The sequence below is a fragment of the Hominimerdicola alba genome (assembly GCF_900112155.1).
Lineage (GTDB): Bacteria > Bacillota > Clostridia > Oscillospirales > Ruminococcaceae > Hominimerdicola > Hominimerdicola alba_D.
The window spans coordinates 1-57,671 of record NZ_FOKQ01000024.1 but is presented as its reverse complement, the minus strand read 5'-3'; the positions used below and the strand labels follow the sequence as shown (position 1 = coordinate 57,671).

Sequence of the window (57,671 nt, the reverse complement as noted above, 5' to 3'; positions counted from 1 at the left end):
CGGCAATAACAAAAAAATCGAGCGTGGACAAAACAACAGTCCACGCTCTTTTTGTCTGCGTAAATTATTGCCGCGCCCGTCATCGGACAGCGACAGCGAATCCGATGACTCGACCCGAGGTACGAGGGGCGATAGGTCGCAAGCTAACGACTAACAGCAAACCATCTACTATCCCAACAACTCACATACACAAAAAAACCATAGTTCTTCCGACCGTAAATCAGGAAAACTATGGCTTAAATTTTCGATATAACAATGCGAAGGATCTCAGCTAAAACTCACCATTCTTAAACCTGAATAACTGCTCCTCACCCCAAATGACATTGCTGAAAAGAGAATAAACCTTCCCATTGTTGGCGCAGATAATATCCTGCGCTTCGGAAGAAAACTTACTCGCAAAACAATGCGTTACCAAAGTTTTGTCGGATATCCGTGCCAAAGCTTTTTCAGCATATCTGCCGGTGACCAGAGACTTGCGGTCGGTTTGAAAAACTATCAGATTCACAGGTGCGGTGCTGTGCGAGATACTGCCATAAAGTCCAACAAACTGCGGTGGCAGATACTTTTTTATCTCGCAGGCGGGAATGTTTTCCCTGACTAAAAATTTCATCTTGCGGAATCCTTAATTATACCACCACCGATGACGTATTCACCATCATAGAATACCACAGACTGTCCCTTGGATACTGCCTTATGAGGAGTGTCGAACTCGACTTCGGCTGTGTTTTCACCTGTGGGGAAAATGGTGCAGGGAACGTCTTTCTGGTGATAACGGGTCTGAGCGGTGCAGCGCAGGGGCGAAGTCAGCTTATCGATGGTGATGTAATTCACATCACAGGCGGTGAGCCTTTTGGAGCAGACTTCATTTGCATTACCCATGATAAGGCGGTTTGAAACCATATCCTTTGCGGTTACAAAAAGGGGCTCGCTGTAGGAAACTCCCACACCGCGGCGCTGACCAATGGTGTAATGGATAAGCCCCTTGTGTCTGCCAAGCACAGTGCCGTCGGAAAGCACTATATCGCCCTCGGGCTGTTCACCTGCCCTCTCGGTTATGAAGCTTGCGTAGTCTCCGTCGGGGATAAAGCAGATATCCTGAGAATCACGCTTGTGAGCGTTGATAAGACCGTTTTCTTCGGCGATGGCGCGTATCTCGGGCTTGTTCATGGCACCCACGGGGAAAATGGTGTGGGCAAGCTGTTCCTGTGTCATGCCGTAGAGCACGTAGCTCTGGTCTTTTGACCTGTCGGCTGAACGTTTCAGCATCCATCTTCCGCTGGCTTCATCGAAATGAGAAGTAACGTAGTGCCCCGTGGCGATGAAGTCAAATCCCAGAAGCTTTGCCCTGTCGAGAAAACTGCCGAATTTCAGGTGCTTGTTGCACTCAATACAGGGATTTGGCGTGCCGCCAGCAAGATAGGTATCAACAAAATTGTCCATCACACAGCGCTTGAATTCGTCAGAAAAATTGAAGACATGGAAATCGATGCCCAGCTTCAGCGCCACAAGACGCGCATCTTCAACATCATTCAGCGAACAGCAGGTCTTTTCGCGGATGCCGATATCCTTATTATTATAAAGGTGCATGGTCGCTCCCGCGACTTCGTAGCCCTCATCGAGCAGCAGCTTTACTGCCGCAGAACTGTCAACACCGCCGCTCATGGCAGCGAGAACTCTTTTTTTAGCCATAATAACTGTCCTTTTTATTGTACTGTATAATCGGGTATGCCCTCTTCGCGGCAGATGCGCTGCCACATGGGTGACATACTGCGCAGGCGTTTTATCGTCTCGGGGAGAACTTCGAGTATATAGTCGATATCTTCATCTGTGTTGCCGTCACCGAAGGTCAGCCTGAGTGAACCCTTTGCAAGCTCCTCGTTAAGACCTATCGCCGTCAGAACGTGTGAGGGATCTATGGAGCCGCTGGTGCAGGCAGACCCCGAAGAAGCCGCTATACCGCGGATGTCCAAAGCAAGTATAAGGCTCTCGCCCTCGATGCCGCGGAAAGAGATGTTCACGTTGCCCGAACTTCTGAGCTTTCTGCCGCCATTTAATCTTGAATACGGGATATCGGCGAGGATATTGTCTATCAGCCTGTCCCGCAACTTTGCAAGGCGAATATTGCGTTCATCGATACTGCTGACAGCATCGGTGATAGCGACACCCATGGCGACTATTCCCGCAACATTTTCCGTTCCCGCACGCTTGCCGCGTTCCTGTGCGCCACCGTGTATAAGGCTTTCAAGCGGTGTGCCAGTGCGGACATAAAGCGCACCCACGCCCTTTGGCGAATGGAATTTATGTCCCGAAATGGAGAGCATATCTATGTTCATATTCTTTAAATCAAAATACTGCTGACCTATCGCCTGAACCGCATCGGTGTGGAAGAGAACACCTTTCTTTCGGCAGACTGCGCCTATCTCCTCAATGGGCAGAATACTGCCTATCTCGTTATTTATCGCCATTACAGATACTATTGAGGTGTCCTCGCGAATGGCATTTTCCACCTGTTGGGCTGAAACAATACCGTCTTCATCGGCGGGGAGATAAGTGACCTCAAAGCCGTGTTTTTCAAGATATTCGCAGGTGTGAAGAACTGCGTGATGCTCGATATTGGTTGTGATGATATGCCGCTTGCCGTTTTTTGCACCGAATTCGGCGGCACTTTTTATGGCAAGATTATCAGCCTCGGAACCGCCCGAGGTGAAAAATATCTCCGATGGTCTGGCTGCACCAAGGGCTTCCGCCACCTGACGGCGGGCGTTGAGGACGGCTTTTGCCGCGTCCATGCCCAGGGTATAAATGCTTGAAGGATTGCCGTACTGCTCTTTGAGATATGGCAGCATGGCATTCAGGGCATTATCGGAAACGTTGGTGGTCGCCGCGTTATCGGCGTAAACAAATGGTTTTTCCATGGAATGCCTTTCTGCGATCATTCGCCCACTACTTTATCAAATGCCGCGCCCAGTGATCTTGCTTCCTGTGAGCCTTTGACTGCCAGCTCGTCACAGCGCTCGTTCTCTGTATGGCCTGCGTGACCTTTCACCCATACGAACTCCACCTTATGGACTGCAAGGAGCTGTAAAATTATCTCCCAGAGATCGCTGTTGAGGGCAGGCTTTTTATCGGCTTTTACCCAGCCGCGCTTTTTCCAACCCTCAGCCCAGCCCTTTGTTATGGCGTTTATAACATACTGGGAATCGCTGTAAAGCGTGATCTCGCAGGGCTCTTTCAGCGCCTGCAAACCCTTTATAACCGCGGTCATCTCCATGCGGTTGTTGGTGGTCTTGGGGTCTCCGCCGTAAAGCTCTTTGCTTATATTATTGAACCTGAGTATCGTGCCGTAGCCCCCGGGTCCGGGGTTGCCCGAGCACGCACCGTCGGTAAAGATCTCGATTTTTTTCATGATAAGATTTCCTTTTTGATTTGGTAGAACGTTAGTCAGGCCGTTGAAAAAACTGGGCTGACTATGTTTGTGTATAAATTATATTATACCATATCGATCGGAAATTGTAAAGACACTTACGACACATTTCCAAACATACCAAGTATATACCAAAATTACCACTGGTATAAGGTGTTTCGCCGATGTTGACACAATACACAAAATGTGCTATAATATTATAGTATATTTTCCCGCACTGTCCCACTTTCGGGATAACGGGTATTTCATAAAAAGGATCTGATAACATGGATAATTTCGCATTAGCTAAACTGCTGTTTCCCGACGTAACTGCCACACCTGAGGATATGGAGGCTAAGTTCCCCAAGAGAGAACTCCCCGAGGAAGCCTGCGTTACAAGAATAGGACCCTCACCCACAGGTTTCGTACACCTTGGAAATCTCTATAACGCTATTATCGCTGAGAGGATAGCTCACCAGTCAGGCGGCGTTTTCTACCTCAGAATAGAAGATACCGACAACAAGCGCGAGGTCGAGGGCGCGGTGGAAACTCTTATCAACGCTATGGAATACTTCGGCGTACACTTTGACGAGGGCGCTACAGCCGAGGGCGACAAGGGCGCTTACGGTCCTTATCGACAGCGTCAGCGTGCGGGCATTTACCATGTTTTTGCTAAAAAGCTGGTTGAACAGGGCAAGGCTTACCCCTGCTTCCTGACCGAGGAAGAGATTCAGGCTATCCGCGATGAGCAGATGGCTAACAAGGCAGACCCCGGCATCTACGGCAAGTACGCCGAGAAGAGCAGAAGCCTTTCTCTTGAAGATATCAAGGCTAATATCGAGGCAGGCAAGCCCTGGGTACTGAGATACAAGGGCGAGATGAACGATGAAAGGATAATCGTTGAGGACGCTGTCCGCGGCAAGATAGAGATGCCCCGCAACTTTGCAGACTTTGTACTGCTGAAGAGCGATGGCATACCTACGTATCATTTCGCACACGTAGTTGATGACCACCTGATGCGCTCCACCCACGTTATCCGCGGCGAGGAGTGGATAAGCTCACTGCCCATGCACGTTGAGCTGTTCGGTCAGCTGGGCTGGACTCAGCCTATCTACTGCCACACTGCTACACTTATGAAGATAGATGTTTCCGAGGACGACCCCGAGAAGCAGATAAAGAGAAAGCTCTCCAAGAGAAAAGACCCAGAGCTGGCACTTGCTTACTATCAGCAGGAGGGTATCAGCAACGATGTTGTATGGGAGTTCCTGCTGACACTGCTGAATTCAAACTATGAGGAATGGCGTGCGGCTAATCCCGATGTTTCCTACATGGAATTTCCTTACAGCATTAAGAAGATGTCAATATCGGGTGCTCTTGTGGATATGGATAAGCTCCGCGATATCGCCAAGGAGACTATCTCCCGCATGGACGCTGAGACGGTTTACAAGAACTGGCTGGCTTGGTGCGAGGAGTACAATGAAGAGTTCGCGGCACTGCTGAAAAAGTATAAGGACAGAACTATCGCCGCGCTGAATGTTGGCAAGAACGGCAAGAAGCCCCGTAAGGATATCGAGACATGGAAACAGGCTTGTGATTTCATGAGCTTCTACTATGATGAGACTTTCAAGAACGAGGACGATATGGCTGAGCAGGCTGACGAGGAATCCCGCAAGACATTCTTTGCGAAGTATCTTGCAAGCTATGACCACGCTGATGACAGCTCCGCATGGTTCGATAAAGTCAAGGCTATCACCGAGGAGCTGGGCTTTGCGGTAAAGCCAAAGGATTACAAGAAAGAGCCCGAGAAGTTCAAGGGCAGCATAGTGCATATCACAAATATGCTCCGTATCGCCCTGACAGGCAGAGCTAATGCTCCCGATATACACGAGGTGAGCCATGTTCTGGGCGAGGATATCGTAAGGGCAAGGCTCTCCAAATGGGCTTGATATGCTGATATTCACCTTTGACAGTCTTGTCTTTCGTAGTCCCGAAGCTGAGATGTTTATATTTCTCGCAATGGCACCAAAGTCTGAATACAAGGACAAAGAAGATTTCTGCAAAGCTGTTGTTGACAGGCAGTGGAGCGACTATGAATATTATGCAAAAAAATTGAAGTATGACTTCTCATTCAAGCCTGTTTCAAGAGATGAATATGAGGGGAGAACTCTTAGCTACCTGAATCTCCTGAGCCCGAAGGTCACGGTCGAACACGGAGAAATAAAAGATCTGTGTGAGATATACCCTCCTGAATGGAACGATGTTGACCTCTTCTTTGAATCGGAGGGTATGTATTTCTATTACAACTGGTCAACTACAGCGTAGACCGGGAACTTATGATAATACCGAAAGGCGGGAACGGCTATGGCATACGAAGCACATCTGACCCGCGCAGACTTGTGGGTGTATGATAAAGAACCTATAACTTTTGAAGAAGTAAAAGCGCTCACGCTTCCCGATGGGTTTGAAGCTGTTGAGGACGGCACATTCTCCGACGGGGCTGTAAGTATCGATCTGGGAAAATGCGTAGTCTGCACAAGCCCCGACGGAGTGAAGAATTTTCTGATCTTCTCGGGCGGTGCGCCGTCTTTCAAGATGCTGAGCGAAGAAGATGCAAAGCCTTTTATCAGATTGGCAGAACTTCTGGGCGCTAAAGTTCAGGGGGACGAGGGCGAGGTATACACCCGCGACGGCGTTCACTGGGAATAACAGGAGGATATCATGCAGACCATAATAATCATGTTTGACCCCGAAAAGCTTGAAAATCCCGACCTTGACCTCACCTATGCACTTCCCGTGAGGATAGAAGAATATACAGACAACATCGTATATGACAACGGCTATGATTACGTTGACGGCGATGTAATCGCAATGTGGCTTGAGACTGAGAACGCCGAGACAGGTGCGGAGAAAGTCATTGAACTAATAAAAGCTGAGAGGATAGTTGATAACGACCTCTCAAAAACAGTAGAAATACTTATATCGGAAGAGGACTGCGCCGAGATAGATAAATGCAGAAAGATATTCCCCTGATAGATACAGAGCCAAAGAAAGAAGAGACATTAAAATATGACGTTTATAGGTGTTTCAACCGCAGTGTATCTTATAGCGGCGGTATTGCTGAGAAAAGTAAGCAAGAATACTATTTCCTGCGGTATATGCATATATTTACCCGTGATAGTCACGACAGTAATGATAACATCGTCAAGGACACCGTCAATGCGTGGTGTAGGAGAAGCCGGTGGGCTTTTTGCAGTGCTGATATTTATGTTTGCATCAGTGCCAACATATTTGAGCATCACCTGTATAAGAGATCTGATAGCTGAGGGCGGCAGTGCTTCACGCAAGGCGATAATATGGCATATCATCGGAGTTGTGACTTGTGTCCCGCTGTCGATATTCATTAACCGCAAGATAGCAAAGCCTTTTACTTATTACCTGCACCACACGACTATACTGACATATATACTTCTGGCAGTTACGTTTGCGGTGGGAGTATTTCTTATTATAAAAGGACATCAGCATAAGCGATATATATCAAATTTAATTAAAATGAAAGAGATGAATGAAAATGGCAAAGAATAAAGAGGGCGGAAAGCCTTTCGAGATACCTCGTCCCGAATTCCCCAAGAGGGCTGTAATTACGGGCGGTATGCCTTACGGCAACAAGGAACTGCATTTCGGCCATGTGGGCGGAATGTTCGTTTTCGCGGATACTTTTGCAAGATTTCTCCGCGACAGGATAGGCAAGGAGAATGTTCTCTTCGTGGGCGGTACTGACTGCTACGGTTCTCCTATCGCTGAGGGCTGGAGAAAGAAAGTCGCTGACGGCGAGTTTGAGGGTTCGCTCACCGATTTCGTTCAGAGAAATCATGACAAACAGCAGAAGACCCTTGATGACTACGGCATCTGCCCCGATATCTTCGCGGCTTCGGGTCTTGGAAGAAGCAAGGAGATACACGCTGAGGTCACTGACTGGTTCATCAGCAGCCTTTACAAAAAGGGTCAGCTGAACAAGATAAGCACCATGCAGTTCTATGATGAAAAAGCAGGCTGTTTCCTCAACGGCAGACAGGTCATCGGTAAGTGCCCCATCGAGGGTTGTACCTCTGAAAAGGGCTACGCAGACGAATGCGACCTTGGTCATCAGTATATGCCCGAGAACCTCATCGACCCTGTCAGCACACTTACAGGTGAAAAGCCTTCAATGCGCCCTGTTACAAACTGGTATTTCAAGCTGAGAGATTACGAAGAGCTTCTGAAAAGCTGGATAGAGATTCTGAAAAAGCGCAAGGACGTTCGTCCGGTTGTATGCAAGACCATCGAGGAATTCCTGAAGCCTCCCGTTATATACATCAAGCGCGAGTACGAGGAAAAGTACCTCTCGCTGAAAGATACCATGCCCGAGCACGAGTACTTCGAGGAGCCGAAAAAGCCCTCTTTCACCGTACAGTTCAAGACACTTTCCGACTGCGACGAGGCTGTTAAAGTTCTTGTCAACAACGGCATCCGCTACCGTACAGGTAAGACACTTGTACCTTTCAGACTGACAGGCAACATCGAATGGGGCGTTCCTGCTCCTGTTATGGACGATGTTGAGGGTCTGACCGTTTGGGTATGGCCTGAATCCCTGTGGGCACCTATCTCATTCACCCAGACCTACCTTGAACAGCAGGGCAGAAGCAGAGATGAGTGGAAGAACTACTGGTGCAGCAAAGAAAGCGGCGTTTACCAGTTCATCGGACAGGACAATATCTATTTCTACGGTATCGCTGAGCCTGCAATGTGGATGGCACAGCAGGAATCCGATGTGAAGACTGCCGACCCCGCTGAGGGCGAGATGCAGATGCCAACCATTATCGCTAACCATCACATTCTTTTCCTTGATAAAAAGGCTTCAAGCTCAGGCGCTGTTAAGCCCCCCATGGCTGACGACCTGCTGAACTTCTATACCCCCGAACAGCTTCGTATGCACTGGCTTGGTCTGGGACTGGGTCAGAGGTCGGTAAGCTTCATGCCCAAGCCCTACAATCCCGATGCAAAGCCTGAGGATGCTGATCCAGTTGTCAAGGACGGTCTGCTGCTTTCAAACGTATACAACAGAATGGTGCGTACCGCTTTCTATACCACACAGAAGCATTTTGACGGCGTAATGCCTTCCAACACCCCCAGCGAGCAGATACTTGCTGAGGGCAAAAAGGCTGTGCTGGATTACGAAAGACATATGTCGAAGTTCGCATTCCATCAGTGCACCTACGTGCTGGACAGCTATATCAGAAACGGCAGCAAGTACATGGCTAAGACCATCAAGGAAGATACTCCCGCTGAGGAGCTTTCGCAGGCACTGGCAGACCTGTTCTATATGATAAAGATCGCCGCTGTGCTGCTGCATCCGATGGCACCCTTTGGTACCGAAAAAGTACGTGAGTACCTGCAGGTCGGTGAAGAGATCTGGAGCTGGGATAACATCTTTGAACCGCTGACATTCTACGTTGGAGAAGATCATAAGCTGAAATTCCTGCCTCCGAGAACGGACTTCTTTACTCGTCACGAGAGCCAGTTTGAGACGGCGGAGAAGTAAGGGCATTTTCATAAAAAACACTTGAGCGAGAACTTCCAAGGAAGATCCCTTCATTCAAGGCACAAAAGCGACATAGCAATAAATTAAACAACTGATCACAAAGCACCGACATTTTTTAGATGTCGGTGCTTTTGCATTTTCAGACGATGAAGCAGGCCGACTGAAAAATCCGGGGTATTAAGTAAAATGTTTTCACATATTTTTCACCGTTACCTTACTTTATACACACTCGTTTTCAGCATCAATTCAGCGTAAAGTTGTATAATCTGAGCATAGGATAAACCACACGCGGACAGCTAAGCGCGCATTACTCAGTCTGCGTGTGAGCCTATGCCAAAGTATGAAGAAGGAATTCTCTTTTAAAAAAGGAGCACGGATATGAAGACCAGGAATGAAATACTGAAAGGAAAACGTCTTACTGCCGGCATTTGTGCTGTGCTGCTGATAGCAGGAAGCTCGGTGGGATTGATGACAACTTTTTCAGCAAAAAACAGCTATACACAGGAAGATAAATCCCAGACGGAAGTGACCTCTCCGAAAAAAGATGACACTATCAGCGCAGGGGGCACGGTAAGTTCCTCACAGCTTGAAGCAACGCTGGGTATAAAAAACAGCTCGGCAAAGCTTACGGTGGAAGAAGTCCTTGTAAGCTCGGGCGAAAGCGTAAGCGAGGGTACGGAGCTTTACAAGCTCACCGATGAAAGCATTGAAAAAGCCAAGAAAACTCTTCAAAGCGAGCTTTCATCAGCTAGCAATACTCTGCTGGATAAAAAGACATCTTATAATGTGGAGCAGAACAAGGCTAAGGCGCTTTTGGAATCGGAAACTCTGCTGGGTGAAACCGCTGAGCAGGAATTCAACGACAGCGTAAGTTCGCTGGACAGCGCTTTGCAGGAAGCTTATGACGAATACACAAAGGCATCGTCAACGGTGGCAAATACGCCGTCCCAGATATCTCAGTATCAGGCGCAGATAAATTCCTTACAGGCTGAGATCGATGATCTTCAGTATGAAAAGGACAACATACAGAATGAGTACAACTCGGCGAAGTCGGCTTATGATTCAGCTTCAAAGAGCTATGACAATGCAAGAAGCGATTACAAATCAGCTGAGGGTGTTGTAGGCTATTTTGAAAAGGCGCTGGGCATAAACGACGAAAACAGCAAACTCTCCCCAATGGAAGAATACGTTAAAACGGATATCCCCGCTGATTCCCATGGCTCGGGAGAAAATATGCCCGATGGTGAGATGCCGTCAGGTGATATGCCCGAGGGTGGTTTTTCAGGCGGAAGATTTTCTGGCGGAATGATTATGAGCTCCAGGAGCTATGATTCACAGGCTCCTGCCACGGAAGAAACCGAAAAACAGAAGCAAGAACCTGAAAAACAGGAAGTCGCCATTGACCCCGAGGAATACGCATCTGCCAAGGTGACAGAGGCGCTTAAAGAGCTTTACGATCAGGCTTGCGAAGAATACGAGCAGAAAAGATCTGACTGCGAAAAAGCAGAAGGAACGCTGAAAGAAACCGAGAGCACATACAGTGATATCTCCCGACAGTTAAGTGAATATAGTTCGGCAATTGAGGAAAGGCAGAGCAGTATAAAGACCATTGAAAAAGAGATAAGCTTGCTGGAATCTTCACTTTCACAGGCTAAGAGCAATATTACAAAACTGCGCTCGGAGTACAATTCACTTTCACTTTCCTACGAAAGCGACAAACTGGAGCTTCAGAATTCTTATGACACCAACAGCGCTTCGGGTGAGAATGCAGAGTATCATTACGAGATAACCTGTTCAACACTTGAAGATGAACTTGAAGAAGCACAGACAGCTTACGATACTGCAAAAGAGAACCTCAGCATTTTCGAGACGGAGCTTGCTGACGGATACATAAATGCCGACCGCGACGGTATCATATACTCGGCGGAATGGCAGGAAGGCAGAAGTGCGGGGCTGACCTCTGCTTATGTATACTACATCGATGAGACCAGCTACGTTACAACAGTTGAACTTGACCAGAACGATGTGACGAAGATCACCATAGGTGACAGCGTTATGATATACTCATCGGAAACGGGTATAGCAAACGGCAAGATAACAGCTATCTCCGAGGGCACGGTAAACAGCCTTGCAGATGTTCGTTTCAATGTTACAGTCTCGGCTGATGAAGGCGCAAGCCTCTACTCGGGTGAATCGGTGAACGTTTATTTCAACTCGGGAAACATCAGCATGAATGAACTTTCGGATTTCAAGGACAGTTCAGAGGGAGAAAGCGGCGAGGACAGAGGTTCCCGCGGATTCCCAGGCTTCGGCGGAGATATGCCTGAAGGATTTGACCCATCAAACATACCTGACTTCATCAACAGAAAGGAAAATTGATATGAAAAAGATCGTTGCGGGAATACTGGCTGTACTGCTTGCAGGCGGTTCTTTTTACGGATATACATCTTATAAAAAATCGGTGATAAGCAGCAGTGCAGAGGAAATTGCAAAGGAAGTAACGGTTGAACGCGGAAATGTTACCGCGGGCGTTACCGAAAGTGCGGCTATTAGCGTTGAATCACTGGAACAGACCTATGATCTTGTGCTGACTTCCACCAGCCTTTCGGCTTCGGTTGAAAGCGGTTCTGGCGGAGGTTCCGCAGGCGGCTCAGGCGGTGGGATGAGCATGGGCGGTATGTCCGGAATGGGCGGCATGAGTGGTATGGGCGGAGGAATGAGCGGCGGCAAAGGCGGCATCGGTTCCACCAGCGTTTCTTCCCAGTCAGAATCATCTTCCGTTGAGCTTGTTGTGGACGAGGTGCTGATAACCGAGGGCCAGAGCGTAAATAAAGGCGATGTGATAATGACCATAACTCAGGAGAGCATCGAAGAAGCCCGTGCAAAGGTGACAGAAGCTGTAAATGATGCTGAACTTGCGCTCAAACAGGCTCAGATAGAAGAGAGCGAGACCAAACTTTCGGCGAAGTTTGATTACGATACCCGCATATCCGAGGGCAATAACGCGGAAGCTGTATACAATGCTACTATGGACGAGATCGCCCAGAATATCAATGATCTTTATGAACAGCTGAACGATGCCAACAACGATTATGCCAACTGCACAGATGACAAACAGCTCTCGCAGCTGGCTACGCAGATAAGCAGTCTGAAAGCACAGATAAAATCCGCTGAAAGCTCCCGCGCATCGGACGAACTTGCGGCAAAGCAGGCTTACGATGAAGCGGTGATGTATTTAGAGAACGCAAAGGATCTTTACGATGTATCGGTGAATGATGTGGGTTCTGCGGCGGAAGAAGCACAGCAGGCTGTTGATGATGCGAAAGCCGACCTTGAAGCTTTTGAAGAGTATATCGCAGACGGCAATATACTTGCGGAATACAGCGGCACTATTACGGGTGTTGGCTACGCTTCGGGAGATACTCTGAGTTCGGAAACAGCAATAGCAAGCTATGCGGATGCTGAGAGCATAACCGTTACCGTGAATGTCACTGAGGACGATATCTCGGTTGTGAACATAGACGATACGGTTGATATCGATTTTCTTTCATACCCCGATGAAGTCTTCGAGGGATATGTTTCTGAGATAGGTTCATCATCTACCAGCGGAAATTCCGCAACAGTAAGCTACCCCGTTACGGTAGTTGTAACAAGCTTCCCCGAGACACTTCTTTCGGGAATGACCGCTAATGTGACATTCATCACCAAGCAGGAAAAGGACGTTCTTTATGTATCCAATAAGGCAGTTACCACCGAGGGCACCGAGAGCTATGTTCTGAGAAAGCAGAAGGACGGCGGAGAAGAAAAGGTGAAAGTCGAGGTGGGATTCTCCAACGGCAATATTGCCGAGATAGAGGGCGTTTCCGAGGGTGATACACTTCTGATAAAGGGCAAGGTGCAGTGATATGCGGATATCGGAGATACTCAATCTTGTCAGGCTGAATCTGATACAGAACAAATTCAAGGTACTGCTGACTTCCATAGGCATTGTTGTGGGTGCAGCTACGATAGTCTGTGTTATCGCCATAGGCCGCGGCGGCAAGGCTGATGTGGCAGAACAGTTCCGCAACCTGAACGCAGGTGCGCTGGATATAAGCTATGAACAGGCGCAGACTTCCTCGGGATTCCCATTCGGCGGAGGGTCTTCGGGAGGTTCTTCAAAAGGCGGAAGCGGTGAAAGACCAAGCTTCTCAGGCGGAAATATGCCTGACTTCTCGCAGATGAGCGCAATGCCAAGCTTTTCGGGAAATGGTTCATCGGGAAAAGACGGCAAACCTTCCGGTGACAGAAGCGGCGGATTCTCATTCCCCGGATTCGGTTCAATGTTCGGCGGAAGCAGTGACACGAAAAATTCGGAGAAGATAACCCTTTCCACCGAGGATATGGATGATATCACAACAAACGTCCCGGGACTGAGCGATGCTACAATAAGCTACACAACAAAGCAGGATATCTACGGCGGAAATATCGAGGAAACAGAGTCCTACACCGTTGCGGGAACTCTCTCGAATTACGCTGAGATGAGCAATCTTACAATGATGTTCGGCGATTATATCAGCGATTCTGACAACGAGAACAAGAACAAGGTATGTGTGCTGGGATACAGCGCGGCAAAGAAGATCTTCGGCAGTGCCGAGGATGCTTATGACAGCCTGGTCTACATCGATGACCGTCCCTACACGGTGGGCGGAGTTCTTGCAGAACAGGGCACAGTGGAAGCGGGCATAAGCGCAGACGATGCCATATTCATTCCCTATTCCACAGGTATAAAGTACCTGACGGGCAGTGATATCAGCCCGACTATAACAGTCATTGCAGAGGACGTTGATAACATCGATGCCGTTACCGAAAACGTGAAAACTGCACTGGCAGTGGCTCATCCTGAGGCTGATTTCACAATATCCGATGCGGGCAGCAAGATGGAAGCTGCAAACAAGTCCAACAGAACACTGACCCTCATGCTTACCGCTATGGCTTCCATAGTATTCATAATCGGCGGTATCGGCATAATGAACGTGCTGTTCGTTTCGGTAAAAGAGCGCACAGAAGAAATTGGTATACTGAAAGCTCTGGGCGGTTCACGCAGAGATATTCTTCTGGAATTCATGATGGAAGCCTGCTGCATGAGCCTTATAGGCGGAGTTATAGGTGTTCTGGTGAGCATCGCAGTCAGCCCTGTGATATCTAACTTCGGGCTGAGACTTGAAATGTCGGCATCGGGCGCGTTGATCGCTCTCGCTTTCTCACTTGTGACAGGTACTGTATTCGGATTCTACCCCGCATGGAAAGCTTCAAAGCTTGTACCTGTTGAAGCATTGTCAGCTGAATGATAAGGAGTAATTCGTTATGAAAAAGATAGTTGCGGCGGCACTGGCTGCCATAATGCTCGCATCGCTTTCGGGCTGTGGAAAATCTGCTGAAAAGGAAGCTGATGGCGAATACATCTACGGACAGATAGAATCGGTATCGGGAAATGATGTTGTACTTCTTCTGGCGAACTACAACGAGAACGCCGAGGAAGAAAAGTCTGACAGCGGATCGGACAAGGATAAAAAGGAAAAGTCCGAGGAAGGTGAAGAGGGCGAAAGCTCCAAAAAGCACAGCAGACCTGATATGGGTGATATGCCCGAGGGCTTCGATCCAAGTAATTTCAGTGGTGAGATGCCTGAGGGTTTTGACCCGGGTAATTTCAGCGGAGAAATGCCCGAAGGTTTTGACCCTAAAAGCTTTGGCGGCAAAAAGCCCGAAAGATCTTCCGGATCGGAAGACGTTGAGGCGTCGGATAAGTCAGAGAAATTTGACAAGAGCAAGTTTGATGGAAAGATACCCGAAGGATTCGACAAGAGTGACTTTGAGGGCAAGATGCCTGAGGGCTTCGATAAGAGTGATTTCGATGGCAAAATGCCTGAGGGCTTCGACAAGAGTGATTTCGAGGGCAAAATGCCCGAGGGATTTGACAAGAGTGATTTTGAGGGTAAAATGCCTGAGGGATTTGACAAGAGTGATTTTGAGGGTAAAATGCCTGAGGGATTCGAGAAGCCGGATAAAGGTGAGAGATCGGATAAGTCAGGGGACGAAAAGAAAAGTTCCCGCGGCAGTTCGGACAGCAAGTACACTCTGACAGGCGACAAAGAGGAAATACGGATACCCGTTGGTACGAAAGTCACAACAAGTCTTGGTGTGGAAACTGATTTCAAAGTGCTCTCCGAGGGCGATATCATAAGATGCAGCGTGGAGAAGAACAGCAGTGGTGAAGAAGTCGTGACAGCTGTTCAGATAATGGAGAAATGAGGTAGTAAATATGGCAGGTGAACAGATAATCTCGATGAAGAACGTCTGCAAGGGCTATAAAATGGGAACGGAAAAGCTGAACGTTCTGAAAGATATCAATTTCGAGGTGCGAAAGGGCGAGTTTACCGCGATTCTGGGACCCTCGGGTTCGGGCAAATCCACACTGATGAACATTATCGGCTGTATGGATACTCTCGACAGCGGTTCCTACGACCTCAGCGGAATACCGATACACGATGCCAAGGAAAAGGAACTCGTGAAGATACGCAATCACAAGATAGGCTTCATCTTTCAGAACTACCATCTTATCCCGACTTACACGGTGATGCAGAACATCATCATGCCCCTGCTGATGCGCGGTATGGACAGGAAGAGCGCTGAAAGAGAGTGCGAGGAAGTTATGGATATGCTTGGGCTTTCACAGAGGGTCAGCCACAAGCCATCGGAGCTTTCGGGCGGTCAGCGGCAGAGAGTTGCCATAGCCCGAGCCCTTTGCAGCAAGCCATCACTGCTGCTGGCTGATGAACCTACGGGCGCACTTGATCAGAGCAGCGGCACTGAGGTACTGAAGCTCTTCACAAAACTTCACGATATGGGCAATACAATAGTTATGATAACCCACGATCTCAACGTTGCAAAATGGGCTGAGCGAACTGTCCGCATCGTTGACGGTGAGATCTTCGAGGAAGAAAAAGCCGTCTGACAAAAGTGTACATTAATGCACCGCATCGAAGAAATTATTCGCTTCGGTGCGGTATTTGGTATCAGGTCATAAAAGGCTGATATTTTAGTTTCAATTAAGTATCATGATCTATAATAAAAAGAAACTGCACCAAGGGAGGAATAGCCTTGAAAATACTTATCATAGAAGATGAACGCACTCTGGCGGATTCGCTGAAGCTGATGCTGACCTCAAAGGGTTTTGAATCGGAAGCTGTATACGATGGAGAGAGCGGTGAAGAATATGCCATGCTGGGTATCTACGATCTTATAATACTGGATATAATGCTCCCTTTCAGAAACGGCTATCAGGTGGCTAAGGATATAAGAAAAAAGCACATCTCCGTGCCGATACTCATGCTGACGGCAAGGTCTGAGATAGAAGACAAGGTGCGGGGGCTTGATTCGGGGGCGGACTATTATCTGACAAAGCCCTTTGATTCCAGAGAACTTCTTGCCACCGTAAATGCTCTGCTCAGACGTCAGGGCACACAGGTAAATGAGCTTGTTTTCGGCAACACTCATCTTGATCTTGAATCCGCTGAACTTGCCTGCGATGACAACAGCGTGAGCCTTTCGGCCAGAGAGTTCGAAGTAATGCGCCTGCTGATGGTATCGGGCAAAAATCACATTTCAAAGGAATCTCTGCTGACCAAGGTGTGGGGTTACGATTCAAATGCGGTGGAGAACCATGTGGAAGTGTACGTAGGATTTCTGCGCAAAAAGCTTTCAAGCATCGGTTCGGATATACACATCGAGGCGGTGCGGCGGCTGGGCTATCATCTGGAGTGTGACGGATAATGCTTAGAAAATTAAAGATAAAATTCGTGGTGGTGGTAATGTCATTGGTGACGGTGCTGTTCGCAGTGATCATCGGGGGAATACTGCATTTCACCAGACTGAATATGGAACGCGAGAGCGTACAGATGATGCGTGCCATGGCATTTCGCCCGATAATGAAAACACCTGTCGGTATGCCGAATGATACTGAACACAAGATGCGTCTTCCATTTTTCACCCTGACCATTGATGAAAACGGTGAGATAACCACATCGGGAGAAGGTTACTACGACCTGACCGATGAGGAATTTCTGCAGAAGCTGACCGATGCTGTTGAGAAAGAAGACGGAAATATCGGAATGATAGCAGAATACGATCTGCGATATCTTGTGACGGACAATCCCAAGGGCAGGACGATAGTTTTCGCTGATGTTTCCAGCGAAAGGACAATGCTGAAAGGTCTGATACGCAACAGCGTTATCGTGGGGCTGATCGGATACGCTCTGTTTTTTATCATAAGTCTTCTGCTGGCAAAGTGGATGACAAAGCCTGTAGAGAAGACCTGGAACGAGCAGAAGCAATTCATAGCTGATGCTTCCCACGAGCTGAAAACTCCCCTGACCGTAATCATGACAAACGCTGAAATGCTTGAAGACAAGGGGTACTCCGAAGCAGACAGATCGGTGCTGAGCCAGAATATCCTCTCCACCTCAAAGCGAATGAGAGGACTTGTTGAAAGTCTGCTGGAGCTTGCGAGAATGGACAACAGAACGTCCGGTACGGAAATGGAGAGTCTTGACCTCAGCAAACTGATATCCGATAGCATACTACCGTTTGAACCTCTGTTTTTTGAGAAGAGCATGGATCTTTCATCGGATATCGAACAGGGTATAACGGTCATGGGTGATAAGGACAAGCTTAGGCAGGTGATGAGTATTCTGCTGGACAATGCGCTGAAATACTATAACTCGGCATATACCGTGAATATCCGACTTGCACGCAGGGGCGTAAACGCTGTGCTTTCCGTCACGGGAAAGGGCGCACCCCTTTCAAAATCCGACTGCAAAAACATTTTCAAGAGATTTTACCGCATCGATGAAGCACGCAGTGACGGCAACAGCTACGGTCTGGGATTATCCATCGCTGAGAGTATCGTGAATGAACACGGCGGCAGGATATGGGCTGAAAGCGAAGATGGGTTCAACACTTTCTTTGTAATGCTGAATCTTAAAAAGTGACATGGAACATATACTAACAAAGAATAATTTATAATTGGGTGGAATAGACGTTTTATCAACTAGAAAGTTCTGTATTTTTAAATTGCAAACAGATTGATCCCCTCGAAATTCACCCATTCGGCGTTAGAACCTTTTCGCTTGATCTTTTACTTCTGCGCCCGAAGATTCAGCTTTTCCTTTTTCCTCATCATAAACGCGCTTCGCATAAACCATCATCACCACAAGCGCCACATTAAGGTAAGCAAGCATCAGCAATATCGCCGCAAGACCACTCATAAATGCTGCGGATATCATGGTGCAGACACCTACCAGCATCAGACATACACCGCCGAAGAGATTTGATCTCTGCCAGGTAACATCGTTGTAAAGCGTCCATTTCAGGCGGAATCCGACCAGACCATTCCGACGGGTCTTTGAAACGCTGTTTCCAATGGGAATGAAGATCAGCCCCAAAATAAATGCATAGATCCTCATGTCGTCAATAGGCATATTTGAAATATCAGCGTGACCGTCGGCGCACATTTTGACCAGCATCACTAGATGAAACGCACCCATCGCGCCTATAACCCAAGGGACGATCTTTTGAAGTACCTTGATGTTCTGCTTTGCTCTATCGGCAGAATTTTCACCGTCCCCTGCCCGACGTTTCATCCCTTGTGCGATGGCTTCAAAGATCGCCGTGAAAATAATTATAAAAATCGGCAGTAAAAAGGCGGAATTTCGGCTGCCCCAGTTGTCTATCTCTCCTGCGGCGTTGTAGTGTGTCGGCACTTTTTCGGGAAGAAAATTAACCGCTGCTGCCGTCGCTATCAGTGGGAACAGGGCTATGCCCCATGTCAGTTTTTTCATTTTTTTTACCTTTCATCATCTCAAGCCACATTACAAGCTCATCAAAAACCGAGGTGTTCAGCTCGTAATAAACGAAGTTTTTCTCTTTTGTTTCTGTAATAAGGTCAGCATTTTTAAGCTGTTTGAAGTGGTAGGACATGGTCGCACCTGTCATATCGAAATGTGAACCGATATCCCCCGCCGACATCCTGCCGTCCCGAAGCAGTACGAGAATATCCCGCCGTACAGGGTCGGACAGTGCTTTGAATGTTTCCTGAAATCCCATCGGGCACCTCCATTTTAGTATAAATAGTTTTTTGTAAGTTTGAAGAATATCTAATTAGAATATTTTCTAAATACAATATATCACACTTGCCATAGTTTGTCAAGAGGTATTTAGAAATTTTTCTAAATTATCAAGTCAATAGTCTGCCAACGCTGAAACAAAGCAATATATAGGTATTTCAAGAGTGTCAACCCGCGTGAACTGAGCATAGTATAGCTTAACACGAAAAGAAAGGAAGCATACTATGACGGGTTTGATTTCGGCAGCCTGCGCGACAGGCTTTACATTTTTGATGACAGCGCTTGGGGCGGCGATGGTGCTTTTCATGTACAGCGACGACTTTTCAGACAAAGTCAGGCGGGCTTTTCTGGGCTTTGCGGCAGGAGTTATGATAGCGGCTTCGGTGTGGAGCTTGCTGATCCCTGCGATAGAAGAATCGGAAAAACTTGGCAAACGTGGCTGGATCCCTGCAGCGGGAGGCTTCGCGTGCGGAGTGGCTTTTCTGATGATCCTCGACAAGATCCTGCCCTGTTTTGCTAAGGATACAGAACGACGAAGAGGTCGGACGGCGATGCTCGTTTTCGCCATTACGCTTCACAATATCCCCGAAGGCATGGCTGTGGGTCTGGCTTTTGCGGTTGCAGCAAGGAGTGCAGACCCTGCGCTGTTTGGTGCGGCAGTTGCTCTTGCGGTTGGTATGGGTATACAGAATTTTCCCGAGGGAGCAGCTATATCCATACCACTTCGTCAACACGGTATGGGCAGACTGAAAGCATTTCTGTGCGGGGCGGCTTCGGGCATTGTTGAGCCTGTTTTCGGCGTTTTAACAGTGCTGTTGGCAGGTGCTGCACAGACAGTCCTGCCCTGGTTTTTATCCTTTGCGGCAGGAGCGATGCTCTATGTTGTGGCAGATGAACTTATCCCTGAAGCGCATCTTGAAGGCTCTCGCGCGGGGACTATCTGCGTGATGATAGGGTTTATTCTGATGATGACCCTTGATGTGGCGCTGTAATTGGTTCGGTAAAATTTAGCCATGGAATACATTACGAAAACCATTTCGTAATAATAGTCAAATAAATTGAGTGGTTCGGCTGAGACCTCTTAGTGCATGACAAAACATTGATATACAGCAAACTACCGATAAAACGAAGTTTGTAAGATACAAAGCAAACAAATTCAGCCAAAATTAGAGCGCAAAAAAGCGGGGAGAAGATTCCCCGCTTAAATTATATGCGAAATCGTTTTATTTGAGGATACCTCTATCCTTTTTAAGACGAAGCACACGTTCAAGACTCTCGTCTATGCGCTTTTCGGTCAGATCACCCTTCTTAACGGCTTTTTCAACACCTGCAACAGCAGATTCCAGATCTTCGGGCATCAAAAGAAGGTCGCCGCCAGCTTTGAGAACAGCTACGGATATTTCATCTGAGCTGTAATAATTTGCCAGAGCGCCCATGGCAAGGGCATCGGTGACGATCACACCGTCAAAACCGAGCTTGCCGCGAAGTTCGTCGGTAATGATCGTTTTCGAAAGGGATGCGGGCTGATCGTCAACGTTGACCATTGTGATATGTCCCACCATGACCATGTCAGCTCCCGCTTCGATACCGCTCTCAAATGCCAGATATTCTGCGTTTTCCAGTTCATCGACCGTCTTGTAGCTGCAAGCCATACCATCATGTGAGTCCTCAGCAGTGTCACCATGACCTGGAAAATGCTTCAGTGAGCAAACAACACCGCCGTCATTGAAGCCCTTGACTGCACTTGCAACAAGCTCGGCAGTCTGCTCAAAATCGTCGCTGTATGCGCGGGTGCCGATGACAGTATTATCAGGGTTGGACCATGTGTCCGCAACGGGAGCAAAATCTACATTGAAGCCGAGATCGGCAATATCCGAAGCAATAGTGAAAGCGTTCTTGTAAGCTGTATCTGTGCCTTTTTTGCGGTATTTATACATAGGCTGGAACTCAGTCGTGCCCAGCTTTTCAGCGCACCTTGCAACTATACCGCCCTCTTCATCGACCGAGAAAAACAACGGGATATCGGACACAGTACTGTTGCTCTCAGCTGTCGCCGCCAACATCGATTTCGTTTGCTCAACGTCCTCAAGATTCTGAGCGAAGTAGATCAGACCGCCCACAGGATACTCTTTCAGAGCATCAAGGGTCGCTGCACCGGATTCTGTCACCAGATCATAGCCCGTAAGACTCTCGGGAGTGACAACAAAAAGCTGACAGATCTTCTCGTGCAGGCTCATTTCAGCCATCATCTTGGTTATCTCATCGTCTTCGGGAACGTTTTCGGTCGGCTTTTCTGTATTTTCATCGACTTTGGCTGAGATTTTTGTCTCGTCAGACTGCTGTTCGATTTCGCTCTCGTGCTCTTCCTCGGCAGTTGTTTTATCATCGGCTTTATCGGACTGTTCAGCTTTCTTACTGAGTTTTGCAGCTTTATCAGACGTTTTGCCGTCTACAAGTTCAACAGGACGATTTTTGAAATAACCGTTCACCACATAAGCACTCAGGGCACCGGTTATCACCAGAAGAATCAGCAAAGTGCGTATACGCTGAGCTTTGGCACTCGCCTTTTTCTTCGACTTCGACATATCATCACTCCTAAAAACGATTTCGTAAAATCAAATATCAAAATATAGTATAACATTATTTTCGCGTATTGTCAACATTTTACTCATATATTTACTATTCCGGAGATAAACGGATATTAAAGAAAAAGTCCCGCGCCGAAGACGCAGGACGATCAGTTATTGCAATCGTTTAAGTAATTCAGATATGAACTCTGTTCTTCACCGCAGCTGACAGAGAAATAGCAACAGCCAACTTCAGCATATCCCAGAGGATAAAGGGCAAAACACAGAATTTCAGGGCATTTGCGAGGGTCATGTCACCTTTGGTATCGGTGTAGACTTTGATAAACCAAGCCGTTCCGAAAGCATAGCAAAGCGCCAGACCAACGATCATGGACAAGATCTCAGCGATAAGCTTTTTGCCGAAAAGCTTTTCTGTCAGCAGGCAAAGCGCGGGAATTACAATAAATCCGATGATGTACCCGCCAGTTGCGCCAAGCAGAACTCCTGCGCCGCCTTTAAAGCCCGAAAATACAGGGATACCGACTGCGCCAAGGAGTATGTATACCAGCACAGCGAAGAATCCTCTTTTGCCGCCCAGCATTGATACTGCGCAAAAAACAGCAAAGGTCTGTAATGTAAAAGGCACCGCTGTTGGTATTGATATCCATGAACATACGGCTATCAAAACCGCAAACATCGCGGTCAGAGCCATGTCCTTAACGGTGAGCAGCTGTTTGCTTTGAGAGTTTTTGATTGATACTTTTTGTGTAGTCATAAATGTATACCTCTTTTCATCTACTGGTATACATTATAGCACTTATCATGTGATTTGTCAACCATTTTGCATAAAAAAGTATACGATTCCACATTATTTCAAAAAGAAAATCGAATAGATCAGGAAAACACCCACCGCTCCCAGAAGCATATACAGGAGTACCAACACATACATTCGCATACCGCGGCTTTCTTTTTCTTCGGAAATCGGAGTATTTCCCGGGGATGCCTGTTGAGGTATATGCATTGTGTCGGAATTTTCTTTGACCTCAGAGGATCTCTTTTCCACTTTCCTACGCTTCTCGGTCGGAACGTAGCAAGCCTCGTACTGGGGTGGTACACTGTCAACGGGGAGCTGGCTCAGCACCCTGTAAACCTCATCCATATCGGCATATCGGCTCTCGGGATGCGGCATACAGCACTGCATTATGAACCGTCCGAGATCAGGCGGTGCACCTGCAGGCGGGTCAAAGGGCTGACCATCGAGCCGTGCTTTTACTGCATTTTCTTGACTTTCACCCTCTTTTTGAAGGGGCAGAAGTCCTCCGTTGAAAAGCTGATAAAGCATTATTCCAAAGGAATATATGTCCGCCTTGAAATGATCGTAGCTATCAGAAAACGTTTCAGGCGCGGCATAGGTATGGTCTGCAAGGGCAGGAAGATAGGTGCAGGGGGCATCAAGACAGAAATGACCCTCGCTGTCAACGCGGAGATTTTCGGGGCAGATATCCCCGAAAGTAAAGGCGTTTCTGTGTGCTGTACGAATCCCTCGGCAGATGTTATCCGCCAGCTTGCGGGCAGTTATATAAGGCATCTGACCATCGATCTCAAGGGGACGATAGTCGTCCGTCTGCACAAGGATATCTGCGGCGACAGGCGGAGCGCCAACGTTTTCGATGTTTTTTACTGTGAAGTTTCGCGCACTGACAAGGAAAGCTTCACCCGCCAGAGGAAGTCGGGCGTTTATCCTTTTTATGGCAGCCGCCGTCAGTTCGGAAAGTGGTCTGCCGCAGGCTGTGCTGTCAACTGTCAAAACTCTGACTGCGCTTTTGCGGCCGTTTTTATCTTTCAGCGAAAACATGGTGCCAAGGCTGTCCTCCCACATAAAGCTGTCCACGTACCACTCATTCCACAGCGGTTCGTAGCCCGAAAGCCTGCGCTCTAAGCTGTTATCCAAAAATTGCGCCCTCCTTTCTAATGTCGAAATTCACTTAAACGTTTGCGAAATTCCATTCATCATGGGCATCATATTTACCCCACGGCGAATTTCCCTCAAAGCCGCCTAAATAAACCAGTTTATCCCCGAGAATACATATCTGTATACCGTGTTCGGGCTCCCATTCACAGCCTCCGCTGAGGTTCAGCGCAGGGATATCAGTGTTCTTCGGGACCTCAAACTCCACCGTAGAAATATTGAAATACCTGAACATCTCACCCACAGGCGTAGCCTTGTCAACAGGCGGAAAATCAGATGGGTCGAATCTCTCCCCTGCCGCGTCCCTGCAAAGCTCGATAAAGAACAAACAGTACCTTTTCGCCGCTTCACATATAGCCGAAAGCGTATCTTCGGGCAGATCAATCAGATGCCGAACGCACTTATTTATGTACTCACCGCTGACATTCTCATGAGGAACATAGATCTCGATCTCATCACCGAGAACACAGTCGGTCACAATATCCCCCTCGCGGAAAACCTTATTCTCCATAATATGCCTCCTCAGATTGTTCATTATTAAATTCATCAGCACATTACCGTACAGCTGAATCTAACAGGTATAACCTAACCATCTATATAAGTACCAGCCGTCACCCAAAGTCTTTTCAAGCCTGAAACCGCTTCTCTCTTTATTTTCAATATCCGGTTTCGTCTCCGAGTAGACCCACTCATATCTTAACTCCTTGCCACCGGCTGAACTTTCTACTCCTTCTCTGTATCCGATGATATACAGTCTTTCTTGATCTTCTTTACGGTTAGCTTCTACTATACCATCATCAAAAGTATTCTGAAATCCTACTGTGTCATTAAGCTTATGTACAAGACGCTCAACATCATCCTCATTTCCATGCGCCGCAATTTCAAACAGTTCGAAATTCATTTTATATACTACTGTCATTCGTATTACCGGCGAATTAATATATACACCATAAGCCGCAATAGCAGCTACTATAAGTATTATCACACCTATAATTATTTTACGTTTCATTTATCCTCCCAGATTCATAACATTCAGCAGAAGCACCCAGGAAAGTCCGTAGTAAGTCACCACAGCTACAAGGTCGTTGACGGTGGTTATCAGCGGGCCCGAAGCCACTGCGGGGTCAACTTTTATCTTCTTGAAAAACAGCGGGATAATAGTTCCCACCGCGCTTGATATCAGCATAGCCACCATCAGCGAGATGCCTATACAGCCCGATACAGCAAAGGAAAATCCGGCAGTGCGGTGCTTGAATAACATTATGTAAAGTCCCACAAGACCGAAAGACATTGTGCCCAGCAGTATGCCGTTTGAAAGACCCACGCGGGTCTCTTTTGCCACAAGGTGCATCTTCTGGGAGAAAGTCAGATTTTCGTCCGTAAGCACTCGGATAGTCACCGCAAGGGACTGGGTGCCAACGTTACCTGCCATATCCAGTATCAGCGACTGGAATGCCATAATGAGGGTCAGCTGGGAGATGACTTTCTCGAATACTCCCACAACGCCCGACACCAGCATACCAAGACAAAGAAGTACCAGCAGCCATGGCAGACGCTTCTTCATGCTCTGCAAAAGCGGCTCCTGCAAGTCTTCCTCAGCTGTCAGACCTGCGAACATCACGTAGTCCTCGCCCATCTCATCGTCAACAACTTCGATAAGGCTTTTCGCAGTGATAACGCCAAGAAGTCTGCTGCTGTTATCCAGCACGGGTATCAGGTCTTCGGAGTAATCCTTCAGTTTTTCGATACACTCATCGATCTCCTCATTGGCGTAAACGTAGGGGAACGAGGTCATTATCAGGCTCTCCAGCGTCCTCGTACTGCGGGCCGTGATAAGCTCTTTCAGGTCGATGGCACCGTAGAACTCCTCGTTATCATCAACCACAAAAATAGTCGTGATATTGTCATTGTCCTCAGCCTGACGCACAAGCTCGCTCATCGCCTGTTTGATGGTAAGGTCTTCCTTGATGATGATGCAGTTAGTGGTCATCTTACTGCCTATCTCGTCTTCGTCGAAACTCGCGATAAGGCGGATCTCTTTCCTGACCTCAGCCGAAAGGGCATCGATGATAAGCCCACGCTTTTCACGCTCGATCTCACGAAGAACATTCACTGCCGTATCAGTCTCCAGCAGACTCACCACAGCAGCAGCCTTTTGAAGATCCATTTCGTTCAGGTATACTCCCGCCTCGTCCTCATCAAGGTACTCAAAGGCTTCCGCCAGCATATCACCGCTGCACACGCGATAAAGCTTCTGCCTTTCCTGTTTTGTGAGGTCAGCCACAACCCCCGCGATATCGTTGCCGTGGTAGTCCTCCAGTTTTTTCAGTATCACACGCGGCGAATCGTTGCTGCGTATAACTTCAATAATCTCGCCCTCATAATCGGGCTTTACCGCCATTTCAGCGGTATCGTCATCTGTATTTATCTTTGAGATATCCTCTGTGTTCTCGGTATCCTTTTTGATATCCTCTGCCATATCCATAGCCCTCCGTTCATATTAATAATATTAATAATGACGCAAGGGGTTAAAAATGGGCATAAAAAGTCCTCTGCCGACCATGGTGCATTTAAAGCACCCTACACGGGTCTGTCAGAGGCAGCGCACATATATCCTTAGGTCTGTCCGCAAAGCAGACACGATTACAGAAGACGACGAACCGTTACAGTTTGCCGCCCGCAGGATATTTTGCCGCATAGCTGCCCTTTTGACCCGCAACTGTCACCGTTAGTCACTTCTGTCCTCACCGTCCTTTTCGTTTGGTTTTTTTACTTTAATATTATACCACACTGATACAGATATGTCAATGGCTGACCATGGGTCATGAGGGAATTTTCTCTTATTTTGCCTGGATCTTCTGACCTTGGGTGACAGATGTTGTACCTTATTTCTCTTGTCGAGAAAGCGGAAAACAATAAATGCAGCGGCATACGGTCGCATACATTGGTATGCTTTGGCTTGCGACCTATCGCCCCTCGTACCTCGGGTCGAGTCTTCGGATTCGCTATCGCTGTCCGATGACGGGCGCGGCAATAATTTACGCAGATAGTTTGAGCGTATGCATTAGTTTTGCATACGCTCGGAATTTTGATATTGCCGCGCCTTTTGGGGGCGGGAAGTTCGCTGTGCATTTTGGTTTCGTGCCTTGGTGATTGAGGGCTCTGCCCTCAAACTCCCGCAAGCCTTTCGCGAAAGGCTTGAGCCAAAGCTCCATTCGCACACAGCTTTGTTGCGCTAACCTCACTTAGTCTGCGTAAATGTTCAGGTTATTTCAAATGCGTTTACTCGCCATGCTCTGACCCGCCGTCACGCAATCCTACCGCCCTCTCCAAACTATAAATAGGCGGAATCGGCCAACGTTGACTGCGTCGAACGTGCCCGGCCGAGGGCAATTAAGAATTAGAGACAGCGTGTTTCGCCGCGATGATACCAAAGGTATAGCACTTGCCCAGCGAAAGTCCTGTCTGATGGAATGGATAATCCGCACCGCCGTAGAACTGTCCGCCAAGATTGCCCACGCAGTAAAGGCCGGGGATAGGAGTACCGTCTTTGTAGAGGGCTCTGCCATACTCGTCGGTGAAAACGCCCGAGACTTCTGCCGATACGCGGATGTGCTTTCTAGCTCCCCAGAAAGGCGCTTTTTCTATCTTGTGCATATACTTCCCGGGCTTGCCAAAGTCGGTATCAACGCCCTTATCGCAGAGCTCGTTGTAGCGGTCAACGGAAGCTTTCAGTTTGTCATACGGCACGTCAAGCTCCTTTGCCAGTTCTTCAAGTGTGTCACATCTGTGCAGGTCGATGAGGTTCTTGAATACGCCCTGAGGTTCTTCTACTGCGCCGGGAATGAATTTCTCCATAACTGCAGGCGGCACTCTCCTGCTGACAAATTCATCATCCGGCCAGTCCATGTATGTGCTGTCGTAGATGGTGCAGTACCAGCCCTTTGAGCCTGTTTCCTTATGTTCCGCATCAAGCATGGAGCCCTTGTAAGCAGGCTGTGTGCGCAGGATATTTCCCATGTATACAAAGCCTGTATACTCATTTGTGAAGCGCTCACCCTCCATGTTGACGTAGAGGAATGGCTCTTCAAACATCAGCGCGGAATCGAAATCGTGCATCATTTTTGTGTGTCCCAGAGGTTCCATTTCAGCACCTGCGGACATGGCAAGTATATGACCGTCACCTGTTTTGCCGAACTGCTTTTTATCAAACTCGGCGATATCCGGGCACCACCTTTTTACCATTGCGGGATTGTTGGTGTAGTCGCCCGTGGCAAGTATAACGCCTTTTTTCGCGTTATAGCGGATGTACTTGCCCTCGCTGTTCTTGGCGATAACAGCGCATACTCTGCCGTTCTCGGTAACAAGCTGAACCGCGGGGGTGCTGTAGAAAACATCCAATGCCACACCTGTTTTCTGCACGTTATCGATGATATTTTTCAACGCGTTGCTGACGTTCTTGGGCTTGGGACCTACCCAGGGTGCCCAGAAATAACAGTGGTCATCGCCGTACTCGTAGCTGTTCTCCCTGTCCTGCCAGTGACCTGTGAAATCTCCGCTGGTGCTGATGAATGCACAGAGACCGTTGCCGTCATTGAGAAGCTTTGCGCTGTCGGTGTTGCTGTCGACTTTACTGCCGTCACCGTACTCGGTCTCCTTGGTCATGCCCGCCCTGTTCCAGAACCACATCATAGCTTCTTCGGAATGGTCTGCGTAGGCTCTCAGCAGCTTGGTATCGGCACGCCAGTCGCAAAGACCGTTGGTATGGTGAATCCACTTGGCGATACCTGCCTCGGTAGACCTTGACTTGATTATCGCTGAACCGCAGTTGCCCTGTGATACAACAGCGGCAGCTTTCTGCAGAAGCGCCACCTTAGCGCCCAGTTCAGCCGCCTTGCAGCCAGCAGGAACACCGGAAGCGCCCGCGCCTACGACTACCACATCATAATCGGCAGTTTCATCGGGTGTTATTGTCTGAAGTTCGCATACAGAGCCTGCGGTCTCTTCCTCGGTAATGTTGAAATTTGTTTGCTGTGACATAGTTCTTCCTCCTTTTTATACACAAACTGCCGTCCTCATCAGCGGGGACGGCAGCAAGATTTTCCGGTTTGTTTGCCCATTTGGGGACTTTGTGCATAGTATTATAGTGTCGTCTTTCGTTGACTCTTATGTTATCCTTATGTACTGTGGTGGGTTGCGGTCGCATAAGTTTTATGCATTTCATACTTATACATTCATGCACTCGCCGCGGATAATTCAAACCAAAGTTTCGATCATACCAACCAATGAGCTGTTATACGATCGCATGGGATTCTATGCGCTTGCACATTCACATTCGTAGGCGGGGAGCTAGTCGCCCCTCGTTCCTCGGGTCGAGTCATCGGATTCGCTATCGCTGTCCGATGACGGGCGCGGCAATATTTCACGCGGATAGTTTGTGCGGTGGCATACGATCGCATACGCTCGGAATATTTGATATTGCCGCGCCTTTTTTTGGTCGATAGTTTGCTGTGCTATTTACGGCTTTGTTGCCACGACGCTTGGGTGCCTTGACCGAGAGGCTCTGCCTCTCGAGCTCTCCGCAAGCTTTTCGCGAAAAGCTTGACCAAAAGCTCCAATCCTTGGCATACTTACCACACTACGTGGTTGCCCTGCCAATAATTATGAATTGTGAATTATGAATTATGAATTACCAAAGGATTATTCATACCTCAGCGCATCAATAGGATTCATATTGCCTGCTCTCTTTGCTGGATAGTAACCGAATATCAGTCCAGTCAGCATCGAGAATGCCAGCGAAATGATGATCGCAGGTATCGATGGCTGTACACTCAGTGTGATGTACTCAGCATATTCAGCTGCCATGGTGTTGAGCAGTATCGCCGCTACCTTGCTGAGGATCACGCCGTTCAGAACGCCTATCAGCACGCCTATGGTTCCGCCTGTAAGACAGATGATAACTGCTTCGATAACGAACTGGCTTCTTATATCGCCGTTAAGCGCACCCAGTGCCTTGCGGACACCTATCTCACGGGTCCTCTCAAGTATGCTTACCAGCATGATGTTCATAACGCCCACACCGCCGACTATCAGCGATATAGCCGCAATTACTGATATCGCTATGGTGATAACGTTCAGCACGGTGGTTATCATGCCCATCTCTTCCTGAGAGTCGTATATAGCGATCTGCCATGTATCGTTGTTGCGGTATACATCCTCGAAGTAATCTTCGATGTACCTCTTGGCAGTCTCGGAATCACAGTTGCTTGTCCAGCCTATCTGTGCGCTGTGGAGTATAGTCTCTTTCGGGGAAAGACCCTTAGCTTCAAGCATGGTGTTGTATGGGAAGAAAACATAAGTCCTTATATCCAGCTTGTTCTTCGTGGTGTTGATCTTCATCTCGCTCTTTTCAAGGTCGGTGTATTCCATTATGCCGACTATGGTCAGATTGATATTACCCTGATTGTTCACTTCGAACCTTATGGTCTTGCCCAGTGCGTCATCTGCCGAACCGAAGTACTGCTCACAGAATACATCAGATACTACACAGGTGTGCTTCTTGCCGATGTTATCGGCATTTGAGGGCGCACGTCCCTGAACTATCTGCTTTTTGAACTGGGGAGGATCGAAATAGTCACCTGAAACACCGATCATCAGAGCCTTAAAAGTCTCGCCTTTCAGGTTCACGATATCTGCAGCGCCGTAAGCCTCGTTACAGCTGTATGTAAGCTCATTGGGATGCTTTTCCACAAGTTCCTGTACCTTTTCAAGGGTGAGGGTATCGTCATCGTTTTCCGGATACTTGCCCTCGTAATCATCCCTTATCTCGGGATAGATGGTGAGCTTTACGTCACCTAACTGGTCAAAGGTATTGTTCAGTGTCTTTGATATGGAGTTACCAATGGTCGTTATCGTGATAACGGCGCTGATACCGATGATGATACCAAGCATGGTCAGGAATGACCTGAGCTTGTTTATCGCCAGTGAGGAGAACGCCATTTTTATGCTTTCAAGGAGGTTCACTGAAACACCTCCTTTTTGTAATCGTCAGCGATTATCCTGCCGTCGCTGATGGTTATCATGCGCTGTGTTTCAGATGCAAGCTCGGGGCTGTGGGTTATCAGCACGATGGTCTTGCCCTCTTCCTCGTGAAGCTTGTGGAACAGATCCATTACCATTCTGCCTGTCTTGGTATCAAGTGCGCCCGTAGGCTCATCGGCAAGAATGATAGACGGGTCATTCGCCATAGCCCTAGCGATGGCAACACGCTGTTTCTGTCCGCCCGAAAGCCTTGCAGGGTCATGGGTGTATCTGTCGCTCATACCCACCAGCTCGATGAGCTCCATAGCCCTCTCGGTGCGCTTCTTCTGGGATACGCCTGCATACATCATGGGCATCTCCACGTTTTTCAGCGCGGATATCTTTGGTATAAGGTTGAAATTCTGGAACACGAAGCCGATCTCCTTGTTCCTGATTCGGGAAAGCTGTTTGTCGTCAAGCACCTTGGTGCTGTTTCCGTTGAGTTCGTACTCGCCTTCGGTCTGTCTGTCAAGGAGACCGATAATGTTCATCAGCGTACTTTTGCCCGAGCCCGATGCTCCCACGATGGACACGAATTCGCCCTCGAAGATATCCAGCCCGATATCGAAAAGTATCTGAAGTTCATTGGGTTCACCCACGTAGTACTTCTTGGTAACGGATTCCATGTGGATTACAGGGTCACTTCTTCTTTTCATTTACCTGCACCCTCGCTCCGTCGCTGACATCGGGAAGTTCACCGCCAACGGGATCTTCGATGACAAGATCACCGCTCTTGACTTCACCGCCCTTGATCTCAACATAAAAGTCGCTTTCCTCGCCTTTTTCCACTTTTTTCTTCTTGGCGATGTAGCCGCCTTCATTATCATCGGCAGGCTCGGCAACATATACGTATTCAGCGCCGTCCTCTTCAAACACGCCTGAATAAGGCACGCTGAGCTTTTCGCCTATCTCGTTGATAACAACATCAACGGAAGCCGACATACCTATCAGAAGCTTGTCATTGGTCTCATCAAGGGTGACTTCCACCTTGTAGCCCGAAGACGAGCCCTCAGCGGTAACATCGTTGGAAACGACATTGACGATACGTGTGATGGTAGCGGAGAATTCCTCGCCGGGAAGAACCTTGGAAGTTACCTTGGCAGTCATGCCCTCTTCTATCTTGGTGATATCAGTCTCCTTGACAGTCAGCTCGATGACTGTCTTATCGGTGTTTACGATGGTCATGATGGAAGGCGATGAAGGTACGCTTCCCTCGTTTACGTTCAGGGCGGTGATTATGCCCGACTGAGATGCATATACCTTGCACTGCTCTATCTGCTCAGCCAGCTTGTCAAGCTTCTTCTGGTTGTCATCGGTGGAACCGAAAGCTTCTGCATCGATAACATCCTGGATCCTCTGGATAGCATCATCGCAGGTAGATTCCGTATCCTTGTAGGAATCGTTTGCCAGTGTAACAGCATCATCATAATTGGAAAGACCGGATTTCAGCTGTTCGAGAGTTGCCCATACCGAAGTATAGTCATAGTTCTCATCGCCGCGCTCCAAAGCGGAATTGTACTCGTTGCAGAGGTTGTTATACTTGTTGTAAGCATCATCACGGGCGGTGACAGCCTTGTCAATCTCGCGCTGTGCCCTTGCAAGAGACGCATCTTTCTTTGACTTTGCGGCTTCAAGGTCACGCTCGTTTTTGGAGCTGTCAGATTTTTCCTTTTTATCGGAATTATCCATCTGCTCTTTCAGCGAATCGTATTCCTCCTGAAGCTCGGTGGTGTCAAATTCGCAAAGCAGGTCGCCTTCCTTGACCATATCGCCAAGGCTGACATTTACCTTGCTAACCGAACAATTGAGCTTTGTGGTAACGTCAACTGTACCGTTGCCGATGACCTTACCCGTGGTGGATATCACCTTTGAAAGGTCGTTCTGACCCGCAGGGATAACCGAATACTTTGTGTTTGCTATCAGGCTCTCCTGTGCAGCCTTGGACATTGCACTGCAGGCATAAAGTCCGCCGCCCGCAAGCAATGCGATCACCGCAGGGATAATGATAGTCTTTTTCTTTACAGCCATTAAAATGCCTCCTTCTTTTTTTCCTTTTCCTGAAAGTACTCACATAAGGCTGACGGCAATTGGTTCCGACCCGATGTATCACCCTGAGGGCATTGGCTGTTTTCGCCCCTTGATGATGATATATCACAGGTCTGATCTTACACCGCCTGACCGATATTGAAAGCGGTCTTTAGGGAAAAGTTTTCATCACAAAATTTATCTATCCGCACATAATAACACGTGCGGTTTTGTGCAAACAAATGTTTTTATATTTAACTCGGACATATTTCTGCAAGAGTTGTACAAAAACGTACAACTTTTCTGCTGTTTTTCCTGATAGTGAAAGTTATGCGACCGCATACCAGGATATACAGGAGGTAGAAATTTATGAACAGTATCAACAGCAAAAGCAAGAGCTTCATGCTCTACAAAGAATGGGAAGAGACCTTCCTGGCACTGGAAAGCGACGCCGAAAGGGGCGAGCTTATCCGCGGGGTATTCGCCTTTGTGAAAACAGGTGAAGTTCCTGATTTCAAAGGCGGACTGAAGATCGCTTTCATCATGATAGCGAATCAGCTTCGCCGTGATGCGGAGCGCTACGAAAAGATATGCCAGCGCAATCAGAAGAACGCCCGCAAGCGCTGGAAGTCTTCCGATAACACGGTAGTAACCGAAAACAGCACTTTATCCAACGAAAGTGCCACCGCATACGACCCCATGCCAATGGATACCAAAAATGCCGATAAGGAAAAGGATGAAGAAAAAGACAAAGATGAAGTTAAAGATGAGGGTGAGGGTAAAGAAATTACAGCGAATCGGGAATATCCCGAGCACACCCCCTCCCCCGCCCACAGGAAATACAAATTCGGAGAGTTCAGAAATATATCTTTGTCCTTTGGTGAATACGGCAGTCTGGTAAACAGGTTCGGCAAGCATATGACCGATAAATGCATCGAAAGCATGGACACTTACATGGAACAGACAGGTAAAGTTTACCAAAGCTGTTATGCAAAGCTGAAAAACTGGATATCCGAAGATATCGCAAGGTCGAGAAAAATCAACCCATCTAAGGCTTTATCGGCTGACAGCGGCAAGATAACCGATGAAGAACTCGCGGAATATGAAGCCTATGCACGAGCCCATGCAATGGAAGATTTTGCAAGAGAACTTGAATGTAAAGCAACAATTCACCCCACCGCCGAACAGCAACGAAATATGCAAAAATGACAAAAATTTCACTAACGATACTATTATAACATTACGAAAAAAATTCGTCAAGATAACAGAATAGATATGTAAAAATTTCGACATTATGCACAAAACAGAAGTTAAGCATAAAAGCGGTTTACTGTAAATAAACCGTAGTCAGATGAACGCCTATTTACGCGCCCGCAGAGGTATTCTATTATGCTTTGGAAATAACTGTAAAAGGCTCTCGGGAATGAATATTTTTCTGAATAAAAAACGCAGACATAAATAAGCCGTCTTTCGTTCATGCAAGCGAAAGGCGGCGGTAAAAGATAAGATATTTATTCTCTGTTTTTAAGCACCTCGGCGGGTGTTATGCGGTTCAGCTTTCTTGTCAGCAGAGCACTGCTGATGAAGTAGACCACAAGCACCGCACCATACACTATCAGATATAGGTAAGGCGGAAAATCCAGCGACATTGAGCAGGCAACGTTGGGGATAAAGCTTGGATAGATGCAGTCCATCAGGAATTTCGCCAGCGGTATGCATATCAGTGCACCGATAGAAATGACTATCAGGTTGCCGTTGAGGTACAGGCTGCGCACCTCTTTGGGACGGTATCCGAATATCTTCATCAGAGAGATGCCAAAGGAACTGCGGTCGATCATCACGCCCATCATAAGATACATAACTACCACGAAGATAACAGTTCCTGCGGTCATCAGCGTGTAGACAAGAGGACCCATCTGATCAACGAAAACACCCGAGCTCTTCTCGATATCAGCCTTGGTGGTGACGCTGTAAAGTCTTCCCGGATCGATGTCAAGATCTTCCGCCGAATAGACAGCATTGAAGTAATCTTCACTCTCACCGAAAAGCTCCCGCATTGAGCCGATATCCATAAACACGGTGAATCCCGGTGAATACTGGGCGATATCCGTAACTGTGAAAGTGTAGTCGCGGTCAGATGCCGCATCGGTGAAAGTCACCCTGTCACCGATATCGTAGCCGTAGCGCTGAACTAGGGAGTTGTTGATAACAGCCTTGTTCTTTCCCTTTTCGGGGTCAGCATCGAAGTACCTGCTGTTCTCGTTAAGTCCTATCACCGTCACATCAAGAGTGTATCCCATGCACTCGGTGGAAAGTGTCTTGATGAAAGCGCCTTCGCCGCCCTCGGGGACTTCCTTTTCAGGGTACTTGTAGAGGTACATATAGCCGTAATTGGTATCAGCCACATTGTCATGCTTAACTGCTTGACACATCACCATACAGTCAAGACCCAGCATCACAACCATCAGGGATACCAGCATTCCGAGTACCACAGTCAGCGCCGAGCGCAGTTCACGCACCATCTGCCTTATGCGGAATACAGTTGTAAAGTTTTTCGACCTTACATTGAATCTGCGGTAGTTTGAAGAACTCTGCTCGTTTTTGATAAGGGAAAGTGCCGTCCGCGAAAGCTTGCTGTTTATCACCAGAGCATTAACTATGGCTGATATCACAGGTGGCAGGATAAGCCCGTAAACAAACAGATATGGCGCGTAGTAGATATCGTACCGGGGCAGGGAAAAATAGCCGTAGCTGCTCTGCAACCTCGTGCCGATGCCGATGGGCGAAAATCCCAGCGCTGTGCCGATTACTCCACCGATGAAAGCCACCAGAGTCGGCAGGGCTATGTAGTGCCGCAGAAGGTCTTTTTTCTTCACGCCAAGGGCGTACAGCGCCCCGATGACAGGTGCTTCGCTTTCAACGCGGTGAACAACGAAAACCGAAATCACGTAGCCGAAAAGGATAAGGATTATCCCCCCCGCCGCAAGACCCGCGTTCTTATCCATGACCACATCACCTGCGGCGGCTTCGATGCGCTCGTTATCGCCGCGGGGCACGAATGAAACGAGGTTCTCGATATCCACATCAAAAGCCGAATCAAGGAGCTTTTCTATCCACTCGGAGAGTTCTCCTGCGCCCTCATCAAGTTCGGCTGAACCCTCTTTTGCTTGGGTGACAGCATCAGTGTAATCAGCAAGTCCATCCCTGTATGCGATCATGCCAGAAAGGCTTTCTTTCAGGCTTTTGAGGTCTTCGGACTTGGTCACTTTTATCAGCTTGTCAAGTTCTTCGGCGTAGTTTTCTTCCGTCAGGATGAGTTTCATTCCTGCCGCCGCAAGACTTTCGTTCGCCTGTGCAAAATAGGCATCTACAAGCTTCTGCGCACCGTTATTGATCTCAGCGCTGTGAGAATCAAGTTCGGTCATGCCATTGGTGAGGTCGGAAGTCCCCTCGGTGAGGGAGTTTATGCCGTCTTCTAACTTATTGCGGTCGGAGAGGATATCCTCGATGGTCTCGCGGAAATACTTGTCCTCGACCTTCAAGTAATCAAGCTTGATGGAACGGATCTTCTCTTTCAGGTCATCATCGGTGACATCATTACCAAGTTTATAGGCGTAGACATACTCCTCAGCAGGCAGATCACCCTCTGCGCGGATATCCTCATAGCACTCATCCGTAACGAAGATAAGTCCGAAAAATCGGGACTGCACAGCTGTGTCGGAGAACTTGGCTTTGGGCTGATCGTAGTCGGGCACAGCGCCGATGCCTGTAACCGCGAAATCATGACCGCCAGCCGTGATGGTGTCGCCGATTTCAAGACCGTTGACAGCAGCATAGCGCTTCTCCACAACGCACTCCCCTGATGCTTCCGCAAGTCTGCCATCATCAAGAATGATCTTGTCGATATTCTCGCGGTTCTTGAATATTCTCAGCTTGGTGTCCTCATCTACGGTGAGGTCGGTGTAGAACTCAGCTTGTATCTCTGTGCCGTCCTCGGTAATGGTTGCTATCTCGCTGTCTGCAAGGGGCAAAAATACCGTGAAGAAGCCGTCCTCGGTGTTGAATTCAGCACGCTTTTCCACCGCACCATGGAGCACTGTTTCAGCCGAACCGACTATGCTCAGCACCAGAAAAATGCCCATGGCGATGACCAGTATCAGCGCGGTATACCGCCCTATCCCTGCCCTGAGATCGCGGGGCAGACGCTTTTTCAGTACTCTGTTCATCACAAGTCCTCCAGTTCGGCAGCGGGGACGATGGTTTCATTTTCGTAGTCTTTACGTATCTGTCCGTCCTTTATGACGATGACCTTGTGCACCATATTTTTAATGGAGTTATTGTGGGTGACGATCAGCATGGTGGTGCCGTACTTTTTGTTGATCTTTTCCAGCAGTATCAGGATATCGCGGGAGGTCTTTGAATCCAGAGCGCCTGTGGGTTCATCGCACAAAAGAAGCTTCGGGTTTTTAATAAGGGCTCGGGCAATGGCGCACCTCTGCTGCTGACCGCCCGAAAGCTGCGCGGGAAACTTGTTCTGATGTTCGGTAAGCCCCAGAACATCCAGCAGTTCGTCCATATCAAGAGGAGAATCCGTAAGATAGCCGCATACCTGGATATTCTCCCGAACGGTGAGGTTCGGCACCAGATTATAAAACTGAAAAATGAACCCCAGATAGTCACGGCGGTAGTCGGAAAGCTCGGCGGGGCGCAGACCGAATATTTCTTTGCCGTCCACTTTCACCGAACCCGAATCCATAGTATCCAGCCCGCCGATGCAGTTGAGCAGCGTTGATTTTCCCGAGCCGCTGGTGCCCTGTATAACGCACATCTGCCCCTTATCGACCTTTGTGCTGACACCTTTCAGCACCTGGATATAGCTTGTGTCCTTGCCGTAGCTTTTTTTAACGTCTTGTATCTCTAAAAACATATTGGGTCTCCTTTCTTTAGTTAGATTTATCTAACTTCACTGTAAAATTTTTTGATATCTGAATACTCCAACTGAGTTTTACTTTGGATCGTTCTAAATGGGGGCAACGCTCGAAGCAGTCACCGTCAGCCAACATACCCCCACGTCTCTCTTCGCCTACTCGGTCAAGACAGCGCTCGCATAGACTGCATCGGCTGTTGCTTCGCGCTGTTTGCCATTAGTTTAAGTTATCCTGTCTACACATCGTCCTCCAGCGAATACTCCATCCACGCTTTGATCAGCATATCCATTACGGGCTTGATGAAATGCAGGGCGCTCTCCTTGTCTTTCTCGTGCTGCATCATATGGACGAAAGCATTTATCTGCACATGGGTGAGCCAGTGGAGCATTTTCCTGTTGACCCGCTTATTCGGCACGCAGGCGGCATACTTTTCCGCAAGCACGATGTATGAACTGTCCAGCTTGTCTATGATACTGTCAACGAACCTTTCGTACTTCGAGCCTGCCGAGCGGTCAAGGAGTATGGTCATCTCGTCGTAATGACCGTAGATGACGTCCACCAGAGCTTCGCTGAAATCGTCGTGGTCGCCGTCCTGCTGCTGATATGCGGTGAGGTCGGCTTCTATATCCTGGGTGAAGTGGTTTTCAAGCACTGCATTCAGCTGAGCCAGTGCTTCACCCACAACACCCTCAAACAATCCGTTTTTGTCTCCGAAAAAGAAGTATACAGCACCGGTCGTCAGCCCCGCATCCGAGGATATCTTTCTCAGAGAAGCCTTTGCAAAGCCCTTTTCCAGAAACTCTCTTTTTGCGCACTCGATGAGCTTTTCGCGGCTCTCATTATTATTTGTGATCTTTTCTGACATGGTGTGTCCTCCTTTGATAACAGTGTTACGTAACACAGTTATTTTAACTCATGTTTATTGGTTTGTCAAGTGACTTCGGGGATATTTGGTTATTTTGACCAAGGAAATGATTGTCAAGGTATTGACAATCTATCATAAAGAGTGTATAATAAGTCCGTGACAGATGCATAAAATCCACTAGATACGCGGATATTTGAATAATATGAAAAACTGAAAAGGACGGAGATAGTATGGATAGGATAAAGATCATTGTTGCAGTGCTTGGTCTTACAATAGCGTTTACAGGCTGTAATTCGGCTAAACAGGACGAATCAGTCAAAAGCAACAATTCATCAGAAGCGGAGATCGTAACTGAAGAAGAAACAAATATGTCAGAACATGAAGATGAGCCCGAAGAATGTTCCGAGACAGACACGAAAGATGTCGGCACAAACAGTGATACTTCGGAACCGACTTTTTCAGAAGATGACACCACCGAGCAGATAGCAGAAAAGATCGAGGAAAAATACGGTGTGGACATAGTATACGGCGAGGATATCAGAACAGTCTACGAAGAGGAAGATGAAACTCTCAAAGCTGAAAAATACACTGATGACAGCGGCATCAGGAAGGCGCTGGCATACGTTGACGAAGCACTTGGCGTGTTCCCTCAGGGACTTACGGAACAGCTTATATCAGCTGATGGAAGTCCCATGAAAATATACCTCACAGGTACTATCAGCTCTGATGCTGAACTATTTGAAGATGGTGGTATTCCCGCATTTGCCAATAAAAATGACACGGAAACATATCTTTCTATAGATATATCACCTGACGGCGAGATAAACGTACCAACGGTCTGTCACGAACTGACCCATATCATTGATCTCACAATGACCGACATGGGTACTTTCAGTGAAAGCAAGTGGGGATCCCTGAACCCCAAGGGCTTCTCTTATACCGAAAATTACGAAACTTACAGGGATTGTGAGTTCACCGACAAATACTGCTACGCCTCGGAAAAATACTTCCCCAGAACTTTGACGCAGGACGCAGACGATGTGTACTTCTACTACAACTATGCCCTCACCTTTGCTATGGAAGACCGTGCTACCCTGATGGAAGATCTTATCGTCTACATGATGTGGGGTTACGAGATAGCCCCGGGACTGTACAGCTTCCCTCACGTTCACGACAAGGCGCAGTATTTTCTTGAAGCTGTCCGCGATTCATTCGATCTTAACGAGGAAGATGTGAACAAGTGGCAGACATCTTTTGAGATGCTTTCAGCTGTCACCACCGATACTCCTTACTGATTTGATACACAAAACTCCGTTATCGCCACTATACGCGCTGACGGAGTTTTTTTATTCCCCCGCTTTACTTTTCCCCCTGTCTGTGCTATAATTGAGCAAAGTAATTTACAGAAGAAAGGTGTGATATCATGCTGAAAAAGACCATTACAGCGGTGATAGCAGTATCGGCAGCGCTGACTTTTTGCGGGTGCAAAGCGGGTGAAAGTTCTGATAGTAAGTCGGCGGACAGCAAATCATCGGTAAGTTCTGCTGTGACCGATGAAAACATATCGGCGGAAATATCTCAGGGTGAAACGGTGGAAAGTATGGCAGAGGAAGTTTCTTCTGCCGAAAGTGCAGATTCGGACGAATCGAGTGATCCATCCGATGCTGACAGCATTTCCGAAGAAAAGCCAAATGCCGTTACATCAATATCAGATGAAGATCAGCCCGACATTCAGACCGAAACAGGTATCGTGATTGTTACCGAAGAGGGCTCTCCCGATGTGACTTCGGCGTCGGCGGACAGTTCCGATGCTCCTTACGAGATAAATATCGACGGCGATGAGTTTGAACTGCCGATCGTGCCTGCTGATCCATAATTTTATGTCTTATGTGTGCTCCGCGGAACGTTGAAAGTCATACACATTTCACACAATAATTATTGACATCTTAATGAAATTGTGGTACAATATTCTATTATATGTCGATATTTACTTTAAAAGGAGGATTTTATGAAAGGTATTTTTTCTAAAAGAATGCTGGCTTCGGCTCTCGCGGTGATGATAACCGCATCATGCCCCACAGCTGTACTGGGATACAGCTCTGTTTCGGCACTTGAACTTCCACCTATCCCCTACGAACTGTCTCAGCAGGATGTTCACACATACACATTCACTAACAATAATGACTATGTAGAGGCTTATCAGAACGGCAAGCTATTGAAATCAGGCGATACTGTGACCGATGAATACGATATAGTAATGACCTCGCTCGATGCATTTACCTATACTGTCAACGGCACTATGTATGCCTGCGAAAACCAGGACATGATCATGAACAGTTACAAGGCTGAATGCACGCCTTACGGCGATTTTACTGTTGAGAATAATTACAAGCTCGTTCAGCACGATGACGGCTACTACGGAGTCAGCGACAGCTACATATTTCTTTACCCCGCATATTTCAATGAGCAGGATATGTTCTACGTTGATAAATCCATCACAGGCGGCGTTTTTGATGTTCAGAGAAACGGCAGAAAGGTCACTTTCAAAACTTACATGGATATGCCTGTAAAAGTTTACTACGCTGACAGCCAGAAAGAGCTTACGGTTACTCACTCAAGCGATACCTGCACAAACGAGATAACACTTTCAAGCTCAACCTACTCGGGAAAGCTTTTCATTGTAAGACAGTACGTTCAGCCCGGAGATTTTGATGTGCAAATGCTCCCCACGATACCCGATGACGGTCCTTTTACCGTTATGCATACCAGCGCAATGGGCAAGCAGGAAGAGATCGAGCTTGGAAAGGGCTTTGCCACCAGCGATTATCTGATGGAAGTTGACGGCGCATTCTCCAAGAGCGCTGTATGGGGCTTCTGGCGTGATAAGAGCACGGGCACTGGTATAGTATCCGTAAATCCCGGCACAGGATTCAGCGTGTATGATATCTTCGGCGACAAGGTGGAAGTCACAAAGCTTGGTTCCTCAGACGATACAAGAGAGAATTACTCATTCAGGGCGTACTGCGATATGACCTATTATCTGGTAAAGGACAACGCTGTAAAGCCCACTTATAATTACCTCAAAGGCGATATCAACAGCGACGGCACCGTTGATATAATGGATGTTGTTCTGCTGAGACAGTACCTTGCAGGCAAGGCGGTAACTGTCAACAAAGCAGTCTGCGATGTCAACGGCGACGGCACTGTTAATACCAATGATGCAGCTACACTCTCACAGTACATCACAGGAAAGATATCCAAGCTGCCATAATATTTAAAAGCATACGATACGGCTCGGAAAGCACTGATCTTCCCGAGCCGTTTTTATGTCTTTAAAAAACAGAAGACCGCAGGTCATCTGACATCTGCGGTCTTTGCTCTGTATTGTTCTTGGAGTTCTTATCTTGTGATCAGTTTCTTGCCCTTTACGTGAGCCGCGATAATGATAATATCGGTAACATTGATCTTGCCGTTGCGGTCAACGTCTGCATAGATCAGAGCTTCGGCTCCAAGCATCCTCTTGCCCTTCACGTGGGCAGCCACCATTGTGATATCGGTGACATTGATCTTGCCGTCGCCGCTGATATCGCCGATGGGTCTGTCGTTGTCATCTGTAGTAACTTCGTCGGAGGTAGTTACCTCATCGGAAGTTGTGGTCTCATCAGGGGTGGTAATGTCCTCAACATCGGAAACTTTCATGTTGCCAGTCATTCTGTCAGCTGCAATTCCCTTTACGGAAGCAAATACGATATCAGCTATCTCCTGATGACCGTTTGCGTTGGGATGGGGGTCGAAGTCGGTCTCAGGCGAGATATTGTATACATCAACATATACCGCGCCTGTTTCCTTAGCGATGACTTTCAGCTTCTCATTAAGAGACTTCATCTGAGGGTCAACGTTCTTGCCTGCCAGCTGCATTGCTGCGGGGCCTGCTATCTGCTTTGCAAAAGCCTTGGCTTCTGCGGCTGCTGCGGAATTGCTGAACTGTCCGATAAGTGCTGCAACATCGGGGAGTTCGCTTACGTCTTCGCCGCTGTTGATAACGCCAAGAGTGCCTTTCAGCTGGTCGATATCAGTATACTTTGAAAGTTCCGAGGTGAGCTCGGGGGGGAGCTGCATTGTTGATGCAAGAGACATAACGTCGTTCATGTTCTTGCTCTGTGAAAGAGCGTCGATGACCTTTCCTGTCTGCTCGTGATCGAATGCCTTGTCAAGTTCTTCCTTCATATCGGTGACGTTTTCCACCTTTTCATTGATGGTCTCAGCGAATTCCTGAGTGGGTTCACCCTTGGCATCGGTCTGTTCCTCTGTCTCGGCTGCGGCATCGGAAGCCTCAGCAAAGATGGGTCCCAGCACATCGAAGACGTCCTTTTCAACTTCTGCGGACTCCTCAGCTGTGCGGTAGGGGTTGAACATACCAACCAGTGCGATATCGGTATCACCATTTACCTCCTGTACAGCCTTAACAACGCCCTTAACGTGGTCAGCGGACTGCTGTACAAGTTCCTCGGCTTTAGCGCCGATATTCTTCATGTAGTTTGCGGCTTCAAGGAAGGTATCAGCTGTGATGCTTTCCTTGTTCTGGTCGATTATCTGCAAACCCGCTCCCATAGCAGTTTCGGTATCGGTACCGAAGAGAGTCAGCATAAGGGACATAGCCGAAGCCCTGATAACAGGATTCTCATGCTCCAGCATCTCGGGAATGATGCTCATGATTATATCGTTGCCGCCCAGCTGTATGCTTACCAGATCAGCCTGGGTAAGGTATTTCTGATATATATCGTGATAGGGTGTAAGTACCTCGCTTGCGCCCTCACCTACAAAGCTTTCCAGTATGCTTGTAGCGAATTCGCCCTTGTAACCCTGCTGTCTGATGGTCTTTTCGATATCAGCCGCACGGTAAGCGGTAGATGCAAGGTTCGTACCCTGAACATCAACGCCGTAATTTGCTCCCAGCTCTTTCAGCTTACCCGAAAGTATTGCAGGATAAGCACCCTGTACAGGGTTTGCAAGAAGCTGGTCGGTTATCACCAGTGCAGGATCGCCCATAAGACCGTTATCCTTGTTAAGACCGTAGCCTGCCGCGATACTGTCGCCCAGCGCCACGTAGTTGTAGGTCTTCTTCACAGGTGCGGGAGCATCCTTGTTCTCCGCAAAAGCGTTAAGTCCTGTGGCACTGCCCATCATTGCTGCGGCGCAAAGTGCCGAAATAAATTTCTGTCCTCTCATTTTCAGTTGTCCTCCTTGGTCTTCTTTTCATTTATTTCTATTTTATGGTCTTTTCTGACCCTGATCTTTACAGTATCGCCGTTCTCGGAATAGTTTATCACCATCATGTGGTTCTTACTGCATGGTGCATAGTAACCGTTGTAATCGTGAGTAAGCAGGATATAATCTCTCTTTGCAGTGATCTCGCCTATCTCAAATTCGTTGTAGAACTTTACAGCGTCAAGATTATACTTGCGGCAGATGTACTCAACCAGCTCAGGGGTAGGTTCTGCACGGTCAGGGTCGAGGATGATCTGTCCTACGATGTCATAACCGCCGCGTTCGTTCTTGAATGAGCTTATCTCCCATTCGCTGATGGGGTCGTTCTCATCCAGAGAGCTTTCTATCTCAAAGAGGAATATCCTCTTGCCGTTCTCGTCAACACAGGAATCGGAACCTCTGCCCAGAATGGTGTAGGAACCGTCTGCGTGCCTTACAGCGATATCGCCTGTGATGCCCCACTTTGTACCGTTTTCATCGAAGTACCAGCGTGCCGCGGTAGCTTCGGGGTTATCGAGATAGCGGTCAGCTGCCGCAGGGCTTGTAACGTGGAGATTACCAGGAACTTCGTTATCGGTGATGATATTGCCCTCATCATCCAGAAGCTTAACGCGGATATAGGGGTCAAGGGGCTTGCCTGTCTCGTTGGTCTTGGTGGCTTCGTCCATGAAGTATGTCACCAGAGTAGCACCGCCCTCTTCGCTGGCACCTCCGCCGATGGAATATCTCACCTCACAGCCATTGTCTTTCAGCCACTTATCTATCTTTCTGACTGCGCTGACATTTACTGCCTCGCCGCCCGAAGCAGGTCTTCTCAGGCAGGACAGCGCATCGGGTGAAAGCACACCCTGTCTTACGCTCATAAGATAGAAGCTTGCGGTAGCCACAACACAGTTGCACTGTGTCTCGGAAAGGTCTCTTGCAAAGGTGTACTTATTGTATATAGGTCTTGGTACAAGTGTGCCGCCCCTTACCAGTGGCATTATTGCGCATACTCTCTCACCTGTCATGTGTGTCAGGGGTATGCACTGGAAGTTTCTTTCGCCCACGTAGTTCTGAGTATCAAGTCCTGCGTGCATCTCAACATAAGCATTCATGGAATATTCCTTATATACCACGCACTTGGGTCTGCCTGTTGTACCACTGGTATAGAAGTAGCTGATATCGCGGTCAAGGTCGGTGGGACCTAAATCCAGAGGGATATCGCTTTCCTCACCTGCCTGTTTCAGGTCTTCAAGCCTGATGAACTCAACGCCCTTTATCTTGTCCAGATTGTTCAGGCATTCCATTATCTGTCCGATATCAAATACTTCCTGCATCTGCTCGGGCATCTCCGAGGTATCAAGGAACATACCCTTTTTATCCTCGGGGAGATAATCGTCAAGGTTCATCACGATGACTTTCTTTACACCGCTGTCAGACAGATGGTCAACAAAGTAGGGCAGGAATGCATCCAGCGTTACGATGACTTCGGATCCCTTGTCCTTGGTATAAAGCTCGAAATCGTTTTTGAGGAACAGGAAATTCACGTTGTTGCTGATAGCTTTAACAAGGTTAACGGCGAAAAGCATCATCAGGTTCTCAACGCTTACGGGCATACACAGGGTAACAACATCGCCCTCTTTAACGCCTGCCAGCTTCAGTCCTCTGGCATATGCTTCTCTCAGCGCGGGAAGCTCACCGTAAGTTATCACTCTGCCGAAATAATCAAAGGCAGGTCCGTCCAGATTATCCTGATTGAAGGTCATGATATTATCAAAAATATTCATGTTGTAGATCTTTGCGTCGTTAATGACGCGGTCTACCTTTGCCCACTCGGGGAACTTTCTCTCGATGGTGCTTGTGTTGATCTGTGTTGTCGTCCTCATAGTTTTGTCCTTTCTTTATCGGGAGCGTTATATATATGTATGCTCCTGTGGTTGGGATCTTTTTTTGTTTGTTCAGCGACATCATAAATGCACTTCTATGAAGTCGTTGAATAAAATTCTCCCCTGTCGGTGTCTCTCTTCCCGACGATTATCAGTATATCACCGATTTCTTAAATAGTCCTTAAGTCCTTAAACGATTTCCTTACTTTTTCCTTAAATCATTCTTAATCGTTTTTAAGACATTTGGTAACAAAGTGAAAACCGCCTATCATCGCCCCTTAATCGTTTACAATGCACCCTCTCCCAAGGCTCACACGCGCACGTTTTTTAGTTTATATAAACATTTGAAACTGTTTCGGGTTTGTTTCAATTTTTCATATCCAAGGTAAGAATTCTATTATTTTATATAAAAATGTTCAAAATTTAACCGTATTCTTGAAATATTACTATGTTAAAATAACAACATAATAGGTAGAAAACTACAACCCAAATTTGATCAGGGAGGTTAAATTATGAATTTATTCAAGAAGACTTTTGCGGGACTTCTCGCAATGAGCATGGCAGCTTCCGCTGTACCCTTTGCAGGTATGAGCATTGCGGCTGTTCAGGCTTCCGCTCAGGATTTATCCTCGACCATGGAATGGGGCACACTGCGTATCGGCGGCGGCGGATTCGTATCGGGCATCGTTACCGGTAAGGAAGTTATGTACGCAAGAACCGACGTAGGCGGCGCTTACAAGTACAACTACGATACTGAATGCTGGGAGCAGCTCTTCGGATTCATCAACGAAGCTGACCGCGGTCTGCTGAGCGTTGACGCTATGGCTATCGACCCTACCGATGATGATACCGTGTACTTCCTCTGCGGATGTGCTTACTTCTCTTCCGAGAAGACCGTTATCTTCAAAACTACCGACGGCGGCAAGACCTTTACCGAGATCGACGTTACAAGCCTTATAAAGGTAATGGGCAACGGTGACGGCAGACAGTGCGGTGAGTCTATCGCTGTTGACCCCGACAACCCCAACATCATCTATGCAGGCGGCGACGTTATGAGCGACGACAAGTCACTGTCAGCACTTATCAAGTCCACCGACGGCGGCAAGACCTGGAAGCCTGTTATCGGCTATGACGATCTGGGACTTTTCAGCAAGACCTGCAAGTGGCCTACATGGGGCAATATCAATGCTCGTTCCGTAACTTCCGATGCTTACAACAATCAGAACGGCGTTGCAAACATCGCTATCACAGGGGGCAAGGTATACGTTGGTACATCTATAAAGGGCGTTGCTAACGTTCACGTTGCAAACGTCAAGGACGACAAGTACAGCGTTCTCAGCAAGGATCTGCCTACAGATGTATTCCCCTCAAGAATAAACGTTGACGCTAACGGCGATCTGCTGATAACCTATATCGCAGGTCTGGCATTCAACGGCGCAAGCGGCGGCGGATACAGATATTCCCCCAAGACAGGCAAGGCTGAAGCGATATTTGATTCGGCATACGGTCTTGGCTCCATATGGGCTGACCCCAACAATCCCGACCACCTCATCGCAGGCACTTGCGGCAAGTGGCAGTCTCAGCTCTGGCAGGCATGGACAGAGGAACACGGTCCTGCATGGGGCGACCAGTACTTCCGTTCCTTTGACGGCGGCAAGACATGGCAGAATTTCTCCCCCGGACAGACCTACGGCTGGAATCAGCCTCTCGTATCCGACTACTTAAAGGACGGCGGCTATTCCTGGATAGTTGACAAAGCTATACACTGGTCGGGCACTGTCGTTACCGATCCCCGCAACTCCGACAGAATGTTCATCACATCCGGTAACGGTGTGTTCGTCTGCGATAATCTGTGGAGCACAGATCAGGATAATCTGCCCACATTCACATTCCACCCCGATGGAATAGAGGAAGTTGTTTCTCTGGACTTCGTCAGCACCCCTGACGGTCTTGACCTCTCCGCTATCGGTGACTACGACGGTTTCGTTCACGAGAAAGAGGACAAGATAGGTCTTCAGTATCAGCCCAACATGGGTTCAACATCTGCTATCGCTGTATGCCCCCAGAACACTGACGTTTGGGCAAGAACCGCAAACGGCGACGGCAACAACACAGGCAGCGCTTACTACACCCTCGACCGCGGCAAGACCTGGACTGCTTTCACACCTGCCTGCACAGGCGGCAAGCTCTCCATAACCGAGCTGAAAAAGGGCACTTACAGAATAATCAACACCAGCGCAAACGGCGCTGTAAGCTACACCGATGACTTCGGCAAGACCTGGAAAAAGTCAAGCGGCATCGATGCTTCCAAGACTGTATACACTCTGGTTGACCCCAAGGATCCTTCCATAGTTTACGCTTCGGGCGTTAAGTACAACGAGTACTGGGCTTCTGATATGACCAAGAAAGAGCCTACTCTTGACGAGTGCCACTACAGCTTCTACATCAGCACCGACTACGGCGCAACATTCACCGCAAAAACTGTTTGCAGATACGATATGTGCGACAGCTCAGGTGACCCCGCTTATCTGGGCGACGGCTCCATAATCGTTGCAGGCGGCTGGTACGGTATGTACAAGGTTTCCAACAAGGGCGCAAGCATCGAGAAGCTGGATAACGTATTCTACGCTAAGACAGTAGGCTACGGCGCACCCGAAAAGACAGGCGGTCTGAATACCCTTTATATGTACGGCAGACCCGCAGAGTCCGACCCCGAGGGCATCTACCGCTCAACTGACGGCGGCAAGAGCTGGGATTGCATCAACACTGACCACCTCTACGGCGGTACAGGTAACGGTAATTACCTCGTGGGCGATATGGACGAGTTCGGCAAGGTTTATATGTCAACTGTTGGCTGCGGTATAGTTTACGGTAAGATCGCAGGCAATTCATCAAGCGGAACTGTCAAGGCTCCCAAGATAAGCTCCGAATCTCTGGAAGGCAGTGTAAAGCTGAGCTGGAATGCAGTTTCGGGCGCTTCTAAGTACGCAGTTTACGGCTATCAGAACGGCAAGTGGGCTAAGATAGAGGAAACAAGCAGCACATCTTACACCCTGAAGAACCTGACCTCAGGCACAAACTATAAGGTAGCAGTACTGGTTTACGCAAACGGCAAGTGGAACAGCGATTACTCCAACGCTGTGACTGTTACACCTAAGGCTTCCTCTGCTGTAACATACCCCATCAACATCAAGGTAAATTACAGCGAGCAGTACCACCAGGTACAGTTCGTATGGGATAAGGTAAGCGGCGCTGACAAGTACGGCATTGCAGTTTACCTGGCAGGCAAGTGGAGAGTTCAGACATCGAACGTAACCACAAACAGCTACGTAACACCTAAGAATCTTACTCCCGGCATGACCTATAAGGTAGCTATCGCTGCAAGAGTAGGCGGCACATGGGATACTGCAAACGCTATCAAGAACGCGGTTACAGTGACTATAAAGTAAAAAGCGAACTGGCGTAAAACTGCCAAATAGACAAAGCGCGCGGTTTATGCGACTGCGTCGGCATATGCCTCGCGCTAGCAGGCTTGCGGGAGTTTGAGGTCAGAGCCCTCAATCACCAAGGTGCGAAACCAAAATGTATAGCGAACTATAAGAGCATAGCAAACTTCCGACCCTGTCAAAAAAGCGCGGCAAAAACAAAAAATCGAGCGTGGACAATACAACCGTCCACGCTCTTTCTATGCGCGTAAATTATTGCCGCGCCCGAAATCGGACAGCGAAGCGAATCCGATTTCTCGACCCGAGGAACGAGGGGCGAAAGCTAGCAAACTATCGACCAAAGCAAAACCATCGACTATACCAGCAAAGTTTGATTTTAGTGGCTGATAACGCTATCTGGGAGATATCTATATCTGAATCCAACAGAGTGCGGTGTTCTTATCGGTAGTACTGCGGTGGCAAAGGTCGCCCCTTGCGGGGCGAGAAATCAACGAGCTGCCGCCGTTGATTTCAGGCGCGGCAATATCTCACGCAGAAAGAAAGAGCGTGGACTGTTCGATTGTCCACGCTCTGAATTTTTATTGCCGCGCCTTTTTCGGAAGTTTTCTGTTCTCTTATTGTTCGCTGTGCATTTTGGTTTCGTGCCTTGGTGATTGAGGGACTCCGCCCCTCAAACTCCTCGCAAGCTTTTCGCGAAAAGCTTGACCAAATGTTCACTAGCGATAAAGCACTAATACCGCTTTATGCGGCTTTTTTACGCCTGTCGAAATCTCTGCCGTCAAGGACAATCCTCGACTTTACGACATTGAATCTGAAAATGATCTCGATTTCCTGCATCCTGTGACCGCTGGATTTATCGGGTTCATGGACTATTATCCTTTCGATCATTTCACGCAGGTTCTTGGGTGTCAGCTTGTCGATGTGCTTTATCTTCTTGACTAACTCGATGAAATCATGGATATCCGAGCATTTTTGCTCTTTGTCCTCGATGAACTTGGTAAGCTCCGAGACCTTGGTTCTGAGTTGTTCCTGCTCGTTCTCGTAGTTACGGGACATCACTTCAAATCGAGCATCACTGATCTTGCCCGAAACATTGTCCTCATAAAGCCTTGTAAACAGCCTGTCCAGCTCGGTTATTCGTTTTTCGGACTTTGTCAGCAGCTTTTTCGCGTTCTTGACTTCGCTTAGATATTCAGTGTTTCTGCTCTCAATAGTCGTTTTCACGAACTCCTCTTCGTTTTTGGTGACTGTGTCGAGAATGCTGTTCATTTCCGCAAGGACTACCTGTTCAAGCACCACCGTCCTAATATAATGCGCGGAGCATACCTTGCTGTCATACGAATAGCTCCCGCATTTAAAATGCTCGGTGCTTTTGCCCTCTTTCGAGTGGCGGCAGATGTACATCAGCTTGCCGCAGTCGGCACAGTAGACTATCCCTGAAAACGGGTTTATTTGATTAGTCTTCTGCTTGCGCCTTCTGTTTTTGCGTATCTCCTGAACTACGTCGAAATCCTGTTGGCTTATAATCGGCTCATGGGTGTTCTCAAAAATCATTCGGTCTTCAACCGGATTTGTCAGTGTTTTATGGCATTTGTAGGACTTCTGCCTGGTCTTGAAGTTGACTATCTTACCCAAATATTCCTGCCTTTCAAGTATTCCGACCACCGATTTACAGTTCCAGCGGTAAGGTTTTTCGCAGGTGATCTGACCTGTCGATTTCAGCTCGTTGTAGGCTGTCGGTCTGAGTATCTTCTCGTCAGTCAGGATATTTGCAATCTTCATCGGACCGTAGCCCTCGATGCATAAACGAAATATCTTCTTCACAACAGGTGCGGTTTCCTCGTCTATGACCCATTGATCTTTGTCCTGTTCAGACTTCTTGTACCCATATGGTGCGATAGGTGACAAAGGTTTACCTGACATACCTTTCGCCTTGAATACCGCCTTAATCTTCTTAGAAGTGTCCCTAGCGTAAAAATCGTTGAACACATTTCGGAACACCATCATGTCATTTTCGGACTTTTGAGTATCTACATTATCATTGATGGCAATGTATCGCACATCATGGTCAGGGAATATCATTTCAATATATTGACCCGTGATTAGGTAATCTCTGCCTAATCTCGAAAGGTCTTTTGTTATAACCGTACCTATTTTTCCGTTCTCCATATCTCTGACCATGCGCTGAAAATCGGGTCTGTCAAAATTCGTTCCCGACCAGCCATCATCGACATAGAACTCGGTGTTATGGAAACCATTCTTCTTGGCAAAGTCCAGAAGCATGGCTTTCTGGTTTGTTATACTATTGCTCTCGCCCTGCAGATCATCGTCATTACTCAATCTGCAGTACAATGCTGTGATCTTGTCTTTCATTCATTCCTCTCTTTCCGACGATCACAGCGAATCATCAATATTATAGCACAAATGTTCTGAATTGTCAATGCCAAGTGTGCAGATGACCCGCTGTTCAATCGGATTATTTTATGCCGTTAAGACGACATCGCTTTGCATATCTCTTTTGTTACCAAACGCTGGAGCAGATCTTCGAGGGACTCACCGCATTCGAGGTCGAAGAAAGTTTTAACGATATAGGTCGTATGACCGATCTTGTACTCTCTCACCGAATTCAGCTCGTAGCGCGGGTTCTTCTGTTCTTCTTTTGTAAATGTTGTTTTCAATTTAATTCTCCTCTCAAAAGAAAGGAGATGATGTTTTTGAAGTGGATAAGTTTTCCTGCCGTAAGGAGTGACGGCAGGTATTTGAAGATTTTACAAGTTTATTATCGGGGCTGACGAAACCCCTAAACTGTATCCGGAAAGCTGTCAGCAAATGCATGGCGAACTGCTTTCACTGACAGCGATTAATTGTGCATAGGTATAACTCGACCTTTCCTTTACTCATTTATTTACGCTGATTCGCTGCTGCCGTCTGAATGAACGACTTCGTCCGCTGATGCAGTTTCAACCGCATTACTATTTTCTTCGGCAGACTGTTCTTCCTGCTTTTTAGCTTTAGCAGCTTCCTGTTCCTTCCGGTGCTTGGCAATAATCTCATCGATGAACTCAACACAATCCTCGTGCATGAACATAAAATCGATGATCTCACCATATTTGTCCAGCGGCAGAGCGATACTCATTTTACTTCTGAACTTCTTGCCGACTGCCTGATTAGTCACCATTTCGGCTTTCTCCAGTTCTTCGACAATCTCGGCATCGAGCTTCTTTTTCGCAGTCCGCATGGTTTTCATTTTATTTTGCAGCCGCGTCATCTCATCTTCATACTCTTTTGACTTCTCGATCTTTTCTTCTGTTGTCAGCTTCTTGTTACTCAATGGCATTCTCCTTTCCTAGAGGGCAATTCTGCCCCTGCTGCATACGCAGCTATTCGCATACGCGAAAGTTTGACATGGCGGTAAGTTTTGTGATTTTTTTTATTCGATAGTCATTACCCACCATAACCCCGTAGGGCGCACTTATACAAACTCTGCGAGTTTGAAGTGCACCAAAGAGGGAAAACTCCCTCTCTGGACTCTCCCTTATGCAAGCGATACCGCTGGGGTGCCATACAGCACGTGTTTGAATATGCAGCTATAATTACCGCTTTGGCTTTTTCGTTGACGAAGATTTCTGTTGCGTATTGCTCCGGTCGTCCCTTTCAGGGTTCTGTTTCCGAAACTGGGTAAGCAGACCAATAGCTTTTTCCTTTTCGGACTTCGGAACAAACAATTCGTACTTGTCCTTATTGTAGAAAATAAACTCACACGGCACACCTCGCTCCTGCAAGTATTTCTCATATTGTTCCAGCATAGGCATTTTGTCATGTATTGCGAAAGCATCAGACACCTTGCAGCCGATATTTGCTTCGATGTATTCAATCGTATTCTGCTTGTGTTCTGTGCGAATAGTCCGCATTTGCTGTTCAAGCTCTTGAATCTCGACTTCAAGATTGCGCCGCCTGATTCTTCTGTTCTTATTTCCCTTGTCGGTCTTGAAGCCCTTTCGCTCAACAGCGCAGACCTCGACACCCAGATGTATCTGCGGTATTCGATCTATGCCCTGATCCTTGTAGCTTCGATGATCGACACGAGCATCCGAAACGAAATATAATTTGTGGTTACACCAATCTGCCCAACGCTCCCGCCACTCCAACAAAAGCTTACGGTCATTCCACGCTCGTTCCTTTTGTGTGAAACCGGACTTGTCAACCTTACGGGTGGTCAGCAGAATATGAACGTGTGGATTTCCATCGTCCTTGTCATGGATAGCGAAATCACAGCACATACCTTTGCTTACAAAACACTGCTCGCAGAACTGTCTGACCAAATCGATCTGATCACCTCTCGACAGTTCCCTCGGCAAAGCCGCATTGATGCTTCGAGCGGTTTGGGAGTTCTTGCGCTTTTCAGCACACTCGGCAGCGTTCCAGAGTTTGGCTCTGTTACTGTATTCGGGTGGCGCATTCGCAGGCAGCAGAATCTCCTTGTGGACAACTTCGTGCTTGTTTCGGTAATCGTGGATCTTCTCGTCACGCTCATTCTTTATTTTTTCGCCTGCGATGTATGCAGCACTGGCTACGCAACTGCCGCCACTTGTTCGCGTGACCATCTTGACGTTGAAATGATATATTGCTGGTATACGCCTTCTTTCTGATTTTATTAATCTCAATATGCACATACGTTCGATTACATAATAGATTATAGCACGGATGTTCTGATTTGTCAATAGTTTTCGGATCATTTGTTTGAAATTTACAATTTCAATTCTATATGAACGCTACTAATTAGGAGCCGATATTATCGTTCTTGTGGTATAACAAAAGTGCAGCAGATTAGACTCTGCTACACTTGCATTTCCATGTAAAAAAGACTTGTTTTGTTAAATCACTGTAAACTGTCTGAGATTATTTTTCCATCGCTTATCTCTATTATCCTTTCACACTGATGTGCTACATTTATGTCATGTGTCACAATGATAATTGTTTTACCTTGGCTGTGCAACTGTCTAAACAAGTCCATTATTTCAGCGGAGGTTTTTGTATCAAGGGCTCCTGTAGGTTCATCAGCAAGGATAACTGAGGGGTCATTAACTATCGCCCTTGCAATGGCTACTCGTTGCTTTTGACCTCCAGAGATTTTGTTGCAATTCTTTTTCGCTAATTCTTCGATACCTACCGACTTTAATGCCTGCAAAGCCTTTTCTTTTTTCTTTATATCCTTTTTCCTGAGAAAATTAAGGGGAATCATAACATTTTCAAGAGCAGTAAAATCTTCTACGAGCGCAAAGTCTTGCATAACCATTCCAATTTTCTCATTACGTATCTTTGCGTATTTTCTTTCAGGCAAGTTTTTTACAACAATTCCATCGATTTTGTATTCGCCGCTCTGATAGTTGTCGATGCAGGCGAGAATGTGCAGCAACGTTGATTTTCCTGCACCCGATTTACCGATTATCGCCACAAGTTCTCCATCGTGTATTTCACAGGAAACTTCGTGTAATGCCTCGAATGCGTTATTCTTCCGTGGATTGTATATCTTGGTTATATTATTGAGCTCGATCATAAAAATCAATCCTTTCCGTATCTGACGCTGAATGCACAAAGCATTGTCGAAAACAACATGATTAGCGCGGTAAGTACAAATATAATAATTACTGCACCAAAGCTGATATGAATATAATCTGACAAAGAGTACCATGCAGATATCATATTTTCGGGTACACCTTTTTTTCGTGCTGCAGCTGTTGCGTTACAATATTTTATAATACCGGATACTATATAGATACCAAATGACAATATCATCGCTGTTGTAGATATAAACAGCGAATAAAGCATCTGTATAACTACCTCTTTGCCCTTTTCCATGCCACAATAATAGTATATCTGGTATTTTCTGTTCATGTACTGCATCTGGAATATTGATATTGCGATTATGGAGAATATAGAAAAAATCCCAGCTGCGAGAGTGGGTATTAATGAATTACTGAACTCATTTCGTTCGAGATCCACTGTGTTACTGTAGATCCTTTCCATGTCAACTCCGGCCATTCTCTTCTTTGCAAGATAATCTTCTATCTCATTATACTGCTTTTCACTTATTTTCTCGTCAAGATATGCTATAACATAGGTGTGATCTAGATCTTTTTCTGTAACTCCATAAGCTTCATAACACTTGTCCATATCCTCCTTTAATGCGATAAACGTATTTTCCTCATATCTTCCAGTAATATCGTATAGGTTTAAACTGTCAAGCCAGGTACAGGTGTTTGTCATATCGAGCGAAGCGTCACCATAATCAAGGATACCTATAATTCTAGCTTTGTATCCTTTGTCGATTATGTTATATTTGATTTTCTCGTTAGCATCATCAAATGATAATTCGTAATTATATATCGGCACTATATCATTCAGTTTGTATCTCGTATTATCAGCCACGACCACATCTATCAATTTGTCCGTACTTTGTGCCTTATCAAGCCATTTTCCCTGATCAACATCATATTTTATAAGCTTACTGAGTTCCCTGTCAACCGCAACTACACTGCCGGACTCATCCGGGTCATCAGTTGTGATAAACGGCGTTGTTTCCATATACCACGTGTCTTTGAGATATGGCATATCGGAAATATCTTCAGACTTTATCTTTCCGAAATGCATATCGGGATCGCCAAGGTCTGTCCATGCTTTATCAGTTGCGGTGACAAAGTTTTCTCCACTTTGAATATACTTTGTTCTCAGGGCATCAAATTCTTCAAACAACTCGTCTTCTTTAAAATCATTTTCGAAATTATCGTTAACGGTTCGAGTTATATACATCAGATTTTCAGAATTCATTTTTCTGAATACTTTTCCTGCATATCCAAACCCGCTGATATTATCAAACATTACGAGTATCAAGTATATCGACAATGCCATCTGAGCAACGGCAACAATAAAAAGAACCTTGTGACATTTTATCTGTTTTTGTACAAAAAAGTTATAGCTCATTGTATTTCTCCCATTACTCAAGTCTTTTGCTGTTTGCGATCATTTTTACGGGTGATGTTTTACCTTTGATTACTGCAAAAAATCCGAATACCATCAGCATTACTATTAGCAAGCAGAAGTAGCATATCACATATGTTTCCATCCTGACCTTTAATGCGAATGCAGGCTGATATTTATAGAACACGGTCTTGTTAAGTAAAAAGAATATCACTGAAGAAACAAGGTAGCACAGCGAATAAAGGATCATCATCTCGTAAATACATATCTTCGCTATGTCGGAATTTTTAGCACCGCATATCTTGAATATCGCAAATTTCTTCTCTCTAAGGTTGAAAATAAAGCTATAAATGCTGCACAGCGTCAGTATCACAAGCAGCATCATTCCTATCATCAGAATATTATCGCTTGTAAGTGTTTTTTCATTTGTAAGCATAGCGGAATACGAACCTTCCATTGCTGCGCTCTCGATGGAATACTCCGGGAATAGTTTCTCGAGCTTTTTTATAGCTTCAGAAGTAAGAGCCAGATAGTTTTTTTGATCTAATCCACCAAGCATTACAGCCACTCTGTTTGGGACAAGTGAATTACTGACAGCACTTCTGAACGGTATAACACCAAATGAAAGATTATCGCTTGAATCATATTCGCCTTTGATCTTGTATTCTATCCCTTGTATCGATATATCCGAATTTATTTTCGAGCCCGAAAAAATGCACACGTTTTCGCCGTTCTCGATTTCTCTTTCGGTTAGTCCTTCGCCATCATATATCTTTGTGTTGATTATAGAAATCTTGTCTTTTTCACTATCGGAATCAGGATACGCCATGAAGCAGAAAGATTCATCTTTCATAAGCATATCTATTTCGTCTTCATCGAAATCGCTATTAATGGCGTTGAGACTATATACAAAAACATATTGATCTATGCCGATTTTATCAGCATTCTCATCTAGCCTTTTCAGAAAAGACGCATAGTCAAAATCGTTGTCTGTCAAATTTTCATCAATGTTGATGTAAACTGCCGCATCTTTTAGAGTAGATAGATCGACCACGTTTATCATGCTGGACTCAAACTGTGCGTAAACATACAGTCCGAAAAAAGATGTTATTGTAAGAGCCAAGGTAAAAAAGATAAATATCCCCTTTTTTTCCTTTGCAAATGATATTATATTTTTTAAAATATAGTTTAACATACTTTTCACTCACATTCTTAAAAAATATAGTCGGCAAAACGCCGACTATATTTGCTAAATTAATTAGTCTCTCCTCACACAGCAATAAAGCAACGAAATATCGACAAATCCAACAAAATATGGTATAATAGAAGTGCAAGAAAAAGTAATCAAAACGAGAAAAAAGCTTGCACTTCGGAGGATGCCATGTATAAGTTCAAGAAGGAAAAACAGATTTCATTCACAGATTTCAATCAACCGCTTGGTTTGCAAATGAACCCGGATAACCGCTGGGTAAAGAAAGCAGAAATGATCCCTTGGGAAACAATTGAAGCTGAATATGCCAGGCTGTTCCCGAG

The 57,671-nt window shown here is 47.0% G+C and carries 47 protein-coding genes; 19 read left to right on the top strand and 28 right to left on the bottom strand.

Annotated features, from left to right (window positions below; all coding sequences use genetic code 11):
* Nucleotides 1-271: 271 nt before the first annotated feature.
* The 4 genes from BM265_RS13050 to rnhA are packed head-to-tail and all read right to left on the bottom strand — an operon-like array spanning nt 272 to nt 3,406.
* Nucleotides 272-610, bottom strand: coding sequence for a hypothetical protein (locus tag BM265_RS13050; RefSeq protein WP_074962253.1), 339 nt, complete (start codon nt 608-610; stop codon nt 272-274).
* Nucleotides 607-1,689, bottom strand: coding sequence for a tRNA 2-thiouridine(34) synthase MnmA (gene mnmA / locus BM265_RS13045; protein ID WP_074962252.1), 1,083 nt, complete (start codon nt 1,687-1,689; stop codon nt 607-609). Before mnmA ends, BM265_RS13050 begins: the two co-directional genes overlap by 4 nt.
* Before the next feature lie 14 nt (nt 1,690-1,703).
* Complete coding sequence (nifS, locus tag BM265_RS13040; RefSeq protein WP_074962262.1) at nt 1,704-2,915, bottom strand: cysteine desulfurase NifS; 1,212 nt, start codon at nt 2,913-2,915, stop codon at nt 1,704-1,706.
* Nucleotides 2,916-2,932: 17 nt separating this feature from the next.
* Nucleotides 2,933-3,406, bottom strand: coding sequence for a ribonuclease HI (rnhA, locus tag BM265_RS13035; RefSeq protein WP_074962251.1), 474 nt, complete (start codon nt 3,404-3,406; stop codon nt 2,933-2,935).
* A 284-nt stretch (nt 3,407-3,690) separates the two neighbouring features.
* On the opposite strand from rnhA, the gene BM265_RS13030 reads away from it, so the two are divergent.
* The 13 genes from BM265_RS13030 to BM265_RS12970 all read left to right on the top strand — a co-directional run bounded on the left by BM265_RS13030 (nt 3,691) and on the right by BM265_RS12970 (nt 18,010).
* A complete protein-coding gene (locus tag BM265_RS13030; protein WP_074962250.1) occupies nt 3,691-5,349 on the top strand; it encodes a glutamate--tRNA ligase in 1,659 nt (552 codons plus the stop codon).
* A gap of 1 nt (nt 5,350) precedes the next feature.
* Complete coding sequence (locus BM265_RS13025) at nt 5,351-5,725, top strand: hypothetical protein (protein WP_074962249.1); 375 nt, start codon at nt 5,351-5,353, stop codon at nt 5,723-5,725.
* Nucleotides 5,726-5,764: 39 nt separating this feature from the next.
* Nucleotides 5,765-6,109, top strand: coding sequence for a hypothetical protein (locus BM265_RS13020; protein ID WP_074962248.1), 345 nt, complete (start codon nt 5,765-5,767; stop codon nt 6,107-6,109).
* Nucleotides 6,110-6,121: 12 nt separating this feature from the next.
* On the top strand, nt 6,122-6,433 hold the full coding sequence (locus BM265_RS13015; RefSeq protein ID WP_074962247.1) for a hypothetical protein: 312 nt from the start codon (nt 6,122-6,124) through the stop codon (nt 6,431-6,433).
* Nucleotides 6,434-6,469: 36 nt separating this feature from the next.
* The gene (locus BM265_RS13010) at nt 6,470-6,985 is read left to right on the top strand and encodes a hypothetical protein (protein WP_074962246.1); all 516 of its coding nucleotides are present in this window, start codon (nt 6,470-6,472) and stop codon (nt 6,983-6,985) included.
* Nucleotides 6,972-8,981, top strand: a complete 2,010-nt coding sequence (locus tag BM265_RS13005) for a class I tRNA ligase family protein (RefSeq protein ID WP_074962245.1) — start codon at nt 6,972-6,974, stop codon at nt 8,979-8,981. The genes BM265_RS13010 and BM265_RS13005 overlap by 14 nt, the downstream gene beginning before the upstream one ends.
* A 378-nt stretch (nt 8,982-9,359) precedes the next feature.
* Nucleotides 9,360-11,360, top strand: coding sequence for a coiled-coil domain-containing protein (locus BM265_RS13000; protein ID WP_074962244.1), 2,001 nt, complete (start codon nt 9,360-9,362; stop codon nt 11,358-11,360).
* A gap of 1 nt (nt 11,361) precedes the next feature.
* On the top strand, nt 11,362-12,885 hold the full coding sequence (locus BM265_RS12995) for an efflux RND transporter periplasmic adaptor subunit (protein ID WP_074962243.1): 1,524 nt from the start codon (nt 11,362-11,364) through the stop codon (nt 12,883-12,885).
* A 1-nt stretch (nt 12,886) separates the two neighbouring features.
* A complete protein-coding gene (locus tag BM265_RS12990) occupies nt 12,887-14,311 on the top strand; it encodes an ABC transporter permease (protein ID WP_074962242.1) in 1,425 nt (474 codons plus the stop codon).
* Between the two features lie 16 nt (nt 14,312-14,327).
* Nucleotides 14,328-15,272, top strand: coding sequence for a hypothetical protein (locus BM265_RS12985; protein WP_074962241.1), 945 nt, complete (start codon nt 14,328-14,330; stop codon nt 15,270-15,272).
* A gap of 10 nt (nt 15,273-15,282) precedes the next feature.
* Entirely contained in the window at nt 15,283-15,975 is a 693-nt protein-coding gene (locus tag BM265_RS12980) for an ABC transporter ATP-binding protein (RefSeq protein ID WP_074962240.1), read from the top strand.
* 146 nt (nt 15,976-16,121) lie between these two features.
* The gene (locus BM265_RS12975; RefSeq protein ID WP_074962239.1) at nt 16,122-16,793 is read left to right on the top strand and encodes a response regulator transcription factor; all 672 of its coding nucleotides are present in this window, start codon (nt 16,122-16,124) and stop codon (nt 16,791-16,793) included.
* Nucleotides 16,793-18,010 carry a sensor histidine kinase gene (locus BM265_RS12970; protein ID WP_074962238.1) on the top strand — a complete coding sequence of 406 codons (1,218 nt, stop codon included), beginning with the start codon at nt 16,793-16,795 and terminating at the stop codon, nt 18,008-18,010. Before BM265_RS12975 ends, BM265_RS12970 begins: the two co-directional genes overlap by 1 nt.
* Before the next feature lie 123 nt (nt 18,011-18,133).
* Here BM265_RS12970 and BM265_RS12965 read toward each other — a convergent pair whose 3' ends face one another.
* Nucleotides 18,134-18,859, bottom strand: a complete 726-nt coding sequence (locus BM265_RS12965) for an SdpI family protein (RefSeq protein WP_074962237.1) — start codon at nt 18,857-18,859, stop codon at nt 18,134-18,136.
* Entirely contained in the window at nt 18,798-19,124 is a 327-nt protein-coding gene (locus BM265_RS12960) for an autorepressor SdpR family transcription factor (RefSeq protein ID WP_074962236.1), read from the bottom strand. Before BM265_RS12960 ends, BM265_RS12965 begins: the two co-directional genes overlap by 62 nt.
* A 244-nt stretch (nt 19,125-19,368) precedes the next feature.
* Between BM265_RS12960 and BM265_RS12955 the strand changes: the two genes are divergently transcribed.
* Nucleotides 19,369-20,136 (top strand): ZIP family metal transporter, encoded by a 768-nt coding sequence (locus tag BM265_RS12955; protein ID WP_074962235.1) that lies wholly within the window; start codon nt 19,369-19,371, stop codon nt 20,134-20,136.
* A 231-nt stretch (nt 20,137-20,367) separates the two neighbouring features.
* Here the strand turns inward: BM265_RS12955 and BM265_RS12950 are convergent, their stop codons facing one another.
* From BM265_RS12950 to BM265_RS12905, 10 genes are all read right to left on the bottom strand, one after another.
* Nucleotides 20,368-21,729 carry a glycoside hydrolase family 3 protein gene (locus tag BM265_RS12950; protein WP_074962234.1) on the bottom strand — a complete coding sequence of 454 codons (1,362 nt, stop codon included), beginning with the start codon at nt 21,727-21,729 and terminating at the stop codon, nt 20,368-20,370.
* Between the two features lie 178 nt (nt 21,730-21,907).
* Entirely contained in the window at nt 21,908-22,486 is a 579-nt protein-coding gene (locus BM265_RS12945) for a biotin transporter BioY (protein WP_074962233.1), read from the bottom strand.
* Nucleotides 22,487-22,579: 93 nt separating this feature from the next.
* Nucleotides 22,580-23,662 (bottom strand): protein kinase domain-containing protein, encoded by a 1,083-nt coding sequence (locus BM265_RS12940; RefSeq protein WP_074962232.1) that lies wholly within the window; start codon nt 23,660-23,662, stop codon nt 22,580-22,582.
* Nucleotides 23,663-23,696: 34 nt separating this feature from the next.
* On the bottom strand, nt 23,697-24,191 hold the full coding sequence (locus BM265_RS12935; protein ID WP_074962231.1) for a DUF6985 domain-containing protein: 495 nt from the start codon (nt 24,189-24,191) through the stop codon (nt 23,697-23,699).
* A 60-nt stretch (nt 24,192-24,251) separates the two neighbouring features.
* Complete coding sequence (locus tag BM265_RS12930) at nt 24,252-24,689, bottom strand: hypothetical protein (protein WP_074962230.1); 438 nt, start codon at nt 24,687-24,689, stop codon at nt 24,252-24,254.
* A complete protein-coding gene (gene mgtE / locus BM265_RS12925; RefSeq protein WP_347500954.1) occupies nt 24,690-26,159 on the bottom strand; it encodes a magnesium transporter in 1,470 nt (489 codons plus the stop codon).
* A gap of 914 nt (nt 26,160-27,073) precedes the next feature.
* Nucleotides 27,074-28,720 (bottom strand): FAD-dependent oxidoreductase, encoded by a 1,647-nt coding sequence (locus tag BM265_RS12920; protein WP_074962229.1) that lies wholly within the window; start codon nt 28,718-28,720, stop codon nt 27,074-27,076.
* 660 nt (nt 28,721-29,380) lie between these two features.
* Nucleotides 29,381-30,703, bottom strand: a complete 1,323-nt coding sequence (locus tag BM265_RS20135; protein WP_177219595.1) for an ABC transporter permease — start codon at nt 30,701-30,703, stop codon at nt 29,381-29,383.
* Nucleotides 30,700-31,416: an ABC transporter ATP-binding protein gene (locus BM265_RS12910; protein ID WP_074962228.1), complete on the bottom strand. Its 717-nt coding sequence runs from the start codon at nt 31,414-31,416 to the stop codon at nt 30,700-30,702. Before BM265_RS12910 ends, BM265_RS20135 begins: the two co-directional genes overlap by 4 nt.
* On the bottom strand, nt 31,400-32,788 hold the full coding sequence (locus tag BM265_RS12905) for an efflux RND transporter periplasmic adaptor subunit (RefSeq protein WP_074962227.1): 1,389 nt from the start codon (nt 32,786-32,788) through the stop codon (nt 31,400-31,402). The genes BM265_RS12910 and BM265_RS12905 overlap by 17 nt, the downstream gene beginning before the upstream one ends.
* A 366-nt stretch (nt 32,789-33,154) precedes the next feature.
* Between BM265_RS12905 and BM265_RS12900 the strand changes: the two genes are divergently transcribed.
* Entirely contained in the window at nt 33,155-33,994 is an 840-nt protein-coding gene (locus tag BM265_RS12900) for a DUF6291 domain-containing protein (RefSeq protein WP_074962226.1), read from the top strand.
* Nucleotides 33,995-34,296: 302 nt separating this feature from the next.
* On the opposite strand, the gene BM265_RS12895 is transcribed toward BM265_RS12900, so the two are convergent.
* The 3 genes from BM265_RS12895 to BM265_RS12885 form a co-directional block, all read right to left on the bottom strand.
* A complete protein-coding gene (locus BM265_RS12895) occupies nt 34,297-37,011 on the bottom strand; it encodes an FtsX-like permease family protein (RefSeq protein WP_074962225.1) in 2,715 nt (904 codons plus the stop codon).
* The gene (locus BM265_RS12890) at nt 37,011-37,712 is read right to left on the bottom strand and encodes an ABC transporter ATP-binding protein (protein ID WP_074962224.1); all 702 of its coding nucleotides are present in this window, start codon (nt 37,710-37,712) and stop codon (nt 37,011-37,013) included. Before BM265_RS12890 ends, BM265_RS12895 begins: the two co-directional genes overlap by 1 nt.
* A gap of 236 nt (nt 37,713-37,948) precedes the next feature.
* Nucleotides 37,949-38,578: a TetR/AcrR family transcriptional regulator gene (locus BM265_RS12885; RefSeq protein WP_074962223.1), complete on the bottom strand. Its 630-nt coding sequence runs from the start codon at nt 38,576-38,578 to the stop codon at nt 37,949-37,951.
* A 230-nt stretch (nt 38,579-38,808) separates the two neighbouring features.
* Here BM265_RS12885 and BM265_RS12880 point away from each other — a divergent pair, with 230 nt between their 5' ends.
* From BM265_RS12880 to BM265_RS12870, 3 genes are all read left to right on the top strand, one after another.
* The gene (locus tag BM265_RS12880; protein ID WP_074962222.1) at nt 38,809-39,873 is read left to right on the top strand and encodes a hypothetical protein; all 1,065 of its coding nucleotides are present in this window, start codon (nt 38,809-38,811) and stop codon (nt 39,871-39,873) included.
* A 128-nt stretch (nt 39,874-40,001) separates the two neighbouring features.
* Nucleotides 40,002-40,454 (top strand): hypothetical protein, encoded by a 453-nt coding sequence (locus tag BM265_RS12875; protein WP_074962221.1) that lies wholly within the window; start codon nt 40,002-40,004, stop codon nt 40,452-40,454.
* Nucleotides 40,455-40,586: 132 nt separating this feature from the next.
* Nucleotides 40,587-41,849: a dockerin type I repeat-containing protein gene (locus BM265_RS12870; protein ID WP_074962220.1), complete on the top strand. Its 1,263-nt coding sequence runs from the start codon at nt 40,587-40,589 to the stop codon at nt 41,847-41,849.
* A 128-nt stretch (nt 41,850-41,977) separates the two neighbouring features.
* Here BM265_RS12870 and BM265_RS12865 read toward each other — a convergent pair whose 3' ends face one another.
* Together BM265_RS12865 and BM265_RS12860 are read right to left on the bottom strand one after the other, a co-directional pair.
* Nucleotides 41,978-43,807 (bottom strand): SGNH/GDSL hydrolase family protein, encoded by a 1,830-nt coding sequence (locus BM265_RS12865; protein ID WP_074962219.1) that lies wholly within the window; start codon nt 43,805-43,807, stop codon nt 41,978-41,980.
* A 2-nt stretch (nt 43,808-43,809) separates the two neighbouring features.
* A complete protein-coding gene (locus tag BM265_RS12860) occupies nt 43,810-45,714 on the bottom strand; it encodes a class I adenylate-forming enzyme family protein (RefSeq protein ID WP_074962218.1) in 1,905 nt (634 codons plus the stop codon).
* 512 nt (nt 45,715-46,226) lie between these two features.
* On the opposite strand from BM265_RS12860, the gene BM265_RS12855 reads away from it, so the two are divergent.
* Nucleotides 46,227-49,163, top strand: a complete 2,937-nt coding sequence (locus BM265_RS12855; protein WP_074962217.1) for a fibronectin type III domain-containing protein — start codon at nt 46,227-46,229, stop codon at nt 49,161-49,163.
* Nucleotides 49,164-49,901: 738 nt separating this feature from the next.
* Here BM265_RS12855 and BM265_RS12850 read toward each other — a convergent pair.
* The 7 genes from BM265_RS12850 to BM265_RS12820 all read right to left on the bottom strand — a co-directional run bounded on the left by BM265_RS12850 (nt 49,902) and on the right by BM265_RS12820 (nt 57,261).
* Nucleotides 49,902-51,533, bottom strand: coding sequence for a recombinase family protein (locus BM265_RS12850; RefSeq protein WP_074962216.1), 1,632 nt, complete (start codon nt 51,531-51,533; stop codon nt 49,902-49,904).
* 116 nt (nt 51,534-51,649) lie between these two features.
* Complete coding sequence (locus BM265_RS12845) at nt 51,650-51,838, bottom strand: transposon-encoded TnpW family protein (RefSeq protein ID WP_074962215.1); 189 nt, start codon at nt 51,836-51,838, stop codon at nt 51,650-51,652.
* Between the two features lie 227 nt (nt 51,839-52,065).
* Nucleotides 52,066-52,491: a hypothetical protein gene (locus BM265_RS12840; RefSeq protein WP_074962214.1), complete on the bottom strand. Its 426-nt coding sequence runs from the start codon at nt 52,489-52,491 to the stop codon at nt 52,066-52,068.
* Nucleotides 52,492-52,753: 262 nt separating this feature from the next.
* On the bottom strand, nt 52,754-53,833 hold the full coding sequence (mobQ, locus tag BM265_RS12835) for a MobQ family relaxase (RefSeq protein ID WP_278287753.1): 1,080 nt from the start codon (nt 53,831-53,833) through the stop codon (nt 52,754-52,756).
* A 206-nt stretch (nt 53,834-54,039) separates the two neighbouring features.
* Nucleotides 54,040-54,717, bottom strand: coding sequence for an ABC transporter ATP-binding protein (locus tag BM265_RS12830; protein ID WP_074962212.1), 678 nt, complete (start codon nt 54,715-54,717; stop codon nt 54,040-54,042).
* 5 nt (nt 54,718-54,722) lie between these two features.
* Nucleotides 54,723-56,141, bottom strand: a complete 1,419-nt coding sequence (locus BM265_RS12825) for an ABC transporter permease family protein (RefSeq protein ID WP_074962211.1) — start codon at nt 56,139-56,141, stop codon at nt 54,723-54,725.
* A 13-nt stretch (nt 56,142-56,154) separates the two neighbouring features.
* Nucleotides 56,155-57,261 (bottom strand): FtsX-like permease family protein, encoded by a 1,107-nt coding sequence (locus tag BM265_RS12820; protein WP_177219594.1) that lies wholly within the window; start codon nt 57,259-57,261, stop codon nt 56,155-56,157.
* Nucleotides 57,262-57,671 lie beyond the last annotated feature (410 nt).

Bases quoted from the DNA above. Each gene is read 5' to 3' on its own strand.
- mobQ (WP_278287753.1), bottom strand. From the start codon at position 53,833: ATGTGCATATTGAGATTAATAAAATCAGAAAGAAGGCGTATACCAGCA.
- BM265_RS12945 (WP_074962233.1), bottom strand. From the start codon at position 22,486: ATGACTACACAAAAAGTATCAATCAAAAACTCTCAAAGCAAACAGCTG.
- BM265_RS12950 (WP_074962234.1), bottom strand. From the start codon at position 21,729: ATGTCGAAGTCGAAGAAAAAGGCGAGTGCCAAAGCTCAGCGTATACGC.
- BM265_RS12870 (WP_074962220.1), top strand. From the start codon at position 40,587: ATGAAAGGTATTTTTTCTAAAAGAATGCTGGCTTCGGCTCTCGCGGTG.
- BM265_RS12890 (WP_074962224.1), bottom strand. From the start codon at position 37,712: ATGTTTTTAGAGATACAAGACGTTAAAAAAAGCTACGGCAAGGACACA.
- BM265_RS12910 (WP_074962228.1), bottom strand. From the start codon at position 31,416: ATGAAAAGAAGAAGTGACCCTGTAATCCACATGGAATCCGTTACCAAG.
- BM265_RS12930 (WP_074962230.1), bottom strand. From the start codon at position 24,689: ATGAAACGTAAAATAATTATAGGTGTGATAATACTTATAGTAGCTGCT.
- BM265_RS12875 (WP_074962221.1), top strand. From the start codon at position 40,002: ATGCTGAAAAAGACCATTACAGCGGTGATAGCAGTATCGGCAGCGCTG.
- BM265_RS12980 (WP_074962240.1), top strand. From the start codon at position 15,283: ATGGCAGGTGAACAGATAATCTCGATGAAGAACGTCTGCAAGGGCTAT.
- BM265_RS12965 (WP_074962237.1), bottom strand. From the start codon at position 18,859: ATGAAAAAACTGACATGGGGCATAGCCCTGTTCCCACTGATAGCGACG.
- rnhA (WP_074962251.1), bottom strand. From the start codon at position 3,406: ATGAAAAAAATCGAGATCTTTACCGACGGTGCGTGCTCGGGCAACCCC.
- BM265_RS12825 (WP_074962211.1), bottom strand. From the start codon at position 56,141: ATGAGCTATAACTTTTTTGTACAAAAACAGATAAAATGTCACAAGGTT.
- BM265_RS12920 (WP_074962229.1), bottom strand. From the start codon at position 28,720: ATGTCACAGCAAACAAATTTCAACATTACCGAGGAAGAGACCGCAGGC.
- mnmA (WP_074962252.1), bottom strand. From the start codon at position 1,689: ATGGCTAAAAAAAGAGTTCTCGCTGCCATGAGCGGCGGTGTTGACAGT.
- BM265_RS13025 (WP_074962249.1), top strand. From the start codon at position 5,351: ATGCTGATATTCACCTTTGACAGTCTTGTCTTTCGTAGTCCCGAAGCT.
- BM265_RS12970 (WP_074962238.1), top strand. From the start codon at position 16,793: ATGCTTAGAAAATTAAAGATAAAATTCGTGGTGGTGGTAATGTCATTG.
- BM265_RS12885 (WP_074962223.1), bottom strand. From the start codon at position 38,578: ATGTCAGAAAAGATCACAAATAATAATGAGAGCCGCGAAAAGCTCATC.
- BM265_RS12960 (WP_074962236.1), bottom strand. From the start codon at position 19,124: ATGGGATTTCAGGAAACATTCAAAGCACTGTCCGACCCTGTACGGCGG.
- BM265_RS12830 (WP_074962212.1), bottom strand. From the start codon at position 54,717: ATGATCGAGCTCAATAATATAACCAAGATATACAATCCACGGAAGAAT.
- BM265_RS13030 (WP_074962250.1), top strand. From the start codon at position 3,691: ATGGATAATTTCGCATTAGCTAAACTGCTGTTTCCCGACGTAACTGCC.
- mgtE (WP_347500954.1), bottom strand. From the start codon at position 26,159: ATGGCAGAGGATATCAAAAAGGATACCGAGAACACAGAGGATATCTCA.
- BM265_RS13050 (WP_074962253.1), bottom strand. From the start codon at position 610: ATGAAATTTTTAGTCAGGGAAAACATTCCCGCCTGCGAGATAAAAAAG.
- BM265_RS12905 (WP_074962227.1), bottom strand. From the start codon at position 32,788: ATGGCTGTAAAGAAAAAGACTATCATTATCCCTGCGGTGATCGCATTG.
- BM265_RS12860 (WP_074962218.1), bottom strand. From the start codon at position 45,714: ATGAGGACGACAACACAGATCAACACAAGCACCATCGAGAGAAAGTTC.
- BM265_RS13015 (WP_074962247.1), top strand. From the start codon at position 6,122: ATGCAGACCATAATAATCATGTTTGACCCCGAAAAGCTTGAAAATCCC.
- BM265_RS12900 (WP_074962226.1), top strand. From the start codon at position 33,155: ATGAACAGTATCAACAGCAAAAGCAAGAGCTTCATGCTCTACAAAGAA.
- BM265_RS12995 (WP_074962243.1), top strand. From the start codon at position 11,362: ATGAAAAAGATCGTTGCGGGAATACTGGCTGTACTGCTTGCAGGCGGT.
- BM265_RS12955 (WP_074962235.1), top strand. From the start codon at position 19,369: ATGACGGGTTTGATTTCGGCAGCCTGCGCGACAGGCTTTACATTTTTG.
- BM265_RS13010 (WP_074962246.1), top strand. From the start codon at position 6,470: ATGACGTTTATAGGTGTTTCAACCGCAGTGTATCTTATAGCGGCGGTA.
- BM265_RS12855 (WP_074962217.1), top strand. From the start codon at position 46,227: ATGAATTTATTCAAGAAGACTTTTGCGGGACTTCTCGCAATGAGCATG.
- BM265_RS13020 (WP_074962248.1), top strand. From the start codon at position 5,765: ATGGCATACGAAGCACATCTGACCCGCGCAGACTTGTGGGTGTATGAT.
- BM265_RS13000 (WP_074962244.1), top strand. From the start codon at position 9,360: ATGAAGACCAGGAATGAAATACTGAAAGGAAAACGTCTTACTGCCGGC.
- BM265_RS12935 (WP_074962231.1), bottom strand. From the start codon at position 24,191: ATGGAGAATAAGGTTTTCCGCGAGGGGGATATTGTGACCGACTGTGTT.
- BM265_RS12895 (WP_074962225.1), bottom strand. From the start codon at position 37,011: ATGAACAGAGTACTGAAAAAGCGTCTGCCCCGCGATCTCAGGGCAGGG.
- BM265_RS12850 (WP_074962216.1), bottom strand. From the start codon at position 51,533: ATGAAAGACAAGATCACAGCATTGTACTGCAGATTGAGTAATGACGAT.
- BM265_RS12990 (WP_074962242.1), top strand. From the start codon at position 12,887: ATGCGGATATCGGAGATACTCAATCTTGTCAGGCTGAATCTGATACAG.
- BM265_RS12985 (WP_074962241.1), top strand. From the start codon at position 14,328: ATGAAAAAGATAGTTGCGGCGGCACTGGCTGCCATAATGCTCGCATCG.
- BM265_RS12865 (WP_074962219.1), bottom strand. From the start codon at position 43,807: ATGAGAGGACAGAAATTTATTTCGGCACTTTGCGCCGCAGCAATGATG.
- nifS (WP_074962262.1), bottom strand. From the start codon at position 2,915: ATGGAAAAACCATTTGTTTACGCCGATAACGCGGCGACCACCAACGTT.
- BM265_RS12880 (WP_074962222.1), top strand. From the start codon at position 38,809: ATGGATAGGATAAAGATCATTGTTGCAGTGCTTGGTCTTACAATAGCG.
- BM265_RS13005 (WP_074962245.1), top strand. From the start codon at position 6,972: ATGGCAAAGAATAAAGAGGGCGGAAAGCCTTTCGAGATACCTCGTCCC.